The 57,671-nt window shown below is 58.4% G+C and carries 45 protein-coding genes, 1 pseudogene and 2 riboswitches (2 of these 48 only partly in view); of the genes and pseudogenes, 33 read left to right on the top strand and 13 right to left on the bottom strand.

Annotation, left to right across the window (positions count from 1 at the left end; genetic code table 11):
• The 4 genes from gspM to PVT67_RS18690 all read left to right on the top strand — a co-directional run.
• Nucleotides 1-289 carry the 3' portion of a type II secretion system protein GspM gene (gene gspM, locus PVT67_RS18705; protein ID WP_301496454.1) on the top strand. Its footprint begins 311 nt before the window's first position, so only the last 289 of its 600 coding nucleotides appear in the window; its start codon lies off the left edge, out of view; the stop codon is at nucleotides 287-289.
• Nucleotides 286-729 (top strand): hypothetical protein, encoded by a 444-nt coding sequence (locus PVT67_RS18700; RefSeq protein ID WP_301496452.1) that lies wholly within the window; start codon nucleotides 286-288, stop codon nucleotides 727-729. The genes gspM and PVT67_RS18700 overlap by 4 nt, the downstream gene beginning before the upstream one ends.
• 9 nt (nucleotides 730-738) lie before the next feature.
• Nucleotides 739-2,889 carry a type II secretion system secretin GspD gene (gspD, locus tag PVT67_RS18695; RefSeq protein ID WP_301496450.1) on the top strand — a complete coding sequence of 717 codons (2,151 nt, stop codon included), beginning with the start codon at nucleotides 739-741 and terminating at the stop codon, nucleotides 2,887-2,889.
• 460 nt (nucleotides 2,890-3,349) lie between these two features.
• Complete coding sequence (locus PVT67_RS18690; protein WP_301496448.1) at nucleotides 3,350-8,914, top strand: MSCRAMM family protein; 5,565 nt, start codon at nucleotides 3,350-3,352, stop codon at nucleotides 8,912-8,914.
• Nucleotides 8,915-8,960: 46 nt separating this feature from the next.
• Here the strand turns inward: PVT67_RS18690 and PVT67_RS18685 are convergent, their stop codons facing one another.
• A complete protein-coding gene (locus PVT67_RS18685; RefSeq protein ID WP_301496446.1) occupies nucleotides 8,961-11,486 on the bottom strand; it encodes an Ig-like domain-containing protein in 2,526 nt (841 codons plus the stop codon).
• A gap of 66 nt (nucleotides 11,487-11,552) precedes the next feature.
• Nucleotides 11,553-11,627: riboswitch (cyclic di-GMP riboswitch) on the bottom strand.
• A gap of 637 nt (nucleotides 11,628-12,264) precedes the next feature.
• On the opposite strand from PVT67_RS18685, the gene PVT67_RS18680 reads away from it, so the two are divergent.
• Nucleotides 12,265-14,487: a COG1361 family protein gene (locus PVT67_RS18680; protein WP_301496445.1), complete on the top strand. Its 2,223-nt coding sequence runs from the start codon at nucleotides 12,265-12,267 to the stop codon at nucleotides 14,485-14,487.
• Nucleotides 14,488-14,517: 30 nt separating this feature from the next.
• Here the strand turns inward: PVT67_RS18680 and PVT67_RS18675 are convergent, their stop codons facing one another.
• The 3 genes from PVT67_RS18675 to PVT67_RS18665 all read right to left on the bottom strand — a co-directional run bounded on the left by PVT67_RS18675 (nucleotide 14,518) and on the right by PVT67_RS18665 (nucleotide 18,735).
• Nucleotides 14,518-16,491: an Ig-like domain-containing protein gene (locus PVT67_RS18675; RefSeq protein WP_301496443.1), complete on the bottom strand. Its 1,974-nt coding sequence runs from the start codon at nucleotides 16,489-16,491 to the stop codon at nucleotides 14,518-14,520.
• Between the two features lie 67 nt (nucleotides 16,492-16,558).
• Nucleotides 16,559-16,633, bottom strand: a riboswitch (cyclic di-GMP riboswitch).
• A 517-nt stretch (nucleotides 16,634-17,150) separates the two neighbouring features.
• Entirely contained in the window at nucleotides 17,151-17,276 is a 126-nt protein-coding gene (locus tag PVT67_RS18670; protein ID WP_301496441.1) for a hypothetical protein, read from the bottom strand.
• Nucleotides 17,277-17,466: 190 nt separating this feature from the next.
• Nucleotides 17,467-18,735 carry a sigma-54 dependent transcriptional regulator gene (locus PVT67_RS18665; protein ID WP_301496439.1) on the bottom strand — a complete coding sequence of 423 codons (1,269 nt, stop codon included), beginning with the start codon at nucleotides 18,733-18,735 and terminating at the stop codon, nucleotides 17,467-17,469.
• A 260-nt stretch (nucleotides 18,736-18,995) separates the two neighbouring features.
• Here PVT67_RS18665 and PVT67_RS18660 point away from each other — a divergent pair, with 260 nt between their 5' ends.
• The 19 genes from PVT67_RS18660 to glmS all read left to right on the top strand — a co-directional run bounded on the left by PVT67_RS18660 (nucleotide 18,996) and on the right by glmS (nucleotide 37,934).
• A complete protein-coding gene (locus PVT67_RS18660; protein WP_301496437.1) occupies nucleotides 18,996-20,645 on the top strand; it encodes an ExeA family protein in 1,650 nt (549 codons plus the stop codon).
• Between the two features lie 2 nt (nucleotides 20,646-20,647).
• Complete coding sequence (locus PVT67_RS18655) at nucleotides 20,648-21,424, top strand: general secretion pathway protein GspB (RefSeq protein WP_301496435.1); 777 nt, start codon at nucleotides 20,648-20,650, stop codon at nucleotides 21,422-21,424.
• Nucleotides 21,425-21,480: 56 nt separating this feature from the next.
• Nucleotides 21,481-21,918 carry an FMN-binding protein MioC gene (gene mioC, locus PVT67_RS18650; protein WP_336407784.1) on the top strand — a complete coding sequence of 146 codons (438 nt, stop codon included), beginning with the start codon at nucleotides 21,481-21,483 and terminating at the stop codon, nucleotides 21,916-21,918.
• A gap of 373 nt (nucleotides 21,919-22,291) precedes the next feature.
• Nucleotides 22,292-24,187 (top strand): tRNA uridine-5-carboxymethylaminomethyl(34) synthesis enzyme MnmG, encoded by a 1,896-nt coding sequence (gene mnmG / locus PVT67_RS18645; RefSeq protein ID WP_301496431.1) that lies wholly within the window; start codon nucleotides 22,292-22,294, stop codon nucleotides 24,185-24,187.
• Nucleotides 24,180-24,812 (top strand): 16S rRNA (guanine(527)-N(7))-methyltransferase RsmG, encoded by a 633-nt coding sequence (gene rsmG, locus PVT67_RS18640; RefSeq protein ID WP_336407859.1) that lies wholly within the window; start codon nucleotides 24,180-24,182, stop codon nucleotides 24,810-24,812. The genes mnmG and rsmG overlap by 8 nt, the downstream gene beginning before the upstream one ends.
• A gap of 9 nt (nucleotides 24,813-24,821) precedes the next feature.
• Nucleotides 24,822-25,622, top strand: a complete 801-nt coding sequence (locus PVT67_RS18635) for a ParA family protein (RefSeq protein WP_301496427.1) — start codon at nucleotides 24,822-24,824, stop codon at nucleotides 25,620-25,622.
• A gap of 9 nt (nucleotides 25,623-25,631) precedes the next feature.
• The gene (locus tag PVT67_RS18630; RefSeq protein WP_301496425.1) at nucleotides 25,632-26,537 is read left to right on the top strand and encodes a ParB/RepB/Spo0J family partition protein; all 906 of its coding nucleotides are present in this window, start codon (nucleotides 25,632-25,634) and stop codon (nucleotides 26,535-26,537) included.
• A 371-nt stretch (nucleotides 26,538-26,908) separates the two neighbouring features.
• Nucleotides 26,909-27,292 carry an ATP synthase subunit I gene (locus PVT67_RS18625; protein ID WP_301496423.1) on the top strand — a complete coding sequence of 128 codons (384 nt, stop codon included), beginning with the start codon at nucleotides 26,909-26,911 and terminating at the stop codon, nucleotides 27,290-27,292.
• A gap of 11 nt (nucleotides 27,293-27,303) precedes the next feature.
• Nucleotides 27,304-28,107 (top strand): F0F1 ATP synthase subunit A, encoded by an 804-nt coding sequence (atpB, locus tag PVT67_RS18620; protein WP_301496420.1) that lies wholly within the window; start codon nucleotides 27,304-27,306, stop codon nucleotides 28,105-28,107.
• A 48-nt stretch (nucleotides 28,108-28,155) separates the two neighbouring features.
• A complete protein-coding gene (gene atpE, locus PVT67_RS18615; RefSeq protein WP_301496418.1) occupies nucleotides 28,156-28,413 on the top strand; it encodes a F0F1 ATP synthase subunit C in 258 nt (85 codons plus the stop codon).
• Nucleotides 28,414-28,459: 46 nt separating this feature from the next.
• Nucleotides 28,460-28,930, top strand: coding sequence for a F0F1 ATP synthase subunit B (gene atpF / locus PVT67_RS18610; protein WP_301496416.1), 471 nt, complete (start codon nucleotides 28,460-28,462; stop codon nucleotides 28,928-28,930).
• A gap of 11 nt (nucleotides 28,931-28,941) precedes the next feature.
• On the top strand, nucleotides 28,942-29,475 hold the full coding sequence (atpH, locus tag PVT67_RS18605; protein ID WP_301496414.1) for a F0F1 ATP synthase subunit delta: 534 nt from the start codon (nucleotides 28,942-28,944) through the stop codon (nucleotides 29,473-29,475).
• Nucleotides 29,476-29,489: 14 nt separating this feature from the next.
• A complete protein-coding gene (gene atpA, locus PVT67_RS18600; RefSeq protein WP_301496412.1) occupies nucleotides 29,490-31,031 on the top strand; it encodes a F0F1 ATP synthase subunit alpha in 1,542 nt (513 codons plus the stop codon).
• Nucleotides 31,032-31,083: 52 nt separating this feature from the next.
• Complete coding sequence (atpG, locus tag PVT67_RS18595; protein WP_301496410.1) at nucleotides 31,084-31,944, top strand: F0F1 ATP synthase subunit gamma; 861 nt, start codon at nucleotides 31,084-31,086, stop codon at nucleotides 31,942-31,944.
• A gap of 35 nt (nucleotides 31,945-31,979) precedes the next feature.
• Nucleotides 31,980-33,371, top strand: a complete 1,392-nt coding sequence (gene atpD, locus PVT67_RS18590) for a F0F1 ATP synthase subunit beta (protein WP_301496408.1) — start codon at nucleotides 31,980-31,982, stop codon at nucleotides 33,369-33,371.
• Between the two features lie 12 nt (nucleotides 33,372-33,383).
• Nucleotides 33,384-33,812, top strand: coding sequence for a F0F1 ATP synthase subunit epsilon (locus tag PVT67_RS18585; RefSeq protein WP_301496406.1), 429 nt, complete (start codon nucleotides 33,384-33,386; stop codon nucleotides 33,810-33,812).
• Nucleotides 33,813-33,899: 87 nt separating this feature from the next.
• Nucleotides 33,900-35,261: a bifunctional UDP-N-acetylglucosamine diphosphorylase/glucosamine-1-phosphate N-acetyltransferase GlmU gene (gene glmU, locus PVT67_RS18580; RefSeq protein ID WP_301496404.1), complete on the top strand. Its 1,362-nt coding sequence runs from the start codon at nucleotides 33,900-33,902 to the stop codon at nucleotides 35,259-35,261.
• A gap of 89 nt (nucleotides 35,262-35,350) precedes the next feature.
• On the top strand, nucleotides 35,351-36,124 hold the full coding sequence (locus tag PVT67_RS18575; RefSeq protein ID WP_301496402.1) for a DeoR/GlpR family DNA-binding transcription regulator: 774 nt from the start codon (nucleotides 35,351-35,353) through the stop codon (nucleotides 36,122-36,124).
• Between the two features lie 4 nt (nucleotides 36,125-36,128).
• Nucleotides 36,129-37,934 (top strand): glutamine--fructose-6-phosphate transaminase (isomerizing), encoded by a 1,806-nt coding sequence (glmS, locus tag PVT67_RS18570; protein WP_301496400.1) that lies wholly within the window; start codon nucleotides 36,129-36,131, stop codon nucleotides 37,932-37,934.
• 81 nt (nucleotides 37,935-38,015) lie between these two features.
• Here the strand turns inward: glmS and PVT67_RS18565 are convergent, their stop codons facing one another.
• From PVT67_RS18565 to PVT67_RS18550, 4 genes and pseudogenes are all read right to left on the bottom strand, one after another.
• Nucleotides 38,016-38,549, bottom strand: a complete 534-nt coding sequence (locus PVT67_RS18565; RefSeq protein ID WP_301496398.1) for a hypothetical protein — start codon at nucleotides 38,547-38,549, stop codon at nucleotides 38,016-38,018.
• A 64-nt stretch (nucleotides 38,550-38,613) separates the two neighbouring features.
• Entirely contained in the window at nucleotides 38,614-39,528 is a 915-nt protein-coding gene (locus PVT67_RS18560; RefSeq protein WP_301496396.1) for an IS5 family transposase, read from the bottom strand.
• A gap of 384 nt (nucleotides 39,529-39,912) precedes the next feature.
• Nucleotides 39,913-40,827, bottom strand: a pseudogene (locus tag PVT67_RS18555) (IS5 family transposase).
• A gap of 39 nt (nucleotides 40,828-40,866) precedes the next feature.
• Complete coding sequence (locus PVT67_RS18550; protein ID WP_301496394.1) at nucleotides 40,867-41,409, bottom strand: acyl carrier protein phosphodiesterase; 543 nt, start codon at nucleotides 41,407-41,409, stop codon at nucleotides 40,867-40,869.
• Nucleotides 41,410-41,758: 349 nt separating this feature from the next.
• Here PVT67_RS18550 and PVT67_RS18545 point away from each other — a divergent pair, with 349 nt between their 5' ends.
• The 7 genes from PVT67_RS18545 (at nucleotide 41,759) to PVT67_RS18515 (ending at nucleotide 51,695) form a co-directional block, all read left to right on the top strand.
• A complete protein-coding gene (locus tag PVT67_RS18545; RefSeq protein WP_301496392.1) occupies nucleotides 41,759-41,941 on the top strand; it encodes a hypothetical protein in 183 nt (60 codons plus the stop codon).
• A gap of 303 nt (nucleotides 41,942-42,244) precedes the next feature.
• Complete coding sequence (locus PVT67_RS18540) at nucleotides 42,245-43,408, top strand: radical SAM protein (RefSeq protein ID WP_301496390.1); 1,164 nt, start codon at nucleotides 42,245-42,247, stop codon at nucleotides 43,406-43,408.
• Nucleotides 43,409-43,423: 15 nt separating this feature from the next.
• On the top strand, nucleotides 43,424-44,605 hold the full coding sequence (locus PVT67_RS18535; protein ID WP_301496388.1) for an aKG-HExxH-type peptide beta-hydroxylase: 1,182 nt from the start codon (nucleotides 43,424-43,426) through the stop codon (nucleotides 44,603-44,605).
• Nucleotides 44,606-45,017: 412 nt separating this feature from the next.
• The gene (locus tag PVT67_RS18530; protein WP_301496386.1) at nucleotides 45,018-47,189 is read left to right on the top strand and encodes a peptidase domain-containing ABC transporter; all 2,172 of its coding nucleotides are present in this window, start codon (nucleotides 45,018-45,020) and stop codon (nucleotides 47,187-47,189) included.
• A gap of 92 nt (nucleotides 47,190-47,281) precedes the next feature.
• On the top strand, nucleotides 47,282-48,538 hold the full coding sequence (locus PVT67_RS18525; protein WP_301496384.1) for an efflux RND transporter periplasmic adaptor subunit: 1,257 nt from the start codon (nucleotides 47,282-47,284) through the stop codon (nucleotides 48,536-48,538).
• A 34-nt stretch (nucleotides 48,539-48,572) separates the two neighbouring features.
• Entirely contained in the window at nucleotides 48,573-49,259 is a 687-nt protein-coding gene (locus tag PVT67_RS18520; protein ID WP_301496382.1) for an ABC transporter ATP-binding protein, read from the top strand.
• A 15-nt stretch (nucleotides 49,260-49,274) separates the two neighbouring features.
• Nucleotides 49,275-51,695, top strand: a complete 2,421-nt coding sequence (locus tag PVT67_RS18515) for an FtsX-like permease family protein (protein WP_301496379.1) — start codon at nucleotides 49,275-49,277, stop codon at nucleotides 51,693-51,695.
• A gap of 65 nt (nucleotides 51,696-51,760) precedes the next feature.
• On the opposite strand, the gene PVT67_RS18510 is transcribed toward PVT67_RS18515, so the two are convergent.
• Nucleotides 51,761-52,672, bottom strand: coding sequence for a LysR family transcriptional regulator (locus PVT67_RS18510; protein ID WP_301496377.1), 912 nt, complete (start codon nucleotides 52,670-52,672; stop codon nucleotides 51,761-51,763).
• 104 nt (nucleotides 52,673-52,776) lie between these two features.
• Here PVT67_RS18510 and PVT67_RS18505 point away from each other — a divergent pair, with 104 nt between their 5' ends.
• Nucleotides 52,777-53,511: an SDR family oxidoreductase gene (locus tag PVT67_RS18505; protein WP_301496375.1), complete on the top strand. Its 735-nt coding sequence runs from the start codon at nucleotides 52,777-52,779 to the stop codon at nucleotides 53,509-53,511.
• Nucleotides 53,512-53,570: 59 nt separating this feature from the next.
• On the opposite strand, the gene PVT67_RS18500 is transcribed toward PVT67_RS18505, so the two are convergent.
• Both PVT67_RS18500 and PVT67_RS18495 read right to left on the bottom strand, forming a co-directional pair.
• Nucleotides 53,571-55,373, bottom strand: a complete 1,803-nt coding sequence (locus tag PVT67_RS18500) for a DUF885 domain-containing protein (protein ID WP_301496372.1) — start codon at nucleotides 55,371-55,373, stop codon at nucleotides 53,571-53,573.
• Between the two features lie 134 nt (nucleotides 55,374-55,507).
• A complete protein-coding gene (locus PVT67_RS18495; protein ID WP_301496370.1) occupies nucleotides 55,508-55,963 on the bottom strand; it encodes a TM2 domain-containing protein in 456 nt (151 codons plus the stop codon).
• A 133-nt stretch (nucleotides 55,964-56,096) separates the two neighbouring features.
• Between PVT67_RS18495 and PVT67_RS18490 the strand changes: the two genes are divergently transcribed.
• On the top strand, nucleotides 56,097-56,345 hold the full coding sequence (locus tag PVT67_RS18490) for a TIGR02647 family protein (protein WP_301496367.1): 249 nt from the start codon (nucleotides 56,097-56,099) through the stop codon (nucleotides 56,343-56,345).
• Here PVT67_RS18490 and PVT67_RS18485 read toward each other — a convergent pair.
• Together PVT67_RS18485 and PVT67_RS18480 are read right to left on the bottom strand one after the other, a co-directional pair.
• On the bottom strand, nucleotides 56,320-57,249 hold the full coding sequence (locus PVT67_RS18485; RefSeq protein WP_301496365.1) for a sensor domain-containing diguanylate cyclase: 930 nt from the start codon (nucleotides 57,247-57,249) through the stop codon (nucleotides 56,320-56,322). The two genes, PVT67_RS18490 and PVT67_RS18485, sit on opposite strands and share 26 nt — an antisense overlap.
• A 79-nt stretch (nucleotides 57,250-57,328) precedes the next feature.
• Nucleotides 57,329-57,671, bottom strand: partial view of an MBL fold metallo-hydrolase gene (locus tag PVT67_RS18480; RefSeq protein ID WP_301496363.1) — the final stretch only. It continues 1,016 nt past the right edge of the window; 343 of the gene's 1,359 nt are visible here — the last part of the coding sequence; its start codon lies beyond the right edge, outside the window; it ends in the stop codon at nucleotides 57,329-57,331.

The following is a 57,671-nucleotide window of genomic DNA, read 5'->3' as shown; positions in this document are numbered from 1 at the left end:
CGGCCAACTGATCAGCACCCAGCCCCGCCTTGACCTGGCCCAACCGGCCAACAGCGCCGATCCTGCCTCTGTCACCGTGGCCGTCTACCTCAAGGCCGACACCGCCGAACTGGTGAAGCTGCTCTATAATTTGGAATCATCCAAGCCACTGCTGTTCCTGGAAAATCTGGTGATCATCGCCAATCCAAACCGCATTGTCGGCAATCCCAACCTCGGCGCCAGGCAGAGCGTGCCGCCCCTGGATGTCCGCTTCCAGGTCACAGGTTACCTGAGTAAGGAACAGCCATGAGCCCTGTTCCCCTCTGGTGGCTGCTTCCCTTGCTGGCCCAGGCCGATGTCCCGGCCTTCCCGCCTTTGGAACAGTTCCAGGGCATCATCGACAGGCCCCTTTTCAATCCCAGCCGCCGGCCAGAAGTCGGCGAAGACAGCGGCGACGCCCAGGCCCTCAAACAGCAGTGGGCCCTCACCGGCGTCGTGCTCCAGGGGGACGTACCCCTGGCCCTGCTGTCGTCCCAAACGGATGATCGCCGCCTCACCCTCTCCCCCGGCATGCCGCTGGACCAGAACTGGCAGGTCGAAGAGATCTTGCCGGACAGGGTGAAGTTTCGTTCTGGAACCAAGGTTGCCGAACTGGAGCTGGGTGCAACCAAGCCCAAAGGCAATAAGGCAGTACCTAGGCCAACCAACCGGCGTGACAACGCCAAAAAACCTGAAAAGAAACAAGAATAGGGGGTCACCATGACTTGCAATAGCACCCCGAAACAGCTGCTTGTCGTACTGCTTGGCAGCCTGTTGCTGTCCTGTGCCTGGTCGCCCGGCGGCGAAGACGCCGCCGACAACCCCTGGCGCAGCAGCGATAAAACCCAACCCCAGCCCGCCCACAAGAAGAGCCTCTATGACCAGGCCAAGATGGAAAGCCGCGAAAACGGCACCGTCAACCTGGCCAAGCCTCAGCAGACGGTGCCCAACGAAGAGATCTACCGCGGCACCGGTGCCTTCGTGAACCTGGCGCCCGGCCCCAGCAAGCAAGGTGGCACGGCCGAGGGTGACGTCACCCTCAACTTCCAGGGCACCGACATAGGGGAAGTGGTCAAGACGGTGCTGGGCGACATTCTGCACCAGAATTACAGCGTGGACCCGGCCGTGCAGGGCACCGTCAACCTGCAGACCAGCAAGCCCATCAGCAAGGACGCCTTGGTGCCGACCCTGGAGGCCTTGCTCAAGGCCAACGGCGCCGCCCTGCTCCAGACCAATGGCCTTTACCGGGTGGTACCGGCCGACGGCGTGGCAGCCGGCCTGGCCCCCAAGCTGAAGCTGTCGGCCGACCGGGGCTACCAGATGATGGTGGTGCCGCTGCGCTACATCGCCGCCAAGGAGATGGTCAAACTGCTGGACCCCATCAAACCCCGCCAGGGAGTGGTGCAACCCGATGAGCGTCGCAACCTGTTGATCCTGGCCGGCACCCAGGCCGATCTGGTCAACCTGACCGACACCATCAAGCTGTTCGACGTGGACCAGCTGCAAGGCATGTCGGTAGGACTGTTCCGGCTGCAGTCGGTGGAGCCGTCGGTCATCACCTCCGAGCTTGAGGCCATCTTCGGCGACGCGGCAGAAGGGCCCCTGGCCGGCATGGTGCGCTTCTTGCCCATAGAAAGGCTCAACGCCCTGCTGGTGATCACGCCCCAGGAGAAATACGTCAAGGACGCCAGGACCTGGATAGAGCGGCTGGACAGGGCCGAGAACCCCAGGGGCCTGAACATGTACGTCTACTACGTGCAGAACGGCAAGGCCCAGAACCTGGCCGACATGCTCAGCAACCTCTTCGAAGGCCAGCGCCGCAACCAGCGTAACAAGCCCAAAGCCACCGAGACCATGGCCACACCCAGCCCGGCCAGCACCGGGGCCGACACCAAGGAAGCCAGCAAACCAAAGATGCCGGCTTCCACTCCGGCGGCCATGGATGCCTCCAACCTGGATGTGGGCGAGGTCAGTATCATCGCCGACGACGAGACCAATGCCCTGCTGGTGATGGCCACCCCGGCTGACTATGAGAAGGTCAGCAAGGCCATCCAGAAGCTGGACGTGCTGCCGCTGCAGGTGCTGGTGGAAGCCACCATAGTGGAGGTCACCCTGGAAGACGATCTGCGCTACGGCCTGCAATGGTACTTCACCAACAAGCTGGGCCAGGGCCGCACCGGCCGGGGCAGCCTGGGCAGCCTGCCGATCCAGAGCCCCACCGACTTTGCGGCCAGTGCCAGCTACGAGGTGTTCAGCGCCGCCGGCACCAAGGCCCTGCTCAGCACCCTGGCGTCTGATTCCAAGGTCAACGTGGTGTCCTCCCCCACCCTGATGGTGCTGGACAACCACACCGCCACCATCCGCGTCGGTGACCAGGTGCCAGTACGCACCTCCCAGACCACCAATACCTCCTCGGATCTCGGCAATATCACCAGCACCATCCAATTCAAGGATACGGGGGTCATGCTGGAGGTCACTCCCAGAGTCAACGCCGGCGGCATGGTGGTGCTGGACATCACCCAGGAAGTGAACGACGTGGCCAAGACCACCACCTCCGACATCGACAGCCCCACCATCACCCAGAGGCGTATCGCCACCTCGGTGGCAGTACAGAGCGGCGAAACCCTGGTGCTGGGCGGCCTCATACGCGACAACAAGACCCAAGACAGCGACGGTGTACCTGGACTGCGCCACATCCCCATACTGGGCTGGCTGTTCGGCTCCAAGGGCACCAGCAGCAAGCGCACCGAGCTGGTGGTGATGATCACCCCCACCGCCGTCGCCGACAAGGACGACGCCAGGGAGGTCACAGACGAGTACCGCCGTAAGCTCAAAGGCGTGGATTTCAAATCCCTGGGCAGCAGTTACTGAGCTGATCCTGTAGACACGAAAAAAGGCACTGTTAAAGCAGATTAACAGTGCCTTTTCATTTCTATTCAATGGCTTACTGAAAAGTATCCAAAAAGTTGTATCGATCCTCTAACAGTTTCAGCCTTCCCCTCGGCAAAAAAACCATAAAACACTTCAATTTCATAAGCTTAAAAACTGGGCATGGAGCTTGCCTCTTATAGGCCGGTACCGGCTTAGCCGGGTACGGCAATTCGAGAGCCGACCGAGCCCCATGAGGGGCGACGTCCATGTCGAATGTACACAACCGTCCCAAAGGGGTCTGTGCTGCCCAACCGTTGGCACCGGATGCAGCCCAGGCCTGGAGAGGGACTCATGGCCCCTGGGCAAAACCCGGGGCCACAGGAGGTGGCACATGCAAAGTTCCATTTCATCATCAAGATGGCTGACAACGGGACGAATAGCCAGATTTCTACTGGCCCTGTTGCTCGCCATCTGGGGGAATCTGGCCCTGGCGGCCGACCCCGATGGCGTCTCCTTCACGCAGGAGGGCTGTAACCTCGATCACGGTGGCACCATATCCATGGGCCCCGCCGGGGTGCCCATCTGTAGTGATACGGGATATACCACTGGTAACCTGGGCAAGAGCTGGAGCGAGCTGGACCTGGTCCCGCACCGCCTGACCGCCAAGACAGGCCCAAACGACCCATCCCAAACCTACAAGATCCGCATCGGCGGTGACCATGGCCTCAACGGCTACGTAGGTTGGGACGTCATCACCACGCCCTATATCAATACCGCCAAGTCGGACGCCAGCTGCCAGCTGGTTTCGGCCCAGCCCTTTGAGATAGACGCCGGCATCATCGGCGGTGTGGACGACACCATCAACATGCTCCTGGAGATCCACCAAGAACCCAACACCACCTGCGTCTTCGACTATACGCAGCGGTTGGCCCTGGGGGCTCACCTCTACTCGGGCTCTTCCTTGCAGTCCCAGTTGATGAAGGAAAACTTCGACAGCATAGGGCAGCGCACCATCTCCTTGCCGGTGGCCGAGATAGCCCCGCAGGAAATCAGCAAGACCATGGACGCGACCCAGGACTCCCAGAACGTCTGGGCCGTCATGAAGGAAGCCAACCCGGCCATGCTGCACTTCGGCGACACCTGCCAACTGGGTGAAGAGGAATTCAGCAAGACCACCCAGATCACCGTGAGCTGGAAAATAGCCCAAGTGATACCTGGCATGGTCAAGGTCATGACGGAGGTCAAGGCCACCAACCCCTCTACACGCGACATATTGGTGCAGGTCACCGACAAGATCTACGGCGATACAGGGGGTGGAGACAGCCTGCTGGATACGGCGACAGGTAACCAGGTTCTGGTACCAGCTGGTGCCATGGTCGTGGTGCTGGAACATGAATATGACGCCCCTGCTGGCGTCACTGGCCTGCATGACGTGGCTACCGCCACTTATATAGACCAGATCACCAATGTCCCAGTCCCCGGCAACACCACAGCCGAAGCCTCTGCCACCATACAGGAAGGCACCCGCAAGAACGCCTTTGCCACCATCACCGACGACGAGGTGATCAGCGGCACAGGCCTGACCTTCTCCGTTGACTCCTTCAGCGGCGCAAGCGGCAGCTTCCAAAACGGCTATATTGCTGGCGACAAGACCACAGGCCCTGTGACCTGGGTTTCCGACAAGCAGCATGACGACGGATCCGTCACCTTCAACAAGACCGTTTACCTGGATGAGCCCAGGCGGACCAACGGTACCTTGAGCGACACCGCCTACCTGCTGGGTTCGGATGGCTTTACCGACCAGGACAGCGCCACAGTCACCATCGACAGTGATGCCTACGTTGACCTGACCATCAACAAGTCCATCAGCGAAGACATACTGCAAGGAGGAGAAACTGCGACCTTCAACTTCGATGTCAACGGCCAACCTGCATCCATCACCCTGAACGCAGGCGAGACCAGCGGCTCCACCACAGTGCACAACCTGGATCCCGGCCACTTCGATGTGACTGAGTCCCTGACAAGCGGCTTTACCCCTGTCAGCGCACTGAAGTCCACTGACATCAACCTGCCCAACTGTGCCGGCAGCGTCGACTTCTCCAACAACGTCGACAAGGCCAAGGCACAAGTGGTGAAAGTCACAGTGCCGACCGGTTATGAAGACGGCTGGCAGTTCCACCTGAGTGGCCCCAACGTCAGCGAAGACGGTACCACCGCGGGTGGCGTGGTGAACTTCAGCGCAGACCTCGGCGAAGGCCAATACACCATTACCGAGACCCAACAGGACGGCTTTGATCTGACCGGCGTGACCCCGCCCGCAGGCGGTGCCGGCGACATCAACGCCAAGACCTGCACCTTCTCGGTCAACCTGCCTGGTGATGCCAACCAGACCTTCAGCTGTTCCTTCGAGAACACCAAGCACGGGAAGCTCATCGTTCGCAAGGTGGCCACCAGCCCAGCTGGCGTTCCCTTCGTATCGACCGACTTCAACTTCAGCGGTGACGAAGGCAGCTTCACCTTGACACCCACAGGCTACGATGCGGCAGGCCAGGCCGAGACCTCTTTCGATGTCAAACCCGGCAGCTACGTCGTAGGCGAAAACCTGGCATTGCCTACCGGCTGGTCTCTGGACAGCGTCGTCTGTGACGACAACAACAGCTCCGGTGACAAGGCCAGTGGCCAAGCCCTGTACAACGTCGAAGCGGGTGAAACCGTGACCTGTACCTTCACCAACCTGCGCAGGCAGGAACCTGGGCAAGTGATCATCGTCAAGCACACCATCGGCGGTACCGACAGCTTCGGCTACAGCTCCACCGGTGGCGCCAGCATCAACCCCACATTCAGCATCGATACCACTGCGGCCAACCCCAACAGCATCACTTTCAACAACGTGACTGCCGGGGTCTACACCGTGACCGAGGACGATCCCTTGATTAAGGGCTACGACCTCATCGACCTGCAATGTGATGACCCCAAAGGCGGTGTCAACAATGTGCCGACGTCGGTTGACCTGAACAACCGAATCGCCACCATCAGCGTGGACGACGGAGAAACCGTCACTTGTACCTTCACCAACCGCAAGCGTGGCCAGATCATCCTGGTCAAGAACACCGTTGGTGGTGACGGTACCTTCACCTTCAACCACAGCATCGCTGGCCTGGACAGCAGCCTGACTACTTCCGGCAACACTGCCCAGGATGCCTCAGACCCGCTGGTCCCCGGCACCTACAGCATCAGCGAAAACGTGCCCGCTGGTTGGGACCTCACCGGCAGTTCCTGTGACGACGGCTCCGCTCCTGGCGCCATCGACCTGCAGGCGGGTGAGACTGTGACTTGTACCTTCACCAACACCAAACGTGGCCAGATCATCCTGGTCAAGAACACCGTTGGTGGTGACGGTACCTTCACCTTCAACCACAGCATCGCTGGCCTGGACAGCAGCCTGACTACCTCCGGCAACACTGCCCAGGATGCCTCAGACCCCTTGGTCCCCGGCATCTACAGCATCAGCGAAAACGTACCCGCTGGTTGGGATCTCACCGGCAGTTCCTGTGACGACGGCTCCGCTCCTGGCGCCATCGACCTGCAGGCGGGTGAGACTGTGACTTGTACCTTCACCAACACCAAACGTGGCCAGATCATCCTGGTCAAGAACACCGTTGGTGGTGACGGTACCTTCACCTTCAACCACAGCATCGCTGGCCTGGACAGCAGCCTGACTACCTCCGGCAACACTGCCCAGGATGCCTCAGACCCCTTGGTCCCCGGCATCTACAGCATCAGCGAAAACGTGCCCGCTGGTTGGGACCTCACCGGCAGTTCCTGTGACGACGGCTCCGCTCCTGGCGCCATCGACCTGCAGGCGGGTGAGACTGTGACTTGTACCTTCACCAACACCAAACGTGGCCAGATCATCCTGGTCAAAAACACCGTTGGTGGTGACGGTACCTTCACCTTCAACCACAGCATCGCTGGCCTGGACAGCAGCCTGACTACCTCCGGCAACACTGCCCAGGATGCCTCAGACCCCTTGGTCCCCGGCATCTACAGCATCAGCGAAAACGTACCCGCAGGCTGGAAGCTGACAGGCAGCTCCTGTGATGACGGCTCCGCACCCGGCGCCATCGACCTGCAGGCGGGTGAGACTGTGACCTGTACCTTCACCAACACCAAGAACGGCAAGCTGATCGTTCAGAAGGTGGCCACCAGCCCAGCTGGCGTTCCCTTCGTATCGACCGACTTCAACTTCAATGGTGACGAAGGCAACTTCACCCTCACTCCCACTGGTTATGATGCAGCTGGCCTGGCAGAGACCTCATTCGATGTCGAACCTGGCAGCTACGTCGTAGGCGAAAACCTGGCACTGCCTACCGGCTGGTCTTTGGACAGCGTCGTCTGTGACGACAACAACAGCTCCGGTGACAAGGCCAGTGGCCAAGCCCTGTACAACGTCGAAGCGGGTGAAACCGTGACCTGTACCTTCACCAACCTGCGCAGGCAGGAACCGGGGACAGTGATCATCGTCAAGCACTCCATCGGCGGTACCGACAGCTTCGGCTACAGCTCTACCGGTGGTGCCAGCATTGCTCCCACATTCAGCCTCGATACCACCTCGCTGAACCCCAACAGCATCACCTTCAACAACGTGACTGCCGGGGTCTACAGCGTGACCGAGGACGATCCCCTGCTTAAGGGCTACGACCTCATCGACCTGCAATGTGATGACCCCAAAGGCGGTGTCAACAATGTCCCGACCTCGGTTGACTTGAACAACCGAGTCGCCACCATCAGCGTGGACGACGGTGAAACCGTCACCTGTACCTTCACCAACCGCAAACGCGGCAAGATCATCATCGTCAAGGATGCTGACCCGACCGATACCGGGCAGTCCTTCGAATTTGCCAGCAGTTACCAGGCAAACTTCTTCCTGATGCATGGTCAAAGCAACGAGTCCGGTTGGCTGGTACCTGGCAGTTACAACGTCAGTGAACTGACCCCCGACGGTTGGGATCTCAGCGGTGCCGAATGTGATGACGGCTCGCCCGTCAGCAACATCGACCTGAACAATGGTGAGGTCGTCACCTGCACCTTCTACAACGTGCAGCGTGGCATGGCGGATGTGGTCAAGACCGTCAGCGGCCAACCCCTGGCCAACGGTGACCAGTACACCTTCGAGATCCGTTTGGGCGACGGCACAGGCGCAGCCATTGCCACCGCCACCGCCACAGGGCCCCAGGCCTTGGGTGAAGCAGTCGACTTCAGCTGCTCCGGCAGCAGCAGTTACTGCGTGGACGTCAATGGCATGGCCAAGCTGCGGATCTACGACAACGGGACTACGCCCGTCACTTACGCCTTCTGCGAAACCAACATGCTGCCCGGCTGGAGCAACAACAGCCTGGACGGCGATACCTGGTTCGTACCGGGCGGCGGTGACCCGAACGTTGATAACTCAACCGAGTGCATCAACTTCACCTTGAGCCCCGGTGAAACCAGGCACTTCCATATCGATGACGTACCGCCTCCCGGAGGCTCAGCACGGACCATCGGCTACTGGAAGAACTGGACATCCTGTGACGGCAGAGGCCATCAAGAAGCGGTGCTGGACGAAAACCTGCCCATCACCCTCTGGTCTGGCTTCGTCATCGGCGACGCCGACCCGACCATCCCGGATCCCGACTGTGCCGTGGCTGTCGACCTGCTCGACAAGCGTGACATAGCCGACCCGACCCTGGTCAGAGATGGCAAGAAAAAAGCCGGTGACCCGGCCTACGGCCTGGCCGCCCAGTACGTGGGCTACCTGCTGAACGTCAATGCCGGTGCAGGCAGCTGCCCCGCCGTCACCGACGCCGCAGTACAAGCAGCCGCCCTGCTGGCAGAGATCGGGTTCAACGGCACCGGCGACTACCTGGTCAAACCCAAGGGCAAGAATGCCGGTGGCAGCGCCTACACACCTGAGCGTGCGGCGCTGGCAAACCAGTTGGCCGGTATCTTCGACTCTTACAACAACAACCTGCTCTGCCCCTGAGAAGGCATGAGCCAATAAAAAACGGCGGGTTCAACCCGCCGTTTTTTTATTTGCCGCTTTTGCCCTTGCCGCCGCCACCGCTGCCGCCACTGCTCAGGCTGCCGATGCTGACGGTAGCGCTGGCGGTGCCGCCTTTACCGTCGCTGATTTGATAGCTGAAGCTGTCGCTGCCCTTGAAGCGGTTGCCCGGGTAGTAGGTCAGGGTGCCGTCGCCGTTCAGGATCACCGAGCCCTTGCTGCCCTGGTTAATACCGGTGACCTTGAGGCTGTCGCCGTCCTGGTCGTAGTCGTTGCCCAGCACTGTGATGGTAACGCTGCTGCCGCTGCTGACAGAGGCGCTGTCGTTCACCGCCACAGGCGCATGGTTGGCCGCAGCCACGCTGACGGTAACGGTGGCACTGGCACTGGCACCTTTACCGTCGCTGATCTGGTAGCTGAAGCTGGTGCTACCGCTAAAGCTGCTGGCCGGGGTGAAGACGATATAGCCACCCTGAACACTGAGGCTACCGTTGCCACCGCTGGTGGAAGTGATGGTCAGGCTGTCGCCGTCCTGGTCATAGTCGTTGGCCAGAACAGGGATGCTCACCGCAGTACCGGCATTGGTAGAAGCGCTGTCGTTCACTGCCACAGGGGCATGGTTAACCGCAGCCACGCTCACGGTGACAGTGGCGCTGGCGGAGCCGCCTTTGCCGTCGCTGATGCTGTAGTTGAAGCTGGTGGTGCCGCTGAAGCTGCTGGCCGGGGTGAAGACAATGTTGCCGCCCTGGATGCTGGCGCTGCCGTTACCACCGCTTACGGACGTGATGGTCAGGGTATCACCGTCAGGGTCGGAATCGTTGGCCAACACCGGGATGCTCACCGCAGTACCGGCATTGGTGGAAGCGCTGTCGTTCACCGCAACGGGGGCTTGGTTGGCGGCAGCCACACTGACAGTGACAGTGGCGCTGGCGGTGCCGCCTTTGCCGTCGCTGATGCTGTAGTTGAAGCTGGTGTTACCGCTGAAACCGCTGGCCGGGGTGAAGACGATGTTGCCCCCCTGGATCACGGCACTGCCGTTGACACCGCTGGTACCAGTGATGGTCAAGGTGTCGCCGTCAGGGTCGGAGTCATTGGCCAGCACAGCAATGCTTACCGCAGTACCGGCATTGGTAGAGGCGCTGTCAGCCTGGGCTACGGGCGCCTGGTTGCTGCTGCCGCCAGCAATCACGTAGCTCGCCGTAGCGATGTCACCGTAGGCACCACTGAAAACGGAGACATTCAACGGATAGGTGCCACCTGCCGCATTGGCATCCGAAGTCACCATCAGGGTAGCAGTGCCCGTTGCGCCTGGGGCCAGGGTCTGGTCGCGGCCAAAGATGCTGGCAGACCAGCCATCAGGCAGGGGCACGTCCATGGAGAAGGTGTTGTTGCCGCAGTTGGGGTCGTCGTTGTTGGTGACGCTGATGCTGTAGCTGACCCTGGTCCCTGCAGTCACTTGCTGGCTGGCACCAGGGGTGATGCTGATGCTGGGTTGATGCAGCTGGCACTGGAAGCCCTTGCCGGTCTGGGTAGTGTCGACCAGCACCTCGGCATAGCCAGGGCCCGCATATTGGGTGGTGATGCTGACACCGGTATCAGGGTCGCTGAAGGTGCTGCCCAGCCCCAGATCGGGACTCCAGAAGCTGGAATCATTCATGTCCAGCAGGTAGCTGCTGTCACCGACGCCTTGAACGGCACTGTGGATCACCACGCCCTTGGAAACGGCCGTGTTGTAGCTGTCAAAGCCCTGATCCTGGCGGAATTCTACAAAGTACCAGGCCTGGTTGCCGGTAGCGGGGTCGATCCCCTTGGGAATACGCACCGTCTTGACGCCAGGCGTCATGGTGTCACCGGCGGGGTTCAGCTGGTAGACCCCGGAACCCGTTGCCGTGTCGATATCGGCCTGGCTCAGCCAGCCCAGCCTGTCCTTCTGGAAGGCGGTGTAGTCGCCGTAGCCACGGCCCATCACATCATAGGTATCGCCGTACTCGTCGTTGCTGCAACTGGAACCCAGGGGCTGGCTGCCGCACTGCAAGCCATGGGAATGGTAGATCCCCAGGTTGTGGCCAAGCTCATGGGCAAAACTTTCCCAGCCGACCCGCCCGTTGAGATGGACAGTGCCAGAACCGACGCCGGAAACGCCGCCATAGGAGCAACTTGAGCTGTAGGGGGTGGCGATCACAACCCGCTTGTAAGCCCCGACATCGACCCCGTCATTCTTGGCCAGTTGTATGGCTTGGCTACCCAGGTCCTGGGAGCCACACTGCGCGCTGGTGAGGGCTAGGGTGTAGTAACCCACCACATCGCCAGTCAGCCAGGTTTGGCCTTCGGAGTTCTCGTAGAAGAAATCGCTGGCGGTGCCAAAGGCATTTTGCCTGATCTGGTCCTGAGTCCAGGGAGTGGAGGTGTCATCAGAGTAGTTGGCCAAGATGACCAGGGTCTTCTGCTCCCCCATCGAGGGGCGGGTGACTGCCTGGGCCTGCAGAGCGAAAAGTGGGGCGGCCACTAAGCCACTCAGCAGAAGCTTTTTATTGAAGAGAATGGCTGTACTCAAGGGATCTCCTCCAAAGTAAGGAGAAAGATCCTCAGCAGGCTAAGGCCCGAGAAGGGGATACTCTCTTTCGGCGGCCTGGCGATCCACTAGGGACCCATGGCTTTGCGCCCTCCGGTTACCCGAAGTTTGCCTTTTACAGGAGAGGATCTTTCTGCAATTTTCACAGGCCCGGGAGATTCCGCTCCACACCGCTCAGCACGCCTTGGAAAAGGCCCCTGCCGAAGGCTGAGCTTGCCGAGTTTGGTCAAGCAAGCGGGAGGGACTCTAACACGCCAAAACTGAACGAAAAATATACAGACCACTCCCTAAAAAACCCCTCCATGCCTAGTTATTACTGGCACCAAGGCCTGTCCACTCAGCTAACTTCATGAGTTGCTTAAGCAAAAGAGTGATGACCAAGAGCAGTGCCCCATCGTCAATCCCAGCAAGACAATTTGCCAATTTGCGAAAGCCATCACAGCCCACTTTTTGGCACTGTTAAGTTGCTGAAACGCTTCTATTTTGGCCGAAATTCATGGTTCACAATGGCTTAGGTTCCAGCGACTCTGTGACCTGTAAGGCAAGGTATACAGAACATCGCCGAAAGCCGAGTTCAAACCAATAAAAACAATAAAAATCAATCGTTTAAATTTAAGGCACAGTCGTTGCTGTTCTCTTTCACCGAGTCGGACCCAGCAGGGTCCGGCCCTCTGATTGCTGGAAACTGCCCCCTCCCCACCAGGGAAAAGGTATTCAGGATCCAGCCCGAACCATCCATCCGTGGCACCGGAGGTGGAAGATGAAACGCAGATTGATAAGCTTCAAAGGCTTGGGGCTGGGAGCCTTGATCTCAGCCGCCCTGCTGACGGCCTACCCTGTTCCAGCGGTAGACGGCATAGGGCTCTTTGAACTGGACGGTAACACTGCCGAGAACGGCGCCGTTGCCGGTGACGACTGGGATACCCTCTATGGTGGCGGCGGCTCCCCCATCGCCTTCACCGGCGTCCTGGCCGACCCCAGCCCAGAGACCATCTACTGGAAAGGGGGCTCCAAGGACATCTATGACGTCAACAACTGGTGGTACAAGGACGGTGGCGTGCCCGACAAGGACGACATCACCAACGCCTATGCCGCCGCCTACATCAACCCCGTTGATAGTGGTCCCCATAAGAAAGGGGATCTCATCATCTACTTCGGCCTGGATCGCTACGACAACTCTGGTGACGCCTTTGCCGGCTTCTGGTTCTTCCAGAACAAGATCTCCAAGAATGGCGCCAGCCAGTTCGACGGTGTTCATGTGAAAATGTCAGCTGCGGGCCCCGGCGATCTGCTGGTGCTGGTGGAATATCCCCAAGCCTCTGGGGCCATGCCGGTCATCAAGGCCTATGAATGGGATCCCGACGACTATGACGGCGACGGCAACCTGGACAGCGACGGCCACAGCATAGGCCCCCTGGACCAGATCTATACCTCGGAGATGGGCGGCAATGCCCTCTGCGACGGCACCGACAACAAGCTGGCCTGCGCCATCACCAACCTGGACCCCATCCCCAACCCGCCCTGGGACTACACCCCCAAAGGCGGCCTGAGCACCAGCGACATGCCCTATGAGACCTTCTTCGAAGGGGGGATCAACGTCACCCAACTGCTGGGCAGCACCCCCTGCCTCAGCAGCTTCCTGGCGGAAACCCGCTCTTCACGGTCTGAAACCGCCACCCTCAAGGACTTCGTGATCGGCGACTTCGACGTTTGCAGCATCAACGTCAGCAAGGACTGCAAGGCCACCATCAACGAAGCCGGCGACAAGGTGTCGGTGACCTTCTACGGCAACGCCAGCAACACCGGCGGCCTGGCCCTTGACATGAAGTTGAGTGACAGCCAGCCCGGCGCCGTGATCGACAAGGTCTGCTTCGACGATTGGGACGAAGGCAACTCCGCTCCCGGTTCTGACGGCATCTGCACCGCCGGCGACAGCACCCCTGGCAGCCTGTCAGGCCTGGGTACAGCCACCGCCAGCTTCAACCTGGGAGCCCAGCAGACAGCCCGCTTTGAGGGCCACTATGACGTCTCTGGGCCATTAAGCAGCCTGGACTTCAGCGACACCATAGTGCTCAAAGCCTATGACCAATATGGGGCCGAGCTGTTGTCCGACAATGCCACCGCCAACTGTACGGCTACAGGCAATGCCGCCATATCCGCCGCCAAGGCCTGCGAAGCCTTCCTGGATAACGGCGACACCTTCAGGGCCGAGATCACCGGCCATGCCACCAATACCGGTAATATCAAGTTGGTTAACGTCAACCTGACCGATAGTGTTCTGAATCCGTCGCTGTTCACCGTGGTCTACGACAGCAACAAGGACGGTGTGGTCGACACAGGAGAGCCTCCCTTCACCGGCACCTTGCTGCCCGGCGAACAGCTGGCCTTCAAGTACACCCTGACCTCCACCACCCAGACCAGCCATACCGACACCATTACTGCCCACGGCACCAATGCCTTCGACTCCAATGACACAGTCGATTCGGCTCCGGCTACCGCGTCCTGCAGTTTGGCGCTCAACCCTGACCTCAGCATCACCAAGGTCTGCGACAGCTCCCTGGGTGGCGGCACCGGGGTCATATTGTCGGCCGAGAACGACATAGTGCTGGTCAAGGTAGGCAACATCATTACGGTAACCAATACCGGTAATGAAGCCCTGAGTCCCGTGGTGGTGTCTGACGCCGAGGTCCAGGACCTGGTCTATGACAGCGGCGAAAACACCTTCAGCTGTACCAGCAAGACAGCGTCAGCCGACGCCAAGTGCACAGGCTCGCTGGGCCTCGGCAAGTCCGTAACCTTCAAGCAGCAGTACAAGCCTGACGGCCTGTCCATCATCGGCGCCCTGACCAACCCCGGCTCTGTGCTGTTCAGCAACACCGCCAGCGCCCTGGCCAAGGGCAAGCTCAGTGGTACTGATGTCAATAATGGCGTCGCCAAGACAGCGACCGCCAGTTGCCCGCTCTGCCCGGACAACACCAACTAAAGGAAAAGGCGGGCATCAAGCCCGCCTTTTTTATTTGTGGCCCTTAGAACCACCACCTCCGGTGCTGCCGCCAGAGCTGCTGCTGCCGATGCTGACGGTAGCGCTGGCACTGCCGCCTTTGCCGTCTGAGATGCTGTAGCTGAAGCTGTCGCTGCCCTTGAAGCGCCTGCCGGGAATATAGGTGAGGGTGCCGTCGCTATTGACCAGCACCGAGCCCTTGCTGCCCTGGGTCACGGCGCTGACCGTCAGCTTGTCGCCATCGGGATCCGAGTCGTTGGCCAACACCGCTATGGTGACGCTGCTACCGCTGGTGGAGGCGCTGTCGTCCACTGCCAGGGGCGCTTGGTTGGCCGCAGCCACACTGACGGTCACGGTAGCGCTGGCACTACCGCCCTGACCATCAGAGATGCTGTAGCTGAAGCTGGTAGAGCCGCTGAAACCACTGACCGGGGTGAACAGGATAGAAGATCCCTGGATCAGGGCACTGCCGTTGACACCGCTCACCGAGCTGATGCTGAGGCTGTTGCCGTCGGGATCCGAGTCGTTGGCCAGTACCGGGATGCTGACGCCGGTACCGGCCTGGGTGCTGGCACTGTCGTTCACCGCCACGGGTGCACTGTTAGCGGCCCCTACCACGAAGGTGGCGGTGGTGGCGCCCTGAAGGCCCGAGGCGCTGGCCTGTACCGGCACATTGTAATTACCGGCCAAAGCCTGGCTGCTGGACTGGACCCAAAGCTGCACGGTGCTGCTGGCGCCAGGAGCCAAGGTCAGGGAGCTGCTGGACAGGCTACCACTCCAGCCGGTTGGCCATTGGGCCGCCAGATTGATCGTCTTGTTGCTGCAACCGGTGGCATCACCGTTGGTGACCATCAGTTGGAAACCATAGCCTTGCCCTGCCTGCATGCTGGGGCTGGTGGCCGGGCTCAGGCTAAGGGCCGGCGCCGTGGCGGTGCATTGGGCGGCCTGGGCACTCACCCAGACGGTGGCACCCTTGTCGTCCAGGGATTCCAGGCTGATCACGGCACCGGACTGGGGATCCACAAACTGCTGGCCGACGGTCAGGACGGCATCATTGAAATCGCCGAACAGGGCCGACCCCGGAGTCATGTCCAGCAATTGGCTGCTATTGGGATCACCTTCGACGACGCTGCGCACCAACAGCCCCTGGGCCACGTTAGTGGTGCTCTGCATCCAGGCGTCATAGCCCAAGGCGGGACGGTATTCCAGGTAAAGCCAGCGCTGGGCACCTGAAGCGTCGGTGCCTGCAGGTACCTTGAGGGCTTCGACCCCTTGGCCGGTATGGAAGGGAGCCAACTGATAGACACCATCGTTGGCCTGGGCAACATTGGGCTGCCAACCCAGCAGGCCTTCTTCGAAGGCGTTGAAGTAGGCCAGCTGGCTGCCCATCACGTCGTAAACGTCACCGTATTCGAGACTGCGACAATTGCCCTCTGTGACTTGATCGCAATCCAAGGCATGGGCATGGAGCAGGCCGAAGGTATGACCTATCTCATGGCTCAAGACCCTCAAGGTAGTATCGCCGTTGAGGAAGACCCTTCGGCCGGCCGAGTCCAGTATCCCCATGCCGCTCCAGCCACAACCGTTCGTGGGATGGAAGTAGAGCACCAGGCCATAATCGGCCAGGTTGTAGCCTTGGGCCTGGGCAAGGGCATTGGCCTGCTGGGCCAGGGTATCGGATTGGCACTGGCTGCTGTCCAGGGAGACGGTAAGCCAGCTGCTGTCCACGTCACCGCTGAACCAGACCTTGTCGCCAGAGGCGTCACGATAAAAGGCATCGTTCTGGTTAAAGACCAGGTCCTGCAGCTGGGCTGCCGTCCAAGGTTTGTTGTCAGGGGCGTCTTGGAAGTTGACCATCAACACCAGGGTGCGTTGTTCCCCTATGGCGGGCAGCACCTGGGCCTGGGTAGGCAAACTTGATGAGAGCAGGGCTCCGAGGGCCAGCAGTTGGGCAGTCTTGCTGAGAAAGTGGCTAACCAGTTTCAATGGGATCTCCTCCAGCACAGGGAGAAAGATCCTCAGCAGGCTAAGGCCCGAGAAGGGGATACTCTCTTTCGGCGGCCTGGCGATCCACTAGGGACCCATGGCTTTGCGCCCTCCGGTTACCCGAAGTTTGCCTTTTACAGGAGAGGATCTTTCTGCAATTTTCACAGGCCCGGGAGATTCCGCTCCACACCGCTCAGCACGCCTTGAAAAAGACCCCTGCCGAAGGCTGAGCTTGCCGAGTTCGGTCAAGCAAGCGAGGGGGACTCTAACACGCCAAAACTGAACGAAAAACATACAGGCCTCTCCCTAAAGAACCCCGCCATGCCTAGTTATTACAGGCTCCAAGGCCAGGCCATTCGGCTAACTTCATGAGTTGCTTAAGCAAAACGAAGAACAGGGCCTGTTTCATCGATGTCCGGCCGTCGTTTCAGGAATTTATTGATTTGAGAAAGCCATCACAGGGCCCTTTTCCTTCCGTAAACCATATGGTAAGTGATTGTTTCTTAAGTGAAACAGCAACTTCGTTATAACTATTTGATTTTACTTACTTTTACTTAATTTCTTGGAAAACTGTCAGCTTGGTGAAACAGCTGAAGCCTGACTGTGGGGATGAACGGCTTTTTCAACTTGGATTAAAAATCGAGAGGGGAGTGCAATATTTACCGCTTGGTTCTGGGCTTGTACTCGTCCCACAGCGTGACATGGGGCTCTTCCAACAGCTCCAGCAGCGTCTGATAGCTCCAGATCAACAGGGTCCTATGGGGTATGGCCGGCTCCTCCAGCATGGCCGCCAACCTCGCCAGCTTACGCCTTTGTTTGCTTTGCTCTTGCGGTGTCATGGGGGTTACCGGTGCCTAAACCGAAAAAAGTGAGGCAATCTTTAAGCCAAAAAATCAACTTGCTGATTTTTAAAAAGAAATGAACAGAGAGGCGAGTCAGATCACATCACTGTCTCGCCATTGAAACAACAAAGGGTCAATTAAGGCCATGCTTGTCCAGCAGGCGGTACAGGGTCACCCTGGATACGCCCAGCAGCCGGGCAGCCTCGGAGACATTGTGCTGGCTGTGGGCCATGGACAGTATCACCGCCTCCCTTTCGGCCTGATGCCGAGCCTGCTCCAGGCTGATGACCGCCTTCTGTTGTTCCTGGCTCTCCAAGCCCAGATCTTCGGCACTGATCAACTTGTTTTCGCTCATCACCAGGGCCCTGCGGATGCGGTTGATCATCTCCCGCACATTGCCTGGCCAACTGTGCTGGCTGATGGCCATCAGTGCCTGTTGGCTGAATCCCTTGGCTTTGGCGTTATGGTCCAGGCTGAATTTCTGGAAATAGAAGCGGGCCAGCAGTTCCACGTCGCCAGGCCTTTCCCGCAACGGCGGCACCTGCATGTGCAGCACGTTGAGCCGGTAGTAAAGGTCTTCCCGGAAACGCCCCTTGGCGACGGCATCCTCCAAGTCCACATGGGTGGCTGCGATGACCCGGACATCAATGGGAATGCTCTCCTCTCCCCCCACCCGCTCTATGGTGCCTTCCTGGAGGAAGCGCAGCAGGTTGACCTGAAGCTCCAGGGGCAGATCGCCGATTTCATCCAGAAAGAGGGTGCCCCCTTGGGCAGTTTCAAATCGGCCAATCTTGCGCCGCAGGGCACCGGTGAAAGCCCCCTTCTCATGCCCGAACAATTCGGACTGGATCAGGGTATCGGGCAAGGCACCGCAATTGACGGCCACGAAAGGGCCACGGTGGCGGTTGGAGCGCTGATGGATGGCGCGGGCGATAAGTTCCTTGCCGGTGCCGCTCTCACCGCGGATAAGGACAGGGGCTTCGACTGCGGCCACTTTCCGTATCTGCTGGAAAACCTGCATGATGGCGGGGCTGGCCCCCACCATCTGGCATTCGTCCAAACTGGACAACTGCCGCTCCCCCATCTCCCGCAGCTTGGTGATGCCATAGGCATGGCCCAGGGTGGCTTTGAGATAGTTGGATTTGTCATCGAGAGGCAGGGTGTAGAAGTCGTAGCAGTTTTCGTAGATGAGCCGGCAGAAGTCCTGGTCATTGAGGTCCTCGGCGCTGACGAGCACTATCCAGGCCGGGGCGTTGACGTCGCAGAGCACATCTTCGAGCTCTTCCTTTTGCCGCTCCCCCAACTGGCAAGCCCTGGCGATACCCACCTGGTAACCGTTCTCGGCCAGCATGGCCCTGGCGCGGGCAGGACTGGTGGCCTTGTCGAGGTGCCACCCCGCCAAATCTATCCCCCCTTCTTGAGGGACCAGGTCCAGAAACAAGGCTTTTCGCTGACCTTCCTCTCCCTGGCTCGGCCATTCTCTTTGGATGTTATTCACGAGACTTCCTGACGCAGGGGCCTGACTTCCCAAGTTTAGTCCACCTAACCCGCTATCTTACTGGCCTCAAGAGGCGTTCACGTTTTGTTCATTCCCCCACCAAAATGCCAAGTTGAAGATCCGCACTTATAGTTGAAGGGAATTCCCATGCCGGTTTGCATGCCATGTACAACAGTTACTTCGGGCTGACGGAAGCGCCCTTTTCCATAGCGCCGGATCCCCGCTACCTGTACCTGAGCGAGCAGCACAAGGAGGCATTGGCCCACCTGCTTTACGGTATCCGTAACGACAATGGTTTCGTGCTGCTGACAGGGGAAGTGGGAACAGGCAAGACCACTGTCTGCCGCAGCCTGCTGGACAGCCTGGGCCCCAAGACAGATCTGGCCTTCATCCTCAATCCCAAGTATTCGGTATTGGAACTGTTGGCCGCCATCTGCGACGAGTTGGGCATTCCCTATCCTCCCGGCGAGCGCTGGCTCAAGGTCTACATAGATGCCCTCAACAACCACCTGCTGCGCAGCCATGCCGAGGGCCGCCAGACGGTACTGATCATCGACGAAGCCCAAAACCTGTCCAGCGACGTACTGGAGCAACTGCGGTTGCTGACCAACCTGGAAACCAACAGCCGCAAGTTGCTGCAGATCATCTTGCTGGGCCAACCCGAACTGCTGGACATGTTGGCCAAGCCGGAACTGCGCCAACTGGCCCAGCGGATCACGGCCCGTTTCCACCTTGGTCCCTTGTCCCAGAGGGAAATGCAGGCCTATGTCCAACACAGGTTGACGGTGGCGGGTGTGGAAAGACCCCTTTTCACCAGGAGGGCCCTGCACCGCCTTTACGCCTTGTCCCAGGGGATCCCCAGGGTCATCAACCTGCTTTGCGACCGGGCCTTGCTGGGCACCTATGTGCAGCGCCGCAGCAGAGTCGGCACCGCGACACTTAAACAGGCGGCCAAGGAACTGCGGGGCCACCAGCGGCCGCCGGCCTGGCGCCCCTGGGCCCTGGGTGCCTTGGCACTGGCATTGCTGGCCGTCGCCCTGGTGCTTTGGCAGCCAAGGTTGTGGCCCAGCCTACCAACGGCCAGTGCCGAGCCCAAGCCGCTTCCCGCCAAGCCACAGCAACAAGCCAGCCAAGAGGCGGCCTCAGTACCTGCCCCCATAGTAGAGGCACCACCGCCGGCCGCCCCCCAAGATCCCTGGCAATGGCCTGAACACATCCCTTTGCCCCTCAGCCAGGCCATCGCCTTTCGCACCTTGTTCAAGCAGTGGCATCTCGACTACAAGCCCGCCGCCCAACCGGCCCCCTGCCAATTTGCCAAGGAACAGGGACTGGGCTGCTTGATCGCCGACGGCGACTGGCAGGCCCTGGCCGCCTATAACCGACCGGCCGTGCTGCAGGTGGAGGGGGAGCAGGGCCAAAGCTTCTACCTGACCCTGCTCTCCATCGAGGGGGATAAAGTGAAAGTGCTTGTCGCCGACCAACAGTTTGAGATGCCGAGTGACGAACTCAGAAGCCACTGGCAGGGCAACTACAGCCTGCTGTGGCGGCTCCCTCCCGGTTACGACCAACCGCTACGCCCCGGCAGCCAAGGGCTGGCGGTAGCTTGGCTGGAGCATCAGATGGCGGCGATCAATCAAAGGCAGGAACGAAAACTGCCTGAAGCTACCTATGATTTCGTGCTGTTTCGGGATGTAAAGGCTTTTCAATTCAAGGAAGGCCTGGCGGCGGACGGCGTGGTAGGCCCTGAAACCAGCATGCGGCTGACCGCCCTGACCGACGGTAGCGTGCCATTGCTGGCGGCGCCGGAGGGCTGACCATGTCCTACATACTGGATGTCCTCAAGCAATCGGAACGCCAACGCCAGGAGGGCCAACCTGGGGCCAACCTGGTGGTAGAGCCATTGGTGGTAGAAACCCAAAACGAAGAGAACTGGCTGCCAAGGCCCTTTCATCTGCTGTGGTTGTTGCTGTTTCCCCTTATTTACCTGCTGTGGCCGGATACGCCTGTCCACCAACCAGAGGCAAGAACCCAGCCCAGCGCGGCCCAACATGCCCAGTCCCAGGTAAGGAAAGCACCGGTAAGCCCCTTGAAGGACAAACCCCAAACCGCCGCCGTCCCAACCAAAGGGAAAAAAGAGGATCTGAGCGCCCTCTTGGGTGGCGACGCCAAGGTGCCTCCCCTGGTGCTGGAAGAGGCTAAGCCGGTCCAGCCCAAAAACGACAGTCCAGCCTTGCCTCCCAAGGTAAAGGCGCTGGAAGAAGAAGCCATGGTCCTTAAAGACAAGGAGCCCGCCAAGGAAGCAACAGCAGTATCAACCGCCGTTACGGAAACGGTAAGTGAGGGCCAGGCTGCGCCCGTTCCCCAGTTACCCTCATGGCGAGAATTGCCCGTGGATATCCAAAGACAATTGCCCGCCCTGAATTTCAGCGTCCATCTCTACAGCCCCGAACCCGACCAGCGCCTGGTCAAGGTCAACGGCCACTTATATCGGGAAGGCAACGAACTGGCCCCTGGCCTGGACTTGGAGGAGATCACCCCAACCGGAGTGATACTGCACTATCAGGATTGGCGCTTTACCATGGCTGCCCGTTAGGGAGAGATGGGCAGCATTGCGATATCATGGGGCCCCAAATCGAAGGAGTCATTCCCTTGTCCGAGATCCATCTCCTGGTAGGCAGCACCCTGGGCGGCACCGAATATGTGGCTGACGCCCTGGCAGACAAGCTGCGCGAGGCCGGGCACGAACCCCAATTGCACCTAACTCCCAACCTTCATGATCTCCCTCTGGACGGCACCTGGCTCATCTGCAGCGCCACTCACGGTGCCGGCGAGCTTCCGGACAATATCCAGCCCTTCGGTGAGCAGTTGGCCGAGAAGCCTGACCTGCGTGGGGTACGTTTTGCCGTCTTTGCCATAGGTGACACCAATTACGACAGCTTCTGCCAGGGAGGCAAGGTACTGGAAGCGGCCATGCTGGACTGTGGTGCCCACCCCTTGTGGCCCAGGATCGATATCGATGTGATGGATCCGGAGCTTCCGGAAGACCAGGCAAGCGCCTGGCTTGACCAACAGATCGGCAAATTGTGATCCACAATAAGACCTTCGCCTGACTCGAACCCTGTGGATATCCTTGGATCCTGCAGGTGGAAAAGCCCTGTTTATACACTTAGCAACTTATCACCCTCCCCCAGCCTGTGCATAACTCCCCAAGTTGATCCCAGTCAGTACAGGCTGGGATCAACGGCTATCAACATGATCCGATCCCACCCAAGATCCTGCCTTCATTGATCTTTTTCACCTTACCCACAGATCCATGGCGATCTAATAGATCTAGAAACAAAGGATCTTTAAAAAAGATCTTTGATCTAATACTTGATCGCACAGTGGATCCCCGGCTTGGTCGGAGTCCCACATGAAGGTACAATGTCGGGCTTTCTCTGATCTGGCGTTGAGGTGTCAAATGGGTAACCCGCATCACTTTGAAGTGATCGTCGTAGGTGGTGGTCATGCCGGTACCGAAGCGGCCATGGCGGCTGCGCGTATGGGCCGCAAGACCCTGCTGTTGACCCATAACATCGATACCCTGGGACAGATGTCCTGCAACCCGGCGATCGGCGGGATCGGTAAGGGTCACCTGGTTAAGGAGATCGATGCCCTGGGTGGTCTGATGGCCACAGCCATCGATCACGGCGGCATCCAGTTCCGCACCCTCAATGCCTCAAAAGGCCCGGCAGTAAGGGCCACGCGCGCCCAGGCCGACAGGGCCCTTTACAAGGCCTATGTACGCCAAGCCTTGGAAAACCAGCCCAACCTGACCCTTTTCCAACAGCCCTGTGTCGATCTGATCGTTGAAGGCGATCAGGTCAAAGGGGTGCTGACCCAGATGGGCCTCAAGTTCTTTGCCCCTACGGTGGTTCTCACCGTAGGGACTTTCCTCGGGGGCCGTATCCACATCGGGCTCGACAATTTCGAGGGTGGCCGTGCCGGTGATCCCCCGGCCAATGCCCTGGCTCGCCGCTTGCGTGAGCTGCCGTTCCGAGTTGATCGCCTCAAGACAGGGACGCCGCCGCGTCTGGATGCCCGCACCATCGACTTCTCGGTGATGGAAGCGCAGCCCGGTGACGATCCCACCCCAACCTTCTCCTTCATCGGCAAACGATCGCAGCATCCTGTGCAGATCCCTTGCTGGATCACCCACACCAACGAGGCCACCCACGAGGTGATCAGGGGCAACCTGGATCGCAGCCCCATGTATGCCGGTGTGATCGAGGGCATAGGTCCCCGCTACTGCCCTTCCATCGAGGACAAGGTGGTACGTTTTGCCGAGAAGCAGAGCCACCAGATCTTCCTTGAACCCGAAGGCCTGACAACCCACGAGGTCTACCCCAACGGCATTTCCACCTCCCTGCCATTCGATGTGCAGCTGGACATAGTCCACTCCATCCGTGGTCTGGAGAATGCCCACATAGTGCGGCCCGGTTATGCCATCGAATATGATTTCTTCGATCCTCGGGATCTCAAGAGCACCCTGGAGACCAAGTTCATCAGTGGCCTCTTCTTCGCCGGGCAGATCAACGGCACCACCGGCTACGAGGAAGCCGGTGCCCAGGGCCTTATCGCCGGCCTCAACGCCGCTCGCCTGGCCCGCGGTGAAGAGGGCTGGGCACCGCACCGCTCCGAGGCCTACATGGGCGTGCTTATCGACGACCTGAGCACCCTGGGCACCAAGGAGCCCTACCGCATGTTCACCAGCCGTGCCGAGTACCGGCTGTTGCTGCGGGAAGACAACGCCGATCTGCGCCTCACCGCCAAGGGCCGGGAGCTGGGCCTGGTGGACGACGAACGCTGGCAGGCCTTCAGCGACAAGGTCGAGCTGATCGAGAAAGAGGCGCAGCGCCTCAAGGGCCAGTTCGCCCACCCCGGTAGCTCCCAGGCCGAGGCCCTCAACGGCCTGCTGAAGACTCCCATGACCCGGGAAAACAGCCTGGAAGAATTATTACGCCGTCCCGAAATGACCTATGAGGCCCTGATGGCCATCGAAGGCTTCGGCCCTGCCCTGGAAAACGAGCAGGCCGCCGAGCAGGTGGAGACCCAGATCAAGTACGCCGGTTACATCGAGCGTCAGAAGGACGAGATCGACAAGATCCTGCGCAACGAACACAGCCTGCTGCCGGCCGATCTCGACTACAAGGACGTCAAGGGCCTGTCCAACGAGGTGATCCTGAAATTGAACGATGCCAAGCCACAGACGGTCGGCCAGGCATCCCGGATCTCCGGCGTCACCCCGGCGGCCATCTCCTTGCTGCTGGTTTACTTGAAGAAACAAGGTCTGCTGAGGCGCGAAAATGCTGCGTGAACGCCTGGACGAACTGCTGGCCCAGACCAGCCTGACGGTGACCGATCATCAGCGCGCGCAGCTGGTGAAGCTGGTGGAAGCCCTCAACAAGTGGAACAAGGCCTACAACCTGACATCGGTCCGTGACCCCTTGGAAATGGTGGCCAAGCACATAGTGGACAGCCTGGTGGTAAGTCCTTACTTACCTGAGGGTGCCATTATCGACGTGGGCACAGGCCCTGGCCTGCCTGGCCTGCCCCTGGCCATCGTCAACCCCGACAAGCAGTTCGTGTTGCTGGACTCCCTCGGCAAGCGCATCCGTTTCATCCGCCAGACCTGCCACGAGCTGGGCATCCAAAACGTGACGGCCGTGCAGAGCCGGGTGGAGGAGCACCAGCTCGAGGCGCCCTATGCGGCCGTCATCAGCCGCGCCTTCGCCTCCATCCAGGACATGCTGGACTGGTGTGGCCACCTCACAGACGCCTCCGGCGTTTTCCTGGCCATGAAGGGCCAATACCCTGAAGAAGAAATAAACGCCTTGCCGGCCAATGTCGAAGTTCGCGCCGTTCATCCCCTGGAGGTGCCGGGCCTGGATGGTCAGCGCCATCTGTTCGCGCTAGGATACGCGGATAAGCTAAACGGATAAGGGACAACAGTGGCCAGAGTCATAGCCGTAGCCAACCAGAAGGGTGGTGTTGGCAAAACCACCACCAGTGTCAACCTGGCCGCCTCCTTGGCGGCAACCAAGCGCAAGGTCCTGCTGATCGACCTGGATCCCCAGGGCAATGCCACCATGGGATCCGGGGTCGACAAGTACGAGGTGCCGAGCACCGTCTACGATCTGCTGGTGGACGAAAAGCCGCTGGAAGAGGTGGTGGTCAAGGATACTGTGGGCGGCTACCACCTGGTTGCGGCCAACGGCGACGTCACCGCCGCCGAAGTGAAGATGATCGAATTCTTCGCCCGGGAGATCCGGCTGCGCAACGCCCTGGCCCCGGTGCTGGACCAGTACGATTACATCTTCATCGACTGCCCGCCCTCCCTGAACCTGCTGACGGTCAACGCCATGTCCGCTGCCGATTCGGTGCTGGTGCCCATGCAGTGCGAATACTACGCCCTGGAGGGCCTGACCTCCCTGATGGATACCATCAGCAAGCTGGCCGCCGTGGTGAACCCCAAGCTGCATATCGAAGGGGTGCTTCGTACCATGTACGACGCCCGCAACCGCCTGGCCAATGATGTGTCCGATCAGCTGAAAAGCCATTTCGGCGACAAGCTCTACCGCACCGTCATTCCCCGTAACGTGCGCCTGGCCGAGGCCCCCAGCTTCGGGGCGCCGGTGATCTATTACGACAAGGCCTCCAACGGCGCCAAGGCCTACCTGGCCCTGGCCGGCGAGATCTTGCGCCGCCATGACGAAGACACCTCGGAATTACCTGTAGCCAGCGGACTGTAAGGGATGACCATGGTTAAGAAACCCCGCGGATTGGGCCGTGGCCTGGACGCCCTGCTGGCCACCAGCAATGCCAGCCGTGACCGTCAGGAAGAGCAGCTGGCGCCGGCTGAGCCCCAGGTTACCGGCAAGGAAAAGGAGCTGCGCCGCCTGCCGGTGGAGTGGTTGAGGCCAGGCAAGTACCAGCCCCGCCGCGACATGGCCCCCGACGCTCTCGAGGAGCTGGCCAGTTCCATCCGCGCCCAAGGGGTGATCCAGCCCATAGTGGTGCGTCAGTTGGCCCCCGAGCAGTTCGAGATCATCGCCGGTGAAAGGCGCTGGCGCGCCTCCCAGATGGCCGAGCTGGATCAGGTGCCCTGTGTGGTCCGCGACGTGCCGGATGACGCCGCCGTGGCCATAGCCCTTATCGAGAACATCCAGCGCGAAGATCTCAACGCCATGGAAGAGGCGGTCGCCCTCAAGCGGCTGATGAGCGAATTCGAGCTGACCCACCAGGAAGTGGCCGACGCCGTGGGCAAGTCCCGCACCGCCGTCACCAACCTGCTGCGCCTCAACTCCTTGAACGACGACGTCAAGCGCCTGCTGGAGCACGGCGACATCGAGATGGGCCATGCAAGGGCCCTGTTGGCCCTCACTAGCGACACCCAGAGCGACACGGCCCGTGTCGTAGCCGGCAAGGGCCTGTCGGTGCGCGAGACAGAGAAGCTGGTCAAGAAGGTGCTGGAGGGCAAGCCTGCCAAGGTGGACAAGCCCCAGGACCCGGATATCCGCCGTCTCGAGACCACTCTGTCAGAGCGTTTCGGTGCCAAGGTCGCCATCAACAACGGCCCCAAAGGCAAAGGCAAGGTCACCATCAGCTACGCTTCCCTGGATGAACTGGACGGCATCCTGGCCCAACTGGGTGTCGCCGAATTGTAGATTTTTGCACTATTGCCCCTTTGAGGCGGAATTTCGCCGTTAAGGGGTAAAAGAACAAATTAAAGCGCCATTAGCGGCGCTTTTTTTTGTTTCCAGGGGCTTTTGTAGTAAAGCAACATCAATTTAACAGAAGGGTTTAGCCCCCACCCCTGGGTGCCTGCTGCACTTTTCACCGATTTTACGGACTTTCCTGCGAATTCTCAGTATTAGCCTGGCCTAAGCTACGTTAAAACCTGATGGTCAGGCCCCATTAAACTGGGCCACCGGGGCTGTTCCCGATTTGCAATCAGATTGCAAAACGGTATACTTTCGCCAGTTTTTTGGCCCCTCGTGACAAAAAGGCAGTTTTCACGGGGTGAGTGGAGAATAAAGTGACGGACAGACTGGCCGCTGCCGGGCGTCGGCAGGCCTACCAGCTGGTGATACGCCAGGCCCTGGTTGTTTTCGTCGCTGTGATGGTGATTGCTGCCGGTTGGGGCTGGCATGCGGGTTACTCGGGATTCCTGGGTGGCTTGATAGTGGTGCTGCCCAACCTGCTTTTCGCCCGTATCGCCTTTCGTCAGGCGGGAGCGCGGGCGGCCCGGCAAGTGGTCAACGGCTTCTACAAAGGCGAAGCCGCCAAGCTCGGGCTGACAATTTTGCTGTTTGTCATTGTGCTCAAATGGGTCCCTATTCGCGTGGGGGCCCTTTTTGCCGCCTACGGGGTAGGGGTAGTGGCACAGTGGCTGGCGCCGGTTTTGAATCAACGAAAATAACGGGACCGACAATGTCTGGTAATACTGAAACCCTGACCTCGTCCGGCTATATCCACCACCACCTGACCAATGCGACAGTGGGTGAAGGCTTCTGGACCTGGAACATCGACACCCTGATCGTCTCTTCCCTGCTGGGCCTGCTGTTCCTGGGTATCTTCCGGATGGTGGCCAAGAAGGCCGACACCGGCGTACCCGGCAAGCTGCAGTGCTTCGTCGAGATGATGATCGAGTTCGTGGATACCTCCGTGAAGGAGACCTTCCACGGCCGCTCCAAGCTGATTGCCCCCCTGGCCCTGACCATCTTCGTGTGGATCTTCCTGATGAACTTCATGGACCTGATCCCCGTCGACTTCCTGCCGGTTTCCGTGCAGTGGGTAGGCGAGCACGTCTTCGGCGCCGATCCGCACCACGTCTACTCCAAAGTCGTACCCACCACCGACATGAACGCCACTTTCGCCATGTCCCTGGGTGTGTTCGTACTGATGCTCTACTACTCCATCGCCATCAAGGGCGTGGGTGGTTTCGTGAAGGAGCTGACCCTGCAGCCCTTCAACCACTGGAGCATGATCCCCTTCAACTTCGTGCTGGAAACCGTAACCCTCATCGCCAAGCCCATCTCTCTGGCGCTGCGTCTCTTCGGTAACCTCTACGCAGGCGAGCTGATCTTCATCCTCATCGCCCTGCTGCCTTGGTATGGCCAGTGGTTCCTGTCCGTACCCTGGGCCATCTTCCACATCCTGATCATCACCCTCCAGGCCTTCATATTCATGATGCTGACCATCGTGTACCTGAGCCTGGCCAGTGAAGACCATTGATAACGCTGTTTTGTTTTTAACCATTAACCATTGAAACTGGAGATACACATGGAAACTATCGTTGGCTTTACCGCTATCGCTGTTGCTCTTCTGATCGGTCTGGGTGCCCTGGGTACCGCTATCGGCTTCGGTCTGCTGGGTGGCAAGTTCCTGGAAAGCGCCGCTCGTCAGCCTGAACTGGCTCCCATGCTGCAGGTGAAGATGTTCATCGTCGCCGGTCTGCTCGACGCCGTAACCATGATCGGTGTTGGTCTGGCCCTGTTCTTCACCTTCGCTAACCCCTTCCTGGGCCAGGTGGCTGGTTAATATCAACGGAAACGCCTCCCATTAACCGGTTTAGAGGAGACCCGTTGTGAGTATCAACGCTACCCTTATCGGCCAGGCGATTGCCTTCATCATCTTCGTGCTGTTCTGCATGAAGTATGTTTGGCCGCCGCTGATAAAAGCCATCGAAGATCGTCAGAAGAAGATTGCTGACGGTCTGGCCAGCGCTGACCGCGCTGCCAAAGATCTGGAACTGGCCCAGGCCAAGGCTGCCGACACCATCAAGGCTGCCAAGACCGAAGCCGGTACCCTTATTGATCAAGCTAACAAGCGCAAGGCGCAGATCATCGAAGAGGCTCAAACCGAGGCTCTGGCCGAGAAAGCGAAAATTGTCGCTGCCGGCCATGCCGAAGTGGAAGCCGAGCGCGTGCGGGCCAAAGAAGACCTGCGCAAGCAAGTTGCTGCTCTTGCTATTGCCGGCGCCGAGAAGATCCTCGCGCGTTCCATTGACGAAGCTGCACACCGCGACATTCTCGACAAGATTGTCGCCGAACTGTGATAGGGGGAGCCATGTCTGAGCTGACTACCGTTGCTCGTCCCTACGCCAAAGCGGCTTTTGATTTTGCGGTCGAGAAGGCCGCCGTCGATCAGTGGGCAGCCATGCTGCACTTTGCCGGCGAAGTGGCCAAGCACGACAAGCTGCAGGCCCTGTTCGCCAGCAACCTGAGCACCGGCCACAAGGCCGATGCCCTGATCCAGATCTGCGGCGAGCAACTGGACGCAAACGGCCAGAACCTGGTGAAGGTGATGGCCGAAAACGAACGCCTGTCGGCCCTGCCGGCAGTCGCAGAGCTCTATGCCGAGCTGCGTCATGAATACGCCCAGGAAGTCCAGGCCGACGTCAAGTCCGCCGTGGCTCTGAGCGCTGACGAGCAGAGCAAGCTGAGTGCTGCGCTGGAGAAGCGTCTCGCACGCAAAGTTAAGCTTAATTGCAGCATCGACCCGTCCCTGATCTCCGGCACCCTGGTACAAGTGGGTGACCAGGTGATCGACAGCTCCGTCAAAGGCAAGCTGGGACGTATGGCACACCGGCTGCAATCCTGATTGGGGAATAGAGCATGCAACTGAATTCCACCGAAATCGCCGAGCTGATCAAATCCCGTATTGAGCAGTTCGACGTCGTCAGTGAAGCGCATGACGAGGGCACCATCGTATCCGTGTCCGACGGTATCATCCGCATTCACGGCCTCGCTGACGTCATGCAAGGCGAAATGATTGAACTGCCTGGCAACCGCTACGCCATCGCCCTGAACCTGGAGCGTGACTCCGTGGGCGCCGTGGTCATGGGCCCCTACGCCGATCTGGCCGAAGGCACCAAGGTCAAGTCCACCGGCCGCATCCTGCAGGTACCGGTAGGCCGTGGCCTGCTGGGCCGCGTAGTCAACACCCTGGGTGAGCCCATCGACGGCAAGGGTCCGTTGGAGCACGACGGCTTCTCTCCTGTAGAAGTCATCGCCCCCGGCGTTATCGACCGTCAAGGTGTAGACCAGCCCCTGCAGACCGGTTACAAGGCCATCGACGCCATGGTACCGGTAGGCCGCGGTCAGCGTGAGCTGATCATCGGTGACCGTCAGGTCGGTAAGACCGCCCTGGCCATCGACGCCATCATCAACCAGAAAACTTCTGGCGTGAAATGCGTCTACGTCGCCATCGGTCAGAAGGCCTCCACCATCGCCAACGTGGTGCGCAAGCTCGAAGAGCACGGCGCCCTGGCCAACACCATCGTCGTGGTTGCCTCCGCTTCCGAAGCCGCTGCCCTGCAGTACCTGGCGCCCTACTCCGGCTGTGCCATGGGTGAGTACTTCCGTGACCGCGGTGAAGACGCCCTGATCGTGTACGACGACCTGTCCAAGCAGGCCGTTGCCTACCGTCAGATCTCCCTGCTGCTGCGCCGCCCGCCGGGCCGCGAAGCCTACCCGGGTGACGTCTTCTACCTGCACTCCCGCCTGCTGGAGCGTGCCTCCCGCGTGAACGCCGACTACGTCGAGAAGTTCACCAAGGGCGAAGTGAAAGGTAAGACCGGCTCTCTGACCGCCCTGCCGATCATCGAAACCCAGGCCGGCGACGTGTCTGCCTTCGTTCCGACCAACGTGATCTCCATCACCGACGGCCAGATCTTCCTGACCACCAACCTCTTCAACTCCGGCATCCGTCCGGCAGCTGACCCGGGTATCTCCGTATCCCGCGTGGGTGGTGCCGCTCAGACCAAGATCATCAAGAAGCTGTCCGGTGGCATCCGTACCGCCCTGGCTCAGTACCGTGAACTGGCGGCTTTCGCCCAGTTCGCCTCTGACCTGGACGACGCCACCCGCCGTCAGCTGGACCACGGCCAGAAGGTAACCGAGCTGCTCAAGCAGAAGCAGTTCGCCCCCATGTCCGTCGCCGAAATGGGCGTGTCCCTGTTCGCCGCCGAGAAGGGTTACCTGAACGACGTCGAGGTCAAGAAGGTCGTCGCCTTTGAAGAAGCCCTGCTCTCCTACATGCGTAGCGAGCACGCCGAGCTGCTGGCCAAGATCAATGTGAAAGGCGATTACAACGACGAGATCGAGTCAGGCCTCAAGGCTGCCCTGGACAAGTTCAAGGCTACCCAGACCTGGTAATCCGCCGGGCGGGCGCAAGCCCGCCCCCCGTTAGCTAACGGAGTAAAGCATTATGGCCGGCGCTAAAGAAATTAAAGGCAAGATCGCCAGCGTCAAGAGCACACAGAAGATCACCAAGGCCATGGAAATGGTGGCGGCATCCAAGATGCGTCGTGCGCAAGAGCGCATGGCCCAGAGCCGTCCCTATGCCGTGGCCATCCGTTCGGTGATCGGCCATATCGCCCAAGGCAACCTCGAGTACAAGCATCCCTACGTGGATGAGCGCGAGGCCAAAAGGGTGGGCTATATCGTGGTCTCGACCGACCGGGGTCTTTGCGGCGGCCTGAATGCCAACCTGCTCAAGAAAGTCACGGTTGATGTCAAACAGTGGCGTGAGAAGGGCGTAGAAGTGGACTTTGCCGTGATCGGCACCAAGGCCACTGCCTTCTTCAAACGTCACGGTGGCAACATGCTCGCCCAGACCAGTGGTCTGGGGGACGAGCCAGCCCTGGCTGACTTGATAGGTTCAGTTCAGGTCATGTTGAAAGCATTTGATGAGGGTCGTATCGACCGCCTCTTCCTGGTGTTCAACGAATTCGTCAACACCATGAAGCAGGAGCCGACGATCGACCAACTGCTGCCTCTGCCCAAGTCCGAAGACGACAGTTACGCCCATCGCTGGGATTACCTCTATGAAGGCGAACCCCGCGACCTGCTGGACACCCTCTGCAAACGCTATGTGGAGTCCCAGGTGTATCAGGGCGTGGTAGAGAACCTCGCTTCCGAGCAGGCAGCACGGATGGTGGCCATGAAGGCGGCTACCGACAACGCAGGCAACCTTATCGACGAGTTGCAACTGGTGTTCAACAAGGCCCGTCAGGCCGCGATCACCCAGGAACTCAGCGAAATCGTCGCCGGTGCGTCAGCCGTTTAAGGCATGCATCCGAATTCATATTCAGAGGAAACATCATGAGTACAGGTAAGATCGTACAGGTCATCGGTGCTGTGGTGGACGTGGAGTTCCCGCAGAACGCTGTACCTCAGGTATACGAAGCCCTGAAACTTCAAGCCGAAGGCCACGACATGAACGGCCTGGTTTTCGAAGTCCAGCAGCAGCTGGGTGGCGGCGTGGTACGTACCATCGCCATGGGTCCTTCCGAGGGCCTGAAGCGCAACATGGCCATCGTCGCCACCAAGGAGCCCATCCAGGTACCTGTTGGCACCCAGACACTGGGCCGTATCATGGACGTACTGGGTAACCCCATCGACGAGAAGGGTCCCATCGGCGAAGAAGAGCGTTGGTCCATCCACCGCGGCGCCCCCAGCTACGAAGAGCAGTCCAACAGCTCCGAGCTGCTGGAAACCGGCATCAAGGTTATCGACCTGGTTTGCCCCTTCGCCAAGGGTGGTAAAGTCGGCCTCTTCGGTGGCGCCGGTGTAGGTAAGACCGTCAACATGATGGAGCTTATCCGTAACATCGCCATCGAGCACAGCGGCTTCTCCGTGTTCGCCGGTGTCGGTGAGCGTACCCGTGAAGGTAACGACTTCTACCACGAGATGTCCGAGTCCAACGTACTGGACAAGGTATCCCTGGTATACGGCCAGATGAACGAACCGCCGGGCAACCGTCTGCGCGTCGCCCTGACCGGCCTGACCATGGCCGAGAAGTTCCGTGACGAAGGCCGTGACGTACTGCTGTTCGTGGACAACATCTACCGTTACACCCTGGCCGGTACCGAGGTATCCGCACTGCTGGGCCGTATGCCCTCCGCAGTAGGTTACCAGCCGACCCTGGCCGAGGAGATGGGTGTCCTGCAGGAGCGCATCACCTCCACCAAGACAGGTTCCATCACCTCAGTACAGGCCGTTTACGTGCCTGCGGATGACTTGACCGACCCCAGCCCTGCCACCACCTTCGCCCACCTGGATGCGACAGTGGTACTGAGCCGTCAGATCGCCTCCCTGGGTATCTACCCGGCCGTTGATCCGCTGGATTCCACCAGCCGTCAGCTGGACCCCCTGGTTGTGGGTGAAGAGCACTACGGCGTGGCCCGTGGCGTACAGACAGTGCTGCAGCGCTACAAAGAGCTGAAGGACATCATCGCCATCCTGGGTATGGACGAACTGTCCGAAGACGACAAGCTGACCGTGGCCCGCGCCCGTAAGATCGAGCGCTTCCTGTCTCAGCCCTTCTTCGTGGCCGAGGTCTTCACCGGCTCTCCGGGTAAATACGTATCCCTGAAAGACACCATCCGTGGCTTCAAGGGTATCCTGGAAGGTGAGTTCGACCACATGCCCGAGCAGGCGTTCTACATGGTTGGTAGCATCGACGAAGCTATCGAAAAAGCCCAGAAGCTCTAATAGGAGGAGCTCATGGCAGCTATGACGATACAACTGGATGTGGTGAGCGCCGAGAAGAAGATCTTCTCCGGCCTCGTTGAGAGTATCCAAGTCTCCGGCGAATGGGGCGATTTGGGGATCATGTACGGCCACGCGCCGCTGCTGACCCACCTCAAGCCCGGTGTACTGCGTATGGTCAAGCAGTTTGGCGATGAAGAGCTGCTCTATCTGTCAGGCGGCGTCCTTGAGGTTCAACCCAATGGCGTTTCCGTGCTGGCCGATACAGTGCTCCGCGGCAAGGACATCGATGCCGACGCGGCCGAAGAGGCCCGTCAGCATGCCCTGTCCCAGCTGACTGCCCATACCCATGACTTCGACTATGCCGAAGCCATGGCCGAGCTGGCCCAGGCGACAGCCAAGCTGCGCCTGCTGGAACTCTTGAAGAAGAACGTGGTTCGATAACCACATCCCCAATGAAAAAGGCGGCCAACTTGGCCGCCTTTTTGTTTTTCGCTATGCTGCCCGCCTGTTTAAGAGAGGTCATGCTCCATGGATCTGCACATCGTCATCCTCGCCGCGGGTAAAGGCACCCGCATGCGCTCCGCCCTGCCCAAGGTGCTGCACCCCGTGGCCCACAAGCCCATGGTCAAGCACGTCATCGATTGCGCCCATGAGCTGGGCGCCAAGGGCATCCACCTGGTCTACGGCCACGGCGGCGAGCTGATGCGCGAGCGCCTGGCCGGCGAAGCCGTCGACTGGGCCCTGCAGGCCGAGCAGCTGGGCACAGGCCATGCCGTGGCCCAGGCCATGCCATCGGTGCCGAACGACGCCCTGGTGCTGGTGCTCTACGGCGATGTACCCCTTATCCGTGCCGAGACCCTCAAGGCCCTGCTGGCCAAGCGTGAGCAAGGCGGCCTCTGCTTACTGACCGTGACCCTGCCCGACCCCTGCGGTTATGGCCGCATCCTCCGTGAGGGCGGCCTGGTGGTGGGCATCCGCGAGCAGAAGGACGCCAATGCCGAAGAGCTGGCCGTCAACGAGGTCAACACCGGCATACTGGCCGCCGAAGCGAGCGACCTCAAGCGCTGGCTGGGTAGCCTCTCCAACAACAACGCCCAGGGCGAGTACTACCTGACCGACATCATCGCCATGGCCCATGGTGAGGGTAAAGCCATCGCCACAGCCCACCCGGTTGACGCCATGGAAGTGGAAGGGGCCAACAACCGCGTCCAGCTGGCCGCCCTGGAACGGGCCTACCAGCAGCGCCAGGTCGAGCAACTGATGCTGGCCGGCGCCACCTTGCGTGATCCTGCCCGGGTCGACGTGCGCGGCGAGGTCAGCGTTGGGGAAGACGTCATGGTGGACGTCAATGTCATCTTCGAGGGCAAGGTCAGCATCGGCAACCAAGTCACCATCGAGTCCGGCTGTGCGCTCAAGGACTGCGCCATCGGCGACGGCACCCATATCAAGGCCCAGACCCTGATCGACGGCGCCAGCGTCGGCGCCAACTGCACCCTGGGCCCCTTCGCGAGGCTGCGCCCCGGCGCCGTCATGAAGGACGACAGCCATGTGGGCAACTTCGTGGAGATGAAAAAAGCGGTGCTGGGCCAGGGCTCCAAGGCCAACCACCTCAGCTACCTCGGCGACGCCGAGATAGGCGCCGGCGTCAACATCGGCGCCGGCACCATCACCTGCAACTATGACGGCGCCAACAAGTTCCTGACCCGTATCGAGGACGGCGCCTTCATCGGCTCCAACAGCTCCCTGGTGGCCCCCGTCACCATAGGCAGGAACGCCACCGTCGGCGCCGGCTCCACCATCGCCAAGGACGTGGCTGAGGCCGAGCTGGCCGTGGCCAGGGGCAAGCAGCGCAACATCGAAGGCTGGCAGCGGCCGGTGAAGAAGAAATAAAGAAAAGCGGCTTTTGAGCCGCTTTTTTATTGGTCATTATGTAGCGTTTTGCTAGCATACGTTTCACTTCGAAACTTAATAGCTTTCAGATGGCCAAGCGAAACACCCTGCAGCGCCGGCACACCATACTGCATCTCCTTGAACAGCAAGGGGAAGTCTCGGTCGATCAGCTTTCCACCCACTTCGCCACCTCGGAAGTCACCATCCGCAAGGACCTGGCGGAACTGGAAAGGAACGGCTTGTTGCTGCGCCGCTACGGTGGTGCCGTGCCCTTGCCTTCGGACCTGGTGGCCCAGCAGGCCGTCACCGAAGTTTCGAAACGAAAGCAGGCCATAGCCCAGCTCGCCGCCGAGCGCATCCGTGACCATAACCGCATCATCATGGATTTCGGCACCACCACGGCGGCCATGATCCCCTTTCTGAACGACAGGCGCGGCCTGGTGGTGATGACCAACAGCCTCAACATGGCACAGGCCCTGCGCGAGCTGGAAAACGAGCCCACCCTTTTGATGACCGGTGGCACCTGGGACCCCCACACCGAAGCCTTCCAGGGCCAGGTGGCCGAGCTGGTGCTGCGGGCCTACGACTTCGACCAACTCTTCATCGGCTGCGACGGCATCGATCCGGCCCGCGGCACCACCACCTTCAACGAGCTGCTGGGCCTGTCCCGGGTCATGGCCGAGGTGGCCCGCGAAGTGGTGGTGGTGGGCGAGGCGGACAAGCTGGGCCGCAAGATCCCCAACCTGGAGCTGCCCTGGGGGGCGGTTTCCACCCTCATTACCGATGACCGCCTGGACCAGGCGGCCAAACAACAAATCGAAGCGCAGGGCGTCTTAGTGCTCTGCGCCACCGTCAAGGAGTAACGACATGTGTGGCATCGTTGGTGCCGTCGCCCAGCGCGACGTGGCAAACATACTGGTGGAAGGCCTCAAGCGCCTGGAGTACCGCGGCTATGACTCGGCCGGCGTGGCCGTGCTGGACAGCGAAGGCAACCTGGGACGGGTGCGCCGCCTCGGCAAGGTGCAGGCTTTGGCCGATGCCCTGGTGGAGGCCCCCCTCACGGGCGGCACCGGCATAGCCCACACCCGCTGGGCCACCCACGGCGTGCCCTCCGAGGCCAACGCCCACCCCCATGTTTCACATGAAACCCTGGCGGTGGTGCACAACGGCATTATCGAGAACCACGAAGTGCTGCGCGAGCGCCTCAAGGCCCTGGGTTATGTGTTCACTTCCCAGACCGACACCGAGGTCATAGCCCACCTGGTGCACCACGAGCTGAAGACAGCGCCCAGCCTGCTGGCCGCCGTACAGGCCGCCGTCAAGCAGCTGCACGGCGCCTACGGCATGGTGGTGATGGACAAGGCGGACCCCGAGCGCCTGGTGGCGGCCCGTTCCGGCAGCCCCCTGGTGATCGGCTTCGGCATAGGTGAGAACTTCCTGGCTTCCGACCAGCTGGCCCTGCTGCCGGTCACCCGCAAGTTCTCCTTCCTGGAGGAAGGGGACGTGGCCGAGATCACCCGCCATGAGGTGAACATCTTCGATACGGAGGGCCGGCCCGTGGTCCGCGAAGCGGCCGAGACCGATCTCAAGCACGACAGCGGCGACAAGGGCCCCTACCGCCACTACATGCTCAAGGAGATCCACGAGCAGCCCATCGCCATCCGCAACACCCTGGAAGGCCGCCTGGTGGGCGACAGCCTCAACCTGGAAGAGCTAGGGGATCTCTCCGGCATCCAGCACGTGCAGATCGTCGCCTGTGGCACCAGCTACCACGCCGGCATGACGGCCCGTTACTGGATTGAAGACATCGCCGGCGTCAGCTGCAACGTCGAGATCGCCTCCGAGTTCCGCTATAGGAAATCCGTGACCAGGCCCAACAGCCTGCTGGTGACCATCTCCCAGAGCGGCGAGACGGCCGACACCCTGGCCGCCCTGCGCCTGGCCAAGGAGATCGGCTACAGCAAGAGCCTGGCCATCTGCAACGTGCCCGGCTCCTCCCTGGTGCGCGAGTCCGACCTGGCCCTGATGACCCGCGCCGGCGCCGAGATCGGCGTCGCCTCCACCAAGGCCTTCACCACCCAGCTCACCGCCTTGCTGCTGCTCACCGCCGCCCTGGGCCAGGGCCGTGACCAGCAGGCGGAGATCGCCCGCGCACTGCACAAGCTGCCTGCCCTTATCGAGAGCGCCCTGACCTTGGACGGCCAGATCGAGGCCCTGGCCGAGCGTTTCGCCGAGAAGCACCATGCCCTCTTCCTTGGCCGCGGCGACCAGTACCCCATCGCCATGGAAGGGGCCCTGAAGCTCAAGGAGATCAGCTACATCCACGCCGAGGCCTATGCCGCCGGCGAGCTCAAGCACGGCCCCCTGGCCTTGATCGATGCCGACATGCCCATCATCGTCGTCGCCCCCAACAACGACCTCGTCGAGAAGCTCAAATCCAATATCGAGGAAGTGCGGGCCCGGGGCGGCGAGTTCTACGTCTTCGCCGACAAGGACGCCGCCATCAGCCCCGCCGCCAACATGCAGGTGCTGGCGGTGCCCCACTGCGACCACGTATTGGCTCCCATCCTCTACACCCTGCCGCTGCAGCTGCTGAGCTACCACGTCGCCATCATCAAGGGCACCGACGTGGATCAGCCTCGTAACCTGGCGAAATCTGTCACTGTGGAATAACAAACCCGATCAGAAAGAGCCCGCCATTTGGCGGGCTCTTTAGTATTAAAGGATTAACGTAAATTGAGGTCAAGGTCTAAATCACCCTTCAGCACAATAGGGGATGCTTGCGATATTGCTTTGCAAATCACTATTTAATTCAGTGACGTTCAAGTTTTCAAAAAAGAGAGAGAAATCGTCCCCTTTCTTTAGCTTCGCATAAACGTTAAGGGTTGAATTTTTCCAAGAAAAATTTTTATCACGACACGCAGAGATAACTTCCAGGTCCATGCTGCCGGCGCCACCCTTGTGGTTAAGGCGATAATCTTTTACGGCCTGCTGCGCCTTGTGCATGGTCAACGCATCCTCTGGGGACAACTGCAGGATGATGAGGTGTTGGTGTTCAGAAGTCTCTTCTTTCAACTCTTCCGGGACAACATAGTTCTTATTCACTTTGACGAAAAAGCGGTGCTTGAAACTGACTTTTGGGTCGTCAGTCATAAAATTGAAGTCTAAGACGACATCGCCTCCCCGAACATCTATCCCGTCGGGTGCCCGTACCGCCACAACCAGTTGTTGCGGATCAATATCCAGCGGGTTCGTTCTTACCATCATGAGCATGGTGCTGATTGGCATACTGCTGCGGCGTTGTTGATCAAATCAGAGCCTGGAAAGCCTGCTCCTAAAGGGCTTGCTGCCCTTAACTGACCTGGCGAACAGGCATGCCGAGGCCCAGCATTTTGTTCATCACCTTCACCCCAGCCAAAGCCTCTGCCACTTGGCCGTTGTAGTCGCGCAGACTCAGCTTCGGGCTGATGAGCTGCTTGTATCGCGACATAGCCGTTTCCGCTTTTGAGCGTTGGTGATAGCCGCTTTCCCTTTTCCACTCGGCCAGTTGCCCGGCTTTCAGCGCCGCCACTGCCTCGTTCCTTGGGTGACCTTGCTCCCAGTACCCCGCTGTCTTGCGAGGCGGGATGCTGGCTTTGGCGCCTTTTCTTTGCAGTAGCCGGTGGCAGGCGCTGCTGTCGTAAGCCCCGTCGGCGCTGACTTGGTCGATACGGCGGCGCAGAGGATTGAGCAGGCCGGGCAGTACCTCGCTATCACCGACGTTTTCCAGGCTGACTTCGGCGGCGATAGCCTCATGGGTCTGCGCATCGACGGCCAGGTGTAGCTTGCGCCAGACACGGCGCTTCTCCTTGCCGTACTTGCGTTGCTTCCACTCGCCTTCGCCATAGACCTTGAGCCCGGTGGCGTCGATAACCAGGTGGGCAACTGGGCCCTTGCTGGGCAGGCGGTAGCGGATGTTGACCGTCTTGGCGCGCTTGCTGATGCAGCTGTAACTGGGCGAGGTCAACGGCAGTTCCATCAACTGGAATAGCGAGTTGATAAAGCCTTCCAAGGCACGCAGCGGCAGGTCGAACAGGCCCTTGAGCATCAGCGCTGTCTCGATGGCGGTGTCGCTGTATTCGAAACCACGACCCCGACCGCCGTGATGCTGTTGGCAATGCCAATGGCGGGTAGCCGCTTCATCCATCCAGAAGGTTAATGAGCCTCGGTTAACCAAGGCGCGGTTGTAGTCTGCCCAATTGGTGATAGTGCGTTTAGCCTGACCCATCTGCTGTTCCCCATCGATACGTCGGGGATCGGATCACAGTCAGGCGGATTGGTTCACCGGATTTGGGAAACAACGCCTACTGCTGCTGCACGAGGTGAGGAGCATTGCCATGCCAATCAATAAGGCTTTTCTTAGTTTGTCCATAAACAAAATCACCTGTTAGGTATTGGGAACTAGGGTGAAGCTATGCGTATAGAGACAGGGAGTTATCTATTTTGTTCATTCGTTGTGCTGCCGAGCCCACCCAGGGCCCTTTCCCTGGCGGCGGCCAACACCTCTGGGTAGAGCTCGCCAAAGAGCTGCCAAAGCCGGTCATAGCCTTGTTCCAGGCGTTGTTGATCAAATCAGAGCCTGGAAAGCCTGCTCCTAAAGGGCTTGCTGCCCTTAACTGACCTGGCGAACAGGCATGCCGAGGCCCAGCATTTTGTTCATCACCTTCACCCCAGCCAAAGCCTCTGCCACTTGGCCGTTGTAGTCGCGCAGACTCAGCTTCGGGCTGATGAGCTGCTTGTATCGCGACATAGCCGTTTCCGCTTTTGAGCGTTGGTGATAGCCGCTTTCCCTTTTCCACTCGGCCAGTTGCCCGGCTTTCAGCGCCGCCACTGCCTCGTTCCTTGGGTGACCTTGCTCCCAGTACCCCGCTGTCTTGCGAGGCGGGATGCTGGCTTTGGCGCCTTTTCTTTGCAGTAGCCGGTGGCAGGCTCTGCTGTCGTAAGCCCCGTCGGCGCTGACTTGGTCGATACGGCGGCGCAGAGGATTGAGCAGGCCGGGCAGTACCTCGCTATCACCGACGTTTTCCAGGCTGACTTCGGCGGCGATAGCCTCATGGGTCTGCGCATCGACGGCCAGGTGTAGCTTGCGCCAGACACGGCGCTTCTCCTTGCCGTACTTGCGTTGCTTCCACTCCCCTTCGCCTTAGACCTTGAGCCCGGTGGCGTCGATAACCAGGTGGGCAACTGGGCCCTTGCTGGGCAGGCGGTAGCGGATGTTGACCGTCTTGGCGCGCTTGCTGATGCAGCTGTAACTGGGCGAGGTCAACGGCAGTTCCATCAACTGGAATAGCGAGTTGATAAAGCCTTCCAAGGCACGCAGCGGCAGGTCGAACAGGCCCTTGAGCATCAGCGCTGTCTCGATGGCGGTGTCGCTGTATTCGAAACCACGACCCCGACCGCCGTGATGCTGTTGGCAATGCCAATGGCGGGTAGCCGCTTCATCCATCCAGAAGGTTAATGAGCCTCGGTTAACCAAGGCGCGGTTGTAGTCTGCCCAATTGGTGATAGTGCGTTTAGCCTGACCCATCTGCTGTTCCCCATCGATACGTCGGGGATCGGATCACAGTCAGGCGGATTGGTTCACCGGATTTGGGAAACAACGCCCTTGTTCCAGGTAAGGGAAGCAAGTTACCAGCTCGGCCATCCTGGGGCTGCGCCCCGACATGCGCTCCAGAGCCAGCTCGACGGTGGCAAAGTCCCGGTAGGATTCGAGCCAGCGGTTTCGCCACATGCTGGCCGAGACCTGCAGGTAGCGGGGCGGTAAGTCGCCACTGTGCTCACCTTGGATCAGCAGCTCCGCATTTTGGCAGAAGGCGCGCAGGGACTCTGGGTGGAAATCGGCCCAGCGCCTTGCCAGGCAGTGGTCCCAGAACATGTCCAGGGCTATGGGCGAGAAGCGCCTGGCCCGGCCCGGGAACAGCTCCTTGGCGGCCCGGGTGAGCCGATGGCTGTCGCTGTAGGAGTCCACGAAGCGGTGCAGCATCACCCCGGCCGCCAGTTTCGGCGCCAGCTGCGCCTGGGGCTCCCCCTTCACGAAGTCGCCCAGCAGGTTGCCCAGCAGGCTGCTGTCGCAATGGTCGGCAATATGCAGGTGGGCCAGGAAGTTCATGGTGGCTCGGACAACGCTATTTTTTGCTGGTTCCCCATCACGAGGGGGGAGCAGCCCAGGGCAAGAGTCGTCGGTACCGGCCCGCTTGTCCATGCTAAGCGTACAAGGGAGTGGGGCCTGGCTGGACTGAGCATCGTAGAAGGATCCTGACATCATGTTGCTGTGTGGACGTCTGTATGGCTATTTGGCGTGGGATGATCCCCTTATCGGTATCGTGAGGTACGACGAGTTGCGAAACAATAGGTTATTTTGTGATCCAATGTTGACACCTGACTCTCTTGGTTGTTAGCGTTTTGTTGCCGTCTTATGGAGTGTCGGTATCTTTAAACTCATCAAAAAAGGGAATGTTATGAAACTGCAAGAAAAACTGGCTCAGCGCCTGAACGTCTCTTCTGAGAAGCAAAATGAAATCGTTGAATTGAGGGAAGAGCATCTGGAAATGATCAGCGGCGCCATGATCCACGGTTCTGCCCATGGCTCTGGCCATGCATCTGGCCACCTGTCAACTGGTGCCGAAAAGTCACAACTCTAAGACATTTGTAGAGTGTCTTTATTTTTAAAGGTATGGCGCTTGTCCATACCTTTTTATGGCTGCCCCCATGTCAGAAAACATGGGGTGAGCGTGATACCTAAGGAATGGGGTGTTGCTTGCCATGATCTATTCATCTATCGGCAGGACACGTCAGGGTCTGTTCGCGACATGACAGTAAGAATTAATAAATTCAAAGAATAGGAGTTTTTTATGCCGGCGCCACGGAAGGGAATAGATATCGTTCTGAAAATATCAGAGAGATGTAACCTAGCCTGTCGATACTGCTATTTCTTCTTTCAGGAAATGGATACCTACAAGGAGAACACTGCAGTTATTAAAACTTCGACTGTGGAGCAGCTGGTTGTTTTTGTAAAGAATGCCATCGATGATGTTGGACTTGAATCGGTAAATATAGGGTTGCATGGAGGCGAGCCATTACTGATGAAAAAAAGCCATTTTGAGAAAATATGCAAGATTCTATCTGATGGACTCTCTCCTTATTGCTCTTTAAAATTAATGTGCCAGACAAACGGCACTTTAATAGATGATGAGTGGGTAAATATATTTGAAAAATATCAGGTTCATGTTGGTGTCAGTGTCGATGGACCTAAAGATATACATGATAAGAATAGAATCGATCACAATGGCAAGGGCAGTTATGAGGAGACGGTGAGAGGGATACGTATCCTCTCGGATGCAGCCAAGCAGGGAAGGATCCCATCTACGGGGGCTCTTTGTGTCGCTAACGTCGATTACAACGGTGCCGAGCTGGTTAAACATATGCACCAGGAGCTTGGCCTTCATAATTTTGACCTTCTTTTTCCAAGAGAAGGTCATGACAGCAATATTTTGTCCCAGCAGGATAAGTGGATAGATTATTTCAAGGGCGTAATAGATTACTGGTCCACCCAACAGAAGGGTGGAAAGCTCTACATAAACACTCTTAATCGAATATTTGGGATGCTGATGTCGGAACAATATGCAGGGCGTGTCGATGAGCATAAGGCCATGCAGCACAATATAATCAATGTCAGCAGCGAAGGACAGTTGGGAGTCGATGACAATATTCTGTCACTGGATGGTACCCTGCTGAACAAGGAAGTTAATATCTTTAATACCTCCCTTAACCAATTCCTCCACTCGGAACTTTGGCAATCATTAATAAAGGCCGTTGACGAAAAGCCGGATGCTTGTGAAGGGTGTGAGTGGTACCGATCCTGCCGGGGAGGAGCCTTGTTCAATCGCTATAAGAAGGCTGAGGGGTTCAAGGATAAGACGGTCTTCTGTAAGACAATGGACTTTATTCATACCTCTATTGCTCAATACTTGTCCGATAAAGGACTTACATTGGAAGAAATGAGTGACGTCCTTTCCAAGGAGCCCACTTACTCTGCCCGAGATGGCCTAAATACAAACATTGTCCAAGTTGTAGATAAGGGCAATGAAATTCTGCGTGTCCATGTATAGTAAGGAAACATAGCCGTGGCTGAAATACCCCAGTTTTCGTTACCTGTGTCCGATGAAGACAACATTGAGCTCGTAGGGTTGCTTTCTGCACACCAATTGCAGAAGGCGGGAGCCAAGATCCAAAAGTTACTGCGGCAGTTCCAAGGTGGTGAGGATGTAGTTATCGCCGATGCCTTATTGCAGTTGGAGCGGGTCGACCCTGGCAAACCTTTCTGGCGGCCGGAAGTGGGGTGCCTGTTGAAGGCATTTGGGCTGGATTCAGTTGATTGGGAAACCGTACTTGAACTCAGGACCCAGTTTTTACTGACTGCCTATTTGACCGGCCTTATCGACGACTTATCCATGGACTTTGAATGCAGGAGCGGCCTACTCCTGCAAGGCAAGATTTTACCTCCCGGGCACTATCGGGCCCTCGCTTGTCAGAATAGCCTAGAGGTGTTGGATACGGATGGCTCTACGGTTATGGCTGTAAAGCGCCAGTATGTAGGGGGGCGTTTGATCGGTACCACCAGCCAAGATGAAGTCGTGATAGAACCATCGCGAGTGGGTTACGGGACTTTGGGGAGCTTGAATCAGGACTTTTGGTCATATTGGGTGGACGCGGTTAATTGTCCTTGCGAAGGCGAAGGCGAAGGCATGGTTGCCCAGGTCCAAGAGGCCTTGGCGTTGGCTGACCGCTATGTACCTCAATATGGACACTGGATAAGGAATGTCCTGCACGAGGTTGTTCCAATCCAAAGGCCGGCTGCAGATACTTTGGCAAGTGCCTCTATTCGTTATCGTTTCGGTGCCATAGAGATTGCCTGCCCCGCTTCTCCCTTTGAAACGCTTGAAATGTTGATTCATGAGTGCTCCCATCAATACTTCAACTTGGCATTTTGTCTGGAATCTCTGGTAACCGAGGATGCTCCTACCGTTTATTCGCCATTGAAGGACAAGGAAAGACCGCTCTTCCTGCTTCTGACTGGCTACCATGCTTTTGGCAATGTCATGTTGGCCTATTCTTCATTGAGGGCGGCTGGCCTAGAGAAGGCGCTTGGAGACAGGGACAAAAAGGCAATTTATTACATGCGTGAACTATCAGTTGGTCTGGAGCAGAACCGGCAGTACTTAACGGAGTTGGGAATGAGCCTGTATCAGCCTTTGCGAGAGGCATTGCTGAAGATTCCGGAATCTGAATTGATGGACATGGCATAGGTCTCCAGTATGGAACATTCGGAACTCTTTCTCGAGGAAGCTAGGAAGCATTATCGGTATCGGTTGCTTGGAGAACCTAATGCTGCTCGTCCCATCAATGGCTGGGTTGTAATTTTTTTACCCTTACTATTATTAATAGCCTTGGGCTTTGGTGTGGCTAACGTCCCAGTAACCCATCAGATATCCGCAGTTGCAACTGAAAAGCTGCCTGGTAGACCAACCTACAGAGTAACCCTTAAGCATTCCCTTCCCCCCTCTTCTCATAATTTAAGAGTCAAGTCGGGGCCGAACGTTTTATCTTGGGAAAACTGCAAAGGTGAGAACGGGGGAAAGTGCAAGATTTTGACCTTGGATTCCCCACTGTCGACGGTACCACAGGAGCTTCTCCTGATATCAAGAGTGAGATTCTTTGATGAAGTTTTTTGAAAAGGTTCTTTCTTGGCGCCGTTTGCCCATGATTTACCAGACAGAGGCCTCCACTTGTGGTCTCGCTTGTCTAGCCATGGTTATGCAACATCATGGTAAGCCTGTCACCATAACGGCAATACAGGAGAGCTATCCTGTCTCGCTTAAGGGGATCACCCTTAAGCAGGTCGTCAGTATTGCTAATCAGTACCAGCTCGTGAGTAGACCAGTAAAGTGTGACGTAGAAGGCCTGGAGAGAATAAGGCTACCCGCGATACTGCATTGGGACTTCAATCACTTTGTCGTACTCAAGAAGATAAAAAACGGACGTTACTATATTCATGATCCTGCCCTTGGTGTTAGGTGTTTGAAGCAAGATGAGTTCGCAAGGCACTTTACCGGTGTTGTTGTTGAGATACAGCCAGGTAGTGATTTTTCACTTAGGCCACAGGGAGGGCGCCTTGGGCTGAAATGGCTTTTCAGTAACACTAAGGGAACACGAAAGATCCTGGTTCAGACTATATGGTTAACGCTGCTATTGGAGCTGGTCTCCTTGGCTAGTCCTCTATTCGTAAAATATTCTGTAGACTACGGTATTGATCTTAACGATCTTAGTCTTGTCAAGTGGCTGGCCCTCAGTTTCATATTAGTAGCTCTAGTGCAAAGCCTCTTGAGCTTGATGAGAGACTATGTAGGTATCTACATGGGAACTCAGTTTAATCAATTCTTTGTGCGCAGTATTTTTTCACACCTACTTTCTCTTCCCTTGTCCTACTTCGAAAAACGTAATACCGGCGATCTCATTGAAAAATATCATTCGACAGAGCAATTACGGACACTGTTAACGTCTAACTTGGTCAGTGTTGTTCTGGACGGTGCCATTGCCTTGGGTGTCGGTACAGCAATATTCTACATATCACCTGTTCTTGGGTTGATTACTATTGGTTCATTCCTCTTCTACCTGGGATTTCGCTGGTACTGCTCAAATCTAACTGAGCTGAAGTTGAGAGACAAGATAAAGGCAAAAGAAAGAGAGACGGGCATTGTCATTGAGACGTTACGGAGTATGTCGCCAATAAAGATATTTGCGAAGGAAGAAGATCGTTTAAATGTATGGCAGAACAAGTATAGCGCTTTGATGCAGTCGGAGGTCAAGTTGGCTTCCTTTATTCAAACTCAGAATAGTGTTCGTATTGTTGTGCTAGGTATAGATACCGCTCTATGTGTCTATTTTGGTAGCGAGCTTGTTCTGAACGGAACTATGGGAATAGGTACGCTATTTGCTTTTTTCATGTACAAGAGCCAATTTTCCATTAAGGGAAATGCGTTGATCACCAGCCTTCTTGATATCAAGTACGTTGGTGTTTATCTGGACAGGTTGGCAGACATAGTGCTTGCCAACCCGGAACCAGAGGTCTCCTCAGGCAGGCTGGTGAGTGATGGTGTTGAAGGGCGGCTGACTCTTTCGAGCGTCAATTTTGCCTATGCGGTGGCGGATCTGCCGATTCTGGCTGATGTCGACCTTACTATCCATCCGGGCGAGTTTGTCGCACTCATCGGCCCGTCTGGTTCCGGTAAGACAACTCTTCTTAAGGTGATGCTGGGCCTCTACAAGCCGGCCTCGGGGAGGATCGAGTTGGATGGAGTACCCATTGATGAATTGGAGAGTGGATGGTATCGCCGCCAATTTGGTGTTGTTATGCAGGATGACAGGCTATTAAGTGCTTCGGTTGTTGACAACATCGCCTTTGAAGATCCCTGGGCCGATTTTGAGCAAGTGCAGCAGGCGGCAAAGCAAGCAAACATCCATGAAGAAATCATGAGAATGCCGATGAAGTACAACACACCCGTAGGCGATCTGGGCTCGACCTTATCTGGGGGACAGAAGCAACGCATCCTGCTGGCAAGGGCCTTATATCATAATCCCAGAATCCTGCTTGCGGACGAAGGAACCGCTAATCTGGACAGCGAGAATGAGAAAACGGTTCTTGACGAATTAAGTCGTTTACCCCTGACGCGTCTATGTATAGCTCATAGGCCGGAAACTCTGTTGAGAGCTGATCGTGTTCTGCTGCTGAGGGATGGAAGGATCAGTGAGGTGAGCAAGATGGAAGCACTGGCCATGCATGACAACAGTATTGGAGAACCCCAACTCAAGTTGGATGTGGAGGCTGTTTGAAAGCCATGACAATAAAACCGGAAAATAAGTGTACCTATTCTTGCCTCTTTTAGGAATTAATAGGTCAAGATCAACCTTCGGGAAATAAATTAATGGATATACCCAAGGTTTCCAAGAGTAAGAAGAAGGCTGGTAGCAAGGTACTGGTCGCAGTTGCAGTAGTTGCCGTTGCTCTTTTTACCGCTTGGCAGTTTTCCAGGCCAATGGCGAGCCATGTCGTTGCTGCCGATGCAGTCGTTACAGCTAAGGTTGAAAGAGGTGACGTTCCTCTGGAGATAAAGGGGTACGGTGAACTTATTCCAGCCAAACAGCGCCTTTTGACAGCTCCTGCAGCAGCCGTAGTAGAAGAAATCTTGCTGAAGCCAGGGCAAAGGGTTGAGCCGGGTGACATCATTCTTAAGCTTGCCAACCCTGATTTAGAGCAGGAAGTGACAAATGCAGAACTGGCGCAGAGCCAGTCCAGAGCTAAAGCTAAGCAGTTGGAGGCGAGTCAGGCTAACGAACTGTTACAGCAAATGAGCCGACTTGAGTCACTGAAAGGGGATTTGGAAATCAGCCGCTTGGAATTTGAAGCAAATGAAGAACTGGCCAAGAAGAAGATCGTCTCCCGCCTTGAGTTAGCCAAAAGCAAGATGCAAGTAAAGAAATTAGAGCAGCAAATTAGTTTCGAGAAGGCAAGGCTTGAAAAATTACGTGATCTTCAGGGACAGGCACGTTTGGTACAGCAGGACCTATTAAAGCAAGGAAATACCAAAGTAACGCTGCTTAAACGGCGCTTTGATTCAATGAATGTCAAGGCCGGTATATCAGGTGTGATCCAACATCTTAATGTGGAACTGGGTCAGAGTGTAGCCGTAGGCACTGAGTTAGCATTGGTTGGCTCAGACCGTGAATTATTGGCGAGCTTGAAAGTGCCACAACGACGCGCTGATCAAATCAGTCTTGGTGATGCCGCCGTTATCGATACCCGGCGTGGTGTAGTCCAAGGAAAGGTCTCGAGAATAGTCCCTGTGGTGGATCAGGGAAGTATTACTGTTGAGGTTACCTTATCTGGAAAACTTCCTCGTAATGCCAGACCATCTCTTGTCGTTGAGGGTACCATCAGCAGTGGTGTTTTAAAAAATGTCCTTTATGTAAAGAGGCCTTATCAAGCCCAAGATTCTGGGCTGGATGGCCTTTATCGATTAGATAAAGAAGATGATAGTGCTGAGCTGGTCAGTGTTCGTTATGGGGTTGAGACGGATCGCTTCATAGAAGTTAACAAGGGCCTGGATGAAGGAGACGTTGTTATCATTTCTGATACCCAACGCTGGAAAGACAGTGATGTTCAGAGACTCTACATCCGTTGAAACGATCTTTGTATAAAAAATGAGGTAAGGAAACATGATCCAGCTTGAAGGAATCAGTAAGGTCTACCAGACCGATGAAATGGAAACCCATGCACTGAGAGGAGTTGATCTGACCATATCTAAGGGAGACTACCTGTCCATTTCAGGGCCCTCGGGTTGTGGCAAGTCTACTTTGCTGTCCATTCTTGGGCTCCTGGATACTCCCAGTGCCGGGCGATATACCATAAATGGCCAAGATGTCACCTTGTTGGATAGTGATCAGCGGTCCGAGGTACGCAACAGGAATATAGGACTGGTATTCCAGTCATTCAACCTGATTGACGGTTTGTCCGTTGCTGAAAATGTGGCGTTGCCGCTGCACTATCGCGGTATTCCCCGTGACGAGATAAAGGATAAGGTCAGCAATGCCTTAAACCAAGTTGAGTTGGGCCATAGATTGAGCCACAGGCCCAATCAATTATCGGGAGGTCAGCAACAGCGTGTGGCTATTGCCAGGGCTATTGTTGGCGAGCCGAGTTTGCTGTTGGTGGACGAGGCTACGGGTAACCTGGATACCAAAAACAGCCTCGCAGTAATGGCACTATTACAGAGCCTCAACGAAAAGGGTACCACCATCTGCATGGTGACACATGAGCCTCAGTTCGCTGCCGAGGCAAAGACACGTCTCCAGCTCCTGGATGGCGGCCTAGTAACAGATGATTCTTTACGGAAGGCCATCTGATCCGGGAGAGATTACATGATCTATGAACTCAAGCAGGGGCTGCGACAATTAAAAATACAAGGCCTAACAGCCACTGTCAGCATGGTCGCGGTGCTGGCATTGAGCCTGGCGATACTACTCTCCGTAAGTGCCGTTGCCAGTCTTACTTGGTGGCAGGCACTTCCCTATAGCCAAGCCGACAACCTCAGGGTCGTTGAGGGGCAGTTCAAAAGCAGCAGCTTTTCGATGCCGGCACACAACCCGGTAACCCTGAAGCGCTGGTTGAGTGACCCCTCTTTGAGCGAGCGTATGACCTATGCCAGTCAAGACGACAAGCAGAAGGCGCGTACGGCTCGCAACTGGCATGGCGTTCTGGTAGACAGTCACTTTTTCCAATTACTTGGCGTCACGGCTATGAAAGGGCGCTTGTTCAGGGAAGATGACGCTGAAGCGGGCCATTCAGTCGTGATAAGTCATAGGGTGTGGAAAACCCGTTTTGGTGGGCGGGCAGATATCGTCGGCCAAGTACTTGAATTAAGCGGCCAAGACTATCAAATCATCGGCGTGTTGCCAGAGAGGTATCGTGATCCCCCTGGCTTGCAGCCGGCTGATAGAGTGGATTTTGACTACTATCGGATCACGGACAGGGAGCAATTGCCCGCTTATCAAGCAGATAACATCAATATCTACGATATTGCGGTTTACATGCGTGCCATGCCGAATGAGTCAGATGCAGCTTTGGCTCAAGAGTTGAACCAGAAATCTCAGGAAGTCGATTATGCCCGTTTCTTTGGTGAGGGAGCGGGTTTGACCCTGAAAGTGATGACTCTACAGAAGGCCAGTAGCAAAGGGTATGGCCTGGTGATCGCTGCCGTCTTCATCTCGGCCCTGGCCTTGTTGCTGATCACAGTAATCAATCTCCTCAACCTTTATCTCAGCCGAGCCCAACAAAGAACCTCTGAGTGGTCGATAAAGTTGTCCCTGGGAGCAAAGCCACATCAATTGATGTTGGAGCGTTTGGGAGAAGCTTTGGCCATAACGCTTATGGCCTTCTTTCTGGCATTGCTGTTGTCAGCCTGGAGCCAGCCGGCATTGCGCGATAGCCTCTCGGAGTTTTTACCCGTCTTGAATCACCTCAGCCTGGATCCATACAGCATCTTGATTGCCCTAGTTCTGAGCCTCTTCATCGCAGCTATATTTGCCTGGCTGCCGAGTCGGATGTTGGATGATCGCAATATCAATCTCTATCTCCACAGCAGTGGCAAAGGAACACCCAGACAGTTGTCCAAGGTTACTAATCAGCGTCTCATCTTGATCCAGGTTGTGCTGACATCAACCTTGGTGCTGTGCGCCCATTTGCCCCTGAAGAATGCTTGGTCAGTCATCAATCGCGATCTGGGTTTCAAGCAGACAGGTTTATACCAAGTCGATCTGGGATGGGACAGGTCTCAGCCTCTGACGGCAGATGAATTGAAAATAATCACGCCTCGACTGGAGAAGGCCCTGCTCAAGTTCCCAGGCATCAAAGCTGCCTCGGTCACTTCCAATGGTCCCATAAGAAGTGGTGTCTCAGTGCAATCCATAACCACGGCGGATCACCATCCGGTGGCAACGGTGGAGGCCATTTGGGCATCGCCTAACTATTTGTCTCAAATCCACAGCCGGCTTATTGCCGGGCGTTATCTGTCGTCTGATGACAGTCTGGCCGATGTGAGAAAGGTTGTTGTTGACCAGCATTTGGCAAGGCAGATCGAAAGGGTTAGCGGTGAGCAGGCTTTGGGGGCCAAGCTGTTCATGTACCTCGGCATCCCTGGCAATAGCCTGGTAGAAGTTGTTGGAATAGTGGCAAATCATCATGGGCCTGGCGGTAGTGATGATTATTATCCAACCGTTTTCAGCTCACAGCCCCAGGTGTCTCAGCAGTTGATCGCAGTTGTAGAGAGTGCATTGCCCTTAGCTGGTCGTCAGGACAGGTTGGAAAAGGTATTGCAATCGGTGGCAAAGCCATTTTTTGTCAATGATGCCTCATCGGTGAAGGAACTGGTGCGAGGCAGCAATAGAGCCAGCCGACTGACATTGACGATATCAATCATATTGGCGGCGGCCACCCTATTGCTGGCCAATATGGGGATCTATGGGGTATTGAGCATGGCAAATCAGAGCCAGAGATACGAGATGGGTATCCGTATGTCGCTGGGCGCCAAACAGGCTGGATTACGTTGGCTTATGATGCGTTATGGGCTTTATCCCTCACTGCTTGGGCTTGCCATAGCACTCGGTATCAGTCTGATGGTGCCAGAGATGCTGGATCAGGACTGGCACCAGTGGCTGAGTGTCGATCCTGTTTTGCTGTCTTTGATCATCGTCACGCTGCTTTCCAGTGTCATCCTGGCATGCTATCTACCGGCAAGGGCCTTGTTGCGTAACGACCCCATCAAGGCACTGCGCAATGAATGATCCATTTCCTTGTTTTAAAAGCCGGCTCAAGCCGGCTTTTTACTGGGCTTAACAAGTCCGATGCCTCAAGTGCCCTGTACAAGGAACCCCGGCAAGGCCGGGATACGTTCGGCCAGGAACCGCAGCAGGGCCTGGGTCCTGTGGGGTTGGTATTTGCGTGAGGGGTAGACCAGGTGGAGCGGCTGGGGCGGCAGCGTCCAGTCGGGAAGCAGCTGTACCAGCTCGCCGCTGTCGACGAGATCCTGCACCAGCCAGGCGGGGGCGGAGCCCAGCCCTTTACCTTCCAGAAAGCACTGGCGAAGGGCCAGGGAGCTGTTGACCCGGTAGCGGCCTTGGGTCTCGACGACGACCTTCTCGCCGCCCCTGGAAAAGGCCAGGCTGCTGCCGGTGGCCAGCCAGGCGAAGCGGTAATACTCATGGCCTGCCAGGTCTTCGGGCCTGGCTATCCTGGGGGAACCCTCGACATAATTGGACGTCGCCACCAGCAGCCGCGGCGAGTCGGCGATATGGCGGGCTATGACGTCAGGGGGCAGTTCACCGCCCAGGCGTATGGCCAGGTCGACGCCCTCCTCCACCAAGTCCACCACCCTGTCGTTGAGGATCAATTCGATTTCGATCTCGGGATAGGCAGCCAGGAAGGCCAGGACCAGGGCGTTGAGGCGCAGTTCACCCAGGCCCACTGGGGCGGCGAGGCGCAGGGTGCCGGCCAATTGCTGCCTTTGGCCCCGGGCGTCCGCCACGGCATCGGCATACTCCTCTAGCAGTTGGCCGCTGCGGGCGTAAAAGCGCCTGCCGGCTTCCGTCAGGGCCAGGCTGGTGGTGCTCCTTTCCAGCAGGCGCACGCCGAGCTCCTGCTCCAGGGCGGCGATGACCTTGCTCACCGTCGGTTGGCCGACTTTTTCCTCACGGGCGACCGCCGAGAAGCTGCCCAGCTCGACGGCGCGGGCGAAGAGCCGCATGGCGTGAAGCGTGTCCATTTCATTCCCTCATGGCATAAGTCATATGCAATTTCGCTGCGTTCCAGGCCACCCAAGAATAACTTACCGTCCAGTGAGTGCCACTGGTTCAACAGGGAGATCACATGGATACCGTTATGCAAGGCACCCTCGAGGGGGCGCAGGTGGTGATAGTAGGGGGAAGTTCCGGCCTCGGCCTGGCTGCTGCTGCGGCGGCCAAGGCGAGGGGCGCCGAGGTTACCCTGGTCGGCCGAACGCCGGCCAAGCTGGATGTCGCCGCCACCCGTATCGGCGGGGCGCGGACGGCGGTCGCCGACATCGCCGATCGCAACAGCGTCGAGGCCGTCTTCGGTAACCTGGCCAGGGTGGACCACCTGGTGATCACCGCCGGCGGCCTGCAGCTGGGCAGGCTGGCCGAGTCCGACCCGGATTGGCTGCTGGAGGAGGTCCAGCAGCGCATCGCCGGGCCCCTCTACGCCATCAAGGCCGCCTTGCCGCTGATGCCACCGACCGGATCCATAGTGCTGACCGGCGGGCAGTTCTCGGACCGCCCGCCCGGCAACGGGGAGTCCGTCATAGCGGCGGCGGTGCGCGGGGTCGAGGCCTTGGCCCGGTCCCTGGCCCTGGAACTCAGGCCCATCAGGGTCAACGTCATAGCGCCCGGCCTTATCGACACCCCCCTTTTCGACGTCTTTGGCCCCGAGGGGCGGGCTTCAGTCTTCAGGGAGACGGCTCAGAAACTGCCGGTGGGCCGCACCGGGCGGCCGGAGGAAGTGGGAGAGGGCATCGCCTTTTTGCTCGGCAACGGCTACATGAACGGCGAGGTGCTCCATATCGATGGCGGCGGCCGTCTCGTCTGACGCCAAGTCCGCCCAATAAAAAGCCCGCCGGATGGCGGGCTTTTTCATCGACTGGCCATTCAGGCCTTCTGGCTCTTGATCCAGCTGTGGATATGCTCGGCCAGTACCTCCAGGGGTACGGCGCCGATGCCCAGCACCTGGTGGTGGAAGGCGCGGATGTCGAACTTGTCGCCCAGCTCGGCTTTGGCCTCGTCGCGCAGCTTCTCGATTTCGCGGCGGCCCAGCATGTAGCCGAGGGCCTGGCCGGGCAGGGCCATGTAGCGCTCCACCTCGCTGCGGATGTCATCAATGCTCATGGAGCTGTTGGCGCGCATGTAGGCGATGGCCTGGTCATGGCTCCAGCCCTTGGCGTGCAGGCCCGTGTCCACCACCAGGCGCATGGCGCGCAGCAGGGCGTCGGACAGGTGGCCGTAGTACTGGTTGGGGTCCTGGTAGAGGCCCATGTTCTTACCCAGGGTCTCGGAGTAGAGGGCCCAGCCTTCGACGTAGGCGTTGTAGCCGGTGAACTGGCGGTACTTGGACTGGCCGCTCTGCTCCATCTGCAATGAGATCTGGAAGTGGTGGCCCGGGGCCGCCTCGTGCAGGGACAGGGTGGTGACGCCGTACTTGGGCTGCACCGACAGGTTGTAGATGTTGGCGTAGAAGACGCCCTTGCGGGAGCCGTCCGGGGTGCCGGGTTGGTATTCGCCTGCGGCGGAGTTGGCGGCACGGAACTTCTCGGTGGCGCGGATCTCGTAGTCGCTCTTGGGCATGGTGTCGAAGAGGGTCGGCAGCTTGGCGTAGACCTTGGCTTTGACGTCGCGGAAGGCCTGCAGGGCCTCTTCCGGGGTCTTGAAGTACTCGCTTGGGTCGGTCTGCATGAAGTGGAAGAGGTCGTGCAGGTCGCCCTTGATGCCCAGCTCCTTCTGCACCTTGGCCATCTCGCCGTGGATCTGGTCCACCAGCTGGAGGCCGAGTTGGTGGATCTGGTCGCTGCTCATCTCGGTCTGGGTGGTCTGGGAACGGATCTCCCAGTCGTACCAGGCCTTGCCGTCGGGCAGGCCGCTCCAGCCGTCGCTGTCTCTACAGGCGGGCAGGTACTGGTCGCGGATGAAGTCGCGCATCTGCTGGTAGGCGGGCAGGATCTGGGTGGCGATGGCGGCCTTGTAGGCGGCGGTCAGGCGGGCCTTGTCGGCGTCGCTGAAGCCGGCCGGCATCTGCTTGACCGGGCCCCAGAAGAGGCTGTCTTCGGGGTTGTCGGCCAGCACGGCGCTCAGCTGCTCCACCAGCCGCTTGGCCAGGATCTTGGGCAGCACCACGCCCTTGGCCATGCCGGCCTTCATGGCGGCCATCTCGAAGCCGGCGTTCTCGCTGAAACCGGCCACCTTCTTCAGGAAGGCGTCGTAGTCCGCCACCGTCGCGAAGGGCTGGGCGCTGGTGCCGGAGCCGAGCTGGGCGAAGCTGGCGAAGTCGTTGTAGAACTGATTGAGGGGCAGCTCTTCGTTGGGGAAGCGCTCGCCGTCCTTGGCCAGGTTGAGGTCGAAGCTCAGCAGTTCATAGGTGGTGTGCTGGTCCTGGCTCAGGGCCTTGGCGTCGATCTTGGCCAGCTTGGCCAGGTAACGGGCCGTCAGGTCCCGCTGGGCCTGGAAGTGGGCCGGGCTCTGGACACAGTACTGGTCGTTGAAGCGGTAATCGCCGATATAGACCCCCATGCAGGGGTTGAGCTTGAGGTTGTCCTCGAAATACTGGTCAGCCAGGGCGTTGACGTCGATGGCGGTCTTGGCGGTGTTCTGGGGTTCGGCGGCGGTGCCGGTCTCAGGTTGGCTGCAGGCGGTCAGGGCCAGGGCCACGGCGGCGGCCACTGAAGCGAGACGAACGGACATGGGATCCCTCCGGAAGCGGGCTGTAGGATGCCAGTTGGGCTGGCTTGTTTTGGTTGCTTCCAACCCTATCAAGTAACGGGGGCCTGTGACAGGCGATGAAGCATTAAAAAGCCGCCCTTAGGCGGCTGTCTGTCTCAAAACCAGGCCTTGTCGCCTTCGACGTATTCGCGGTGGAAATCCTCGTTGGGCTTGATCAGGTAGATGATGAATTCCACGAAGGCGATGACGCCGATGATGAAAGAAGGTATCCCCAGCAGGATGAAGCCGAACAGGAACACCACCAGCATGATGATGCCGGCCGTGGTCTTGCCCAGGTAGAACTTGTGGGCGCCGAAGGCGCCGAGGAAGAAGGCCAGGAGGGCGGCCACCAGGCGCTCGTTGCTGATGCCGCCGGCGGCGACGGGGGCGTCATTGACCAGGAACACCTTGCCGACTGTGCCGTCGTTGACGTCGAAATCGACTGTCTGGCCCTTGCTGGGGCCGGCGCTGTCCTGCCAGCTGGTGTGGCTGAATTCGTAATGCTTGCCGTCTTGGCCGGAAATGGTGCCTGTGCCTTCCTGCACCGAGTACGCCAGTACTGTCCCTTTCATCGAATAGTCCTTTTCTTGTCCATGTCCGGGAATAGTGCATCCAGCCCCTTGTTTTGTAAATCTTTGTCGGGACCGGCTTTTCAGCGGCGGCAGGGGGGCGCATAGTGGAACTACATCATCAAAGGAGAGACCCATGGCCCTGCCCCAGGAACTGCTCACCGAGCTCGACATGCTGAGTCGCTTTTCCCTCGATTCCGTCCAGACCGGCCTCAAGGTCCACCACGACGCCGCCCCCGAGCTGGTCGCCGCCACCAACAGGCTCTTCGAAAAGGGATTGGTCACCTTGCCGGACGGCGGTTACCTGACGGAGCTGGGCCGGGAAACGGCCGAACACCTGAAGCTGGCGCTGACCATCCTCAGGTCCCAGTCGGCGCTGGCTTGAGGGGTTCCTGGGCCAGCGTCACCAGTTGATCGCGGCCCAGACCCTTGGCCTGGTAGAGGGCGACGTCGGCGCGCTTCAGTACCGCCTGGCTGTCGTCGTCCGCCGGCAGGAACTGGCTCAAGCCGCCCGACAGGGTGCCGTCCTGGCCCAGCAATTGGGTCAGGGCGGCCGTGATGTCGCGGCGCAACCGCTCGGCGATCACCAGGGCCTGGTCCAGGCTGGTGTTGTGCATCAGCACCACGAATTCGTCACCCCCCAGGCGGGCGGCAAAATCCCCCGGCCGCAAATCGGTGCGGCAGATCCGGGCCGCCAGCCGCAACGCCTCGTCGCCCTGGTGGTGTCCTTGGCCGTCATTGATGCCCTTGAAGTCGTCGATGTCGAACAGCAACAGGGCGGTGTTGGTGCCATGGCGGCGGAAGTCGTCGAAGTGGCGCCGGAGCGTTTGCATCAGCCTTCGCCTGTTGTGCAGGCCGGTCAGCTCGTCGGTATCGGACTGGTGGCGCAACTTGAGCTCCAACTCATGGCGCTCCGTGATGTTGCTGGCCACCCAGAACACGGCGTCTTCGCCGTCCACCTGGAAAGGCAAGGGTTGGACCCGGCCTTCGAACCAGATCACCCCGGCTGGGCCCTCCTCAAGGCCTTTGACATCCTTGCCGGCCAGGCCGTATTCCACGATGTAGAGCCGCTGCTGGTCCAGGGCCTGGGCGATTTGCTCGAGGAACCAGGCCGCTTTCTCGGCATGCAGGACTTCGTCCAGGCGCTTGCCCACCAGGGAGCTGCCGTCGTGGTAGTAGCGCTGGTCGGTACCGCCGAAGACGCCGGCGTAAAGGCCGCCGCGGGTGATGATGAAGGCGGGGTCGGGCAGTGCCTTGAGGAAAGCGACCAGCTGCTCTTTGGAAAACAAGGCTTACTCCCTTGGGTAACTATTCCCCAGACACTAGCCCAACGGGCACGCCGGCGCACCTGGACAATTGTAGCGTTGCTCAGTCCAACGTCAGGATCTGCTGGTAGCCCGCTACTTCCACCTCGAAATCCGTGGTCTGGCGCAGGTAGTCGCGCTGGGCCTCCAGGGCGTCCGGTTCGCCATGCACCAGTTGGATGCGGGTGCCCTTCGCTAATTTTGACTTCGCCAGCCACTGGCTGATCCCCAGGTAGTCGGCATGGCCGGACAGCCCCTGGATCACTGTTACCTTGGCCTTGTTGGGGATCCACTGGCCGTGGATCCTGACGCTCTGTGCCCCTTCCAGCATCTTGGCACCACGGGTGCCGCCGGCCTGGTAGCCGGTGAAGAGTACTGTGGTGCTGTGCTCGGGCAGCAGCCTTGCC

The organism is Gallaecimonas kandeliae (assembly GCF_030450055.1).
Lineage (GTDB): Bacteria > Pseudomonadota > Gammaproteobacteria > Enterobacterales > Gallaecimonadaceae > Gallaecimonas > Gallaecimonas kandeliae.
Note: the sequence above shows the minus strand (reverse complement) of the source record. Positions and strands in the feature narration are given on the sequence as shown.

What these genes read in the sequence shown, in the direction of transcription:
- PVT67_RS18630 (WP_301496425.1), top strand. Translation starts at nt 25,632, where the DNA reads ATGGTTAAGAAACCCCGCGGATTGGGCCGTGGCCTGGACGCCCTGCTG.
- PVT67_RS18670 (WP_301496441.1), bottom strand. Translation starts at nt 17,276, where the DNA reads ATGCTGGAGGAGCCGGCCATACCCCATAGGACCCTGTTGATCTGGAGC.
- PVT67_RS18655 (WP_301496435.1), top strand. Translation starts at nt 20,648, where the DNA reads ATGTCCTACATACTGGATGTCCTCAAGCAATCGGAACGCCAACGCCAG.
- atpD (WP_301496408.1), top strand. Translation starts at nt 31,980, where the DNA reads ATGAGTACAGGTAAGATCGTACAGGTCATCGGTGCTGTGGTGGACGTG.
- PVT67_RS18495 (WP_301496370.1), bottom strand. Translation starts at nt 55,963, where the DNA reads ATGAAAGGGACAGTACTGGCGTACTCGGTGCAGGAAGGCACAGGCACC.
- glmS (WP_301496400.1), top strand. Translation starts at nt 36,129, where the DNA reads ATGTGTGGCATCGTTGGTGCCGTCGCCCAGCGCGACGTGGCAAACATA.
- PVT67_RS18560 (WP_301496396.1), bottom strand. Translation starts at nt 39,528, where the DNA reads ATGGGTCAGGCTAAACGCACTATCACCAATTGGGCAGACTACAACCGC.
- PVT67_RS18515 (WP_301496379.1), top strand. Translation starts at nt 49,275, where the DNA reads ATGATCTATGAACTCAAGCAGGGGCTGCGACAATTAAAAATACAAGGC.
- PVT67_RS18500 (WP_301496372.1), bottom strand. Translation starts at nt 55,373, where the DNA reads ATGTCCGTTCGTCTCGCTTCAGTGGCCGCCGCCGTGGCCCTGGCCCTG.
- PVT67_RS18680 (WP_301496445.1), top strand. Translation starts at nt 12,265, where the DNA reads ATGAAACGCAGATTGATAAGCTTCAAAGGCTTGGGGCTGGGAGCCTTG.
- PVT67_RS18540 (WP_301496390.1), top strand. Translation starts at nt 42,245, where the DNA reads ATGGATACCTACAAGGAGAACACTGCAGTTATTAAAACTTCGACTGTG.
- atpA (WP_301496412.1), top strand. Translation starts at nt 29,490, where the DNA reads ATGCAACTGAATTCCACCGAAATCGCCGAGCTGATCAAATCCCGTATT.
- PVT67_RS18520 (WP_301496382.1), top strand. Translation starts at nt 48,573, where the DNA reads ATGATCCAGCTTGAAGGAATCAGTAAGGTCTACCAGACCGATGAAATG.
- atpH (WP_301496414.1), top strand. Translation starts at nt 28,942, where the DNA reads ATGTCTGAGCTGACTACCGTTGCTCGTCCCTACGCCAAAGCGGCTTTT.
- PVT67_RS18575 (WP_301496402.1), top strand. Translation starts at nt 35,351, where the DNA reads ATGGCCAAGCGAAACACCCTGCAGCGCCGGCACACCATACTGCATCTC.
- glmU (WP_301496404.1), top strand. Translation starts at nt 33,900, where the DNA reads ATGGATCTGCACATCGTCATCCTCGCCGCGGGTAAAGGCACCCGCATG.
- PVT67_RS18490 (WP_301496367.1), top strand. Translation starts at nt 56,097, where the DNA reads ATGGCCCTGCCCCAGGAACTGCTCACCGAGCTCGACATGCTGAGTCGC.
- PVT67_RS18530 (WP_301496386.1), top strand. Translation starts at nt 45,018, where the DNA reads ATGAAGTTTTTTGAAAAGGTTCTTTCTTGGCGCCGTTTGCCCATGATT.
- PVT67_RS18550 (WP_301496394.1), bottom strand. Translation starts at nt 41,409, where the DNA reads ATGAACTTCCTGGCCCACCTGCATATTGCCGACCATTGCGACAGCAGC.
- gspD (WP_301496450.1), top strand. Translation starts at nt 739, where the DNA reads ATGACTTGCAATAGCACCCCGAAACAGCTGCTTGTCGTACTGCTTGGC.
- PVT67_RS18510 (WP_301496377.1), bottom strand. Translation starts at nt 52,672, where the DNA reads ATGGACACGCTTCACGCCATGCGGCTCTTCGCCCGCGCCGTCGAGCTG.
- PVT67_RS18545 (WP_301496392.1), top strand. Translation starts at nt 41,759, where the DNA reads ATGAAACTGCAAGAAAAACTGGCTCAGCGCCTGAACGTCTCTTCTGAG.
- atpB (WP_301496420.1), top strand. Translation starts at nt 27,304, where the DNA reads ATGTCTGGTAATACTGAAACCCTGACCTCGTCCGGCTATATCCACCAC.
- PVT67_RS18660 (WP_301496437.1), top strand. Translation starts at nt 18,996, where the DNA reads ATGTACAACAGTTACTTCGGGCTGACGGAAGCGCCCTTTTCCATAGCG.
- PVT67_RS18700 (WP_301496452.1), top strand. Translation starts at nt 286, where the DNA reads ATGAGCCCTGTTCCCCTCTGGTGGCTGCTTCCCTTGCTGGCCCAGGCC.
- mnmG (WP_301496431.1), top strand. Translation starts at nt 22,292, where the DNA reads ATGGGTAACCCGCATCACTTTGAAGTGATCGTCGTAGGTGGTGGTCAT.
- atpG (WP_301496410.1), top strand. Translation starts at nt 31,084, where the DNA reads ATGGCCGGCGCTAAAGAAATTAAAGGCAAGATCGCCAGCGTCAAGAGC.
- atpE (WP_301496418.1), top strand. Translation starts at nt 28,156, where the DNA reads ATGGAAACTATCGTTGGCTTTACCGCTATCGCTGTTGCTCTTCTGATC.
- PVT67_RS18505 (WP_301496375.1), top strand. Translation starts at nt 52,777, where the DNA reads ATGGATACCGTTATGCAAGGCACCCTCGAGGGGGCGCAGGTGGTGATA.
- PVT67_RS18585 (WP_301496406.1), top strand. Translation starts at nt 33,384, where the DNA reads ATGGCAGCTATGACGATACAACTGGATGTGGTGAGCGCCGAGAAGAAG.
- PVT67_RS18525 (WP_301496384.1), top strand. Translation starts at nt 47,282, where the DNA reads ATGGATATACCCAAGGTTTCCAAGAGTAAGAAGAAGGCTGGTAGCAAG.
- PVT67_RS18565 (WP_301496398.1), bottom strand. Translation starts at nt 38,549, where the DNA reads ATGCCAATCAGCACCATGCTCATGATGGTAAGAACGAACCCGCTGGAT.